The organism is Pseudomonas sp. TMW22091 (genome assembly GCF_022496705.1).
GTDB classification, from domain to species: Bacteria; Pseudomonadota; Gammaproteobacteria; order Pseudomonadales; family Pseudomonadaceae; genus Aquipseudomonas; species Aquipseudomonas saxonica.
The window spans coordinates 1-56,352 of record NZ_SCFI01000017.1 but is presented as its reverse complement, the minus strand read 5'-3'; the positions used below and the strand labels follow the sequence as shown (position 1 = coordinate 56,352).

The 56,352-nt window shown below is 57.6% G+C and carries 52 protein-coding genes and 2 tRNA genes (1 of these 54 only partly in view); 27 read left to right on the top strand and 27 right to left on the bottom strand.

The window, feature by feature from the left end; all coding sequences use genetic code 11:
- Positions 1 to 837, bottom strand: partial view of a dTDP-glucose 4,6-dehydratase gene (gene rfbB / locus EQV93_RS21825; RefSeq protein WP_146427713.1) — the 5' portion only. It extends 246 nt beyond the left edge of the window; only the first 837 of its 1,083 coding nucleotides appear in the window; it begins with the start codon at positions 835 to 837; its stop codon lies beyond the left edge, outside the window.
- Positions 838 to 1,151: 314 nt separating this feature from the next.
- Between rfbB and aguA the strand changes: the two genes are divergently transcribed.
- Together aguA and EQV93_RS21815 are read left to right on the top strand one after the other, a co-directional pair.
- Positions 1,152 to 2,258 (top strand): agmatine deiminase, encoded by a 1,107-nt coding sequence (gene aguA, locus EQV93_RS21820; protein ID WP_240892430.1) that lies wholly within the window; start codon positions 1,152 to 1,154, stop codon positions 2,256 to 2,258.
- A 602-nt stretch (positions 2,259 to 2,860) separates the two neighbouring features.
- Positions 2,861 to 4,144, top strand: a complete 1,284-nt coding sequence (locus EQV93_RS21815) for an OprD family porin (RefSeq protein WP_122785298.1) — start codon at positions 2,861 to 2,863, stop codon at positions 4,142 to 4,144.
- Between the two features lie 344 nt (positions 4,145 to 4,488).
- Here the strand turns inward: EQV93_RS21815 and EQV93_RS21810 are convergent.
- Positions 4,489 to 4,564: transfer RNA gene (locus EQV93_RS21810), tRNA-Thr, on the bottom strand.
- Between the two features lie 147 nt (positions 4,565 to 4,711).
- Here EQV93_RS21810 and EQV93_RS21805 point away from each other — a divergent pair.
- Complete coding sequence (locus EQV93_RS21805; RefSeq protein ID WP_146384974.1) at positions 4,712 to 5,143, top strand: DNA methylase; 432 nt, start codon at positions 4,712 to 4,714, stop codon at positions 5,141 to 5,143.
- Complete coding sequence (locus EQV93_RS21800; protein WP_240892429.1) at positions 5,140 to 5,886, top strand: DUF72 domain-containing protein; 747 nt, start codon at positions 5,140 to 5,142, stop codon at positions 5,884 to 5,886. Before EQV93_RS21805 ends, EQV93_RS21800 begins: the two co-directional genes overlap by 4 nt.
- Here EQV93_RS21800 and EQV93_RS21795 read toward each other — a convergent pair.
- A complete protein-coding gene (locus EQV93_RS21795; protein ID WP_240892428.1) occupies positions 5,835 to 7,214 on the bottom strand; it encodes a heavy metal sensor histidine kinase in 1,380 nt (459 codons plus the stop codon). The genes EQV93_RS21800 and EQV93_RS21795 overlap by 52 nt on opposite strands.
- Complete coding sequence (locus EQV93_RS21790) at positions 7,207 to 7,881, bottom strand: heavy metal response regulator transcription factor (RefSeq protein ID WP_122785293.1); 675 nt, start codon at positions 7,879 to 7,881, stop codon at positions 7,207 to 7,209. Before EQV93_RS21790 ends, EQV93_RS21795 begins: the two co-directional genes overlap by 8 nt.
- Before the next feature lie 138 nt (positions 7,882 to 8,019).
- Here EQV93_RS21790 and EQV93_RS21785 point away from each other — a divergent pair, with 138 nt between their 5' ends.
- Together EQV93_RS21785 and uraH are read left to right on the top strand one after the other, a co-directional pair.
- Complete coding sequence (locus tag EQV93_RS21785; RefSeq protein ID WP_208727507.1) at positions 8,020 to 8,496, top strand: GlcG/HbpS family heme-binding protein; 477 nt, start codon at positions 8,020 to 8,022, stop codon at positions 8,494 to 8,496.
- 36 nt (positions 8,497 to 8,532) lie between these two features.
- Positions 8,533 to 8,943 carry a hydroxyisourate hydrolase gene (gene uraH, locus EQV93_RS21780; RefSeq protein WP_240892427.1) on the top strand — a complete coding sequence of 137 codons (411 nt, stop codon included), beginning with the start codon at positions 8,533 to 8,535 and terminating at the stop codon, positions 8,941 to 8,943.
- A gap of 111 nt (positions 8,944 to 9,054) precedes the next feature.
- Here the strand turns inward: uraH and EQV93_RS21775 are convergent, their stop codons facing one another.
- From EQV93_RS21775 to EQV93_RS21755, 5 genes are read right to left on the bottom strand one after another with little or no spacing between them, the layout of a single operon-like run.
- Positions 9,055 to 10,263, bottom strand: a complete 1,209-nt coding sequence (locus EQV93_RS21775) for a methyltransferase (RefSeq protein WP_240892426.1) — start codon at positions 10,261 to 10,263, stop codon at positions 9,055 to 9,057.
- On the bottom strand, positions 10,244 to 10,933 hold the full coding sequence (locus tag EQV93_RS21770) for an ABC transporter permease (protein WP_122785290.1): 690 nt from the start codon (positions 10,931 to 10,933) through the stop codon (positions 10,244 to 10,246). Before EQV93_RS21770 ends, EQV93_RS21775 begins: the two co-directional genes overlap by 20 nt.
- Complete coding sequence (locus tag EQV93_RS21765) at positions 10,933 to 11,625, bottom strand: ABC transporter permease (protein WP_122785289.1); 693 nt, start codon at positions 11,623 to 11,625, stop codon at positions 10,933 to 10,935. Before EQV93_RS21765 ends, EQV93_RS21770 begins: the two co-directional genes overlap by 1 nt.
- Positions 11,626 to 11,683: 58 nt before the next feature.
- On the bottom strand, positions 11,684 to 12,439 hold the full coding sequence (locus EQV93_RS21760; RefSeq protein WP_240892425.1) for an ABC transporter substrate-binding protein: 756 nt from the start codon (positions 12,437 to 12,439) through the stop codon (positions 11,684 to 11,686).
- Between the two features lie 13 nt (positions 12,440 to 12,452).
- Complete coding sequence (locus EQV93_RS21755) at positions 12,453 to 13,226, bottom strand: ABC transporter ATP-binding protein (protein ID WP_122785287.1); 774 nt, start codon at positions 13,224 to 13,226, stop codon at positions 12,453 to 12,455.
- Between the two features lie 557 nt (positions 13,227 to 13,783).
- Here EQV93_RS21755 and gabP point away from each other — a divergent pair.
- Positions 13,784 to 15,175, top strand: a complete 1,392-nt coding sequence (gabP, locus tag EQV93_RS21750) for a GABA permease (protein WP_122785286.1) — start codon at positions 13,784 to 13,786, stop codon at positions 15,173 to 15,175.
- An 85-nt stretch (positions 15,176 to 15,260) separates the two neighbouring features.
- Here the strand turns inward: gabP and EQV93_RS21745 are convergent, their stop codons facing one another.
- Positions 15,261 to 17,498: an ATP-binding protein gene (locus tag EQV93_RS21745; RefSeq protein WP_240892424.1), complete on the bottom strand. Its 2,238-nt coding sequence runs from the start codon at positions 17,496 to 17,498 to the stop codon at positions 15,261 to 15,263.
- Entirely contained in the window at positions 17,495 to 18,097 is a 603-nt protein-coding gene (locus EQV93_RS21740) for a biliverdin-producing heme oxygenase (protein WP_240892423.1), read from the bottom strand. The genes EQV93_RS21745 and EQV93_RS21740 overlap by 4 nt, the downstream gene beginning before the upstream one ends.
- Positions 18,098 to 18,259: 162 nt before the next feature.
- Between EQV93_RS21740 and EQV93_RS21735 the strand changes: the two genes are divergently transcribed.
- Entirely contained in the window at positions 18,260 to 18,532 is a 273-nt protein-coding gene (locus EQV93_RS21735) for a DUF1272 domain-containing protein (protein ID WP_122785283.1), read from the top strand.
- Here EQV93_RS21735 and EQV93_RS21730 read toward each other — a convergent pair.
- A complete protein-coding gene (locus tag EQV93_RS21730; protein ID WP_122785282.1) occupies positions 18,522 to 18,773 on the bottom strand; it encodes a hypothetical protein in 252 nt (83 codons plus the stop codon). The two genes, EQV93_RS21735 and EQV93_RS21730, sit on opposite strands and share 11 nt — an antisense overlap.
- Positions 18,774 to 19,300: 527 nt before the next feature.
- Positions 19,301 to 19,771 (bottom strand): hypothetical protein, encoded by a 471-nt coding sequence (locus EQV93_RS21725; protein WP_122785281.1) that lies wholly within the window; start codon positions 19,769 to 19,771, stop codon positions 19,301 to 19,303.
- A 98-nt stretch (positions 19,772 to 19,869) separates the two neighbouring features.
- On the opposite strand from EQV93_RS21725, the gene EQV93_RS21720 reads away from it, so the two are divergent.
- On the top strand, positions 19,870 to 20,190 hold the full coding sequence (locus tag EQV93_RS21720) for a hypothetical protein (protein ID WP_146384953.1): 321 nt from the start codon (positions 19,870 to 19,872) through the stop codon (positions 20,188 to 20,190).
- Positions 20,191 to 20,285: 95 nt separating this feature from the next.
- On the opposite strand, the gene EQV93_RS21715 is transcribed toward EQV93_RS21720, so the two are convergent.
- The 4 genes from EQV93_RS21715 to EQV93_RS21700 all read right to left on the bottom strand — a co-directional run bounded on the left by EQV93_RS21715 (position 20,286) and on the right by EQV93_RS21700 (position 24,015).
- Positions 20,286 to 20,361 (bottom strand) — tRNA-Phe (locus tag EQV93_RS21715).
- A gap of 104 nt (positions 20,362 to 20,465) precedes the next feature.
- Positions 20,466 to 20,738 carry an oxidative damage protection protein gene (locus EQV93_RS21710; RefSeq protein WP_122785279.1) on the bottom strand — a complete coding sequence of 91 codons (273 nt, stop codon included), beginning with the start codon at positions 20,736 to 20,738 and terminating at the stop codon, positions 20,466 to 20,468.
- Positions 20,735 to 21,802 (bottom strand): A/G-specific adenine glycosylase, encoded by a 1,068-nt coding sequence (gene mutY, locus EQV93_RS21705; RefSeq protein ID WP_122785278.1) that lies wholly within the window; start codon positions 21,800 to 21,802, stop codon positions 20,735 to 20,737. The genes EQV93_RS21710 and mutY overlap by 4 nt, the downstream gene beginning before the upstream one ends.
- Positions 21,799 to 24,015 (bottom strand): AsmA family protein, encoded by a 2,217-nt coding sequence (locus EQV93_RS21700; RefSeq protein WP_240892422.1) that lies wholly within the window; start codon positions 24,013 to 24,015, stop codon positions 21,799 to 21,801. Before EQV93_RS21700 ends, mutY begins: the two co-directional genes overlap by 4 nt.
- A 293-nt stretch (positions 24,016 to 24,308) precedes the next feature.
- On the opposite strand from EQV93_RS21700, the gene EQV93_RS21695 reads away from it, so the two are divergent.
- From EQV93_RS21695 to EQV93_RS21670, 6 genes are all read left to right on the top strand, one after another.
- Positions 24,309 to 25,970, top strand: a complete 1,662-nt coding sequence (locus EQV93_RS21695; RefSeq protein WP_122785276.1) for an OFA family MFS transporter — start codon at positions 24,309 to 24,311, stop codon at positions 25,968 to 25,970.
- 268 nt (positions 25,971 to 26,238) lie between these two features.
- A complete protein-coding gene (gene hisB / locus EQV93_RS21690; RefSeq protein ID WP_240892421.1) occupies positions 26,239 to 26,832 on the top strand; it encodes an imidazoleglycerol-phosphate dehydratase HisB in 594 nt (197 codons plus the stop codon).
- Positions 26,832 to 27,470: an imidazole glycerol phosphate synthase subunit HisH gene (hisH, locus tag EQV93_RS21685; RefSeq protein WP_122785275.1), complete on the top strand. Its 639-nt coding sequence runs from the start codon at positions 26,832 to 26,834 to the stop codon at positions 27,468 to 27,470. Before hisB ends, hisH begins: the two co-directional genes overlap by 1 nt.
- Positions 27,471 to 27,638: 168 nt before the next feature.
- Positions 27,639 to 28,376, top strand: coding sequence for a 1-(5-phosphoribosyl)-5-[(5-phosphoribosylamino)methylideneamino]imidazole-4-carboxamide isomerase (gene hisA, locus EQV93_RS21680; protein ID WP_122785274.1), 738 nt, complete (start codon positions 27,639 to 27,641; stop codon positions 28,374 to 28,376).
- Between the two features lie 10 nt (positions 28,377 to 28,386).
- The gene (hisF, locus tag EQV93_RS21675; RefSeq protein ID WP_122785273.1) at positions 28,387 to 29,157 is read left to right on the top strand and encodes an imidazole glycerol phosphate synthase subunit HisF; all 771 of its coding nucleotides are present in this window, start codon (positions 28,387 to 28,389) and stop codon (positions 29,155 to 29,157) included.
- 63 nt (positions 29,158 to 29,220) lie between these two features.
- Positions 29,221 to 29,970: a substrate-binding periplasmic protein gene (locus EQV93_RS21670; protein ID WP_122785272.1), complete on the top strand. Its 750-nt coding sequence runs from the start codon at positions 29,221 to 29,223 to the stop codon at positions 29,968 to 29,970.
- A gap of 40 nt (positions 29,971 to 30,010) precedes the next feature.
- Here EQV93_RS21670 and EQV93_RS21665 read toward each other — a convergent pair whose 3' ends face one another.
- From EQV93_RS21665 to gpmI, 4 genes are all read right to left on the bottom strand, one after another.
- A complete protein-coding gene (locus tag EQV93_RS21665) occupies positions 30,011 to 30,793 on the bottom strand; it encodes a divergent polysaccharide deacetylase family protein (RefSeq protein WP_122785271.1) in 783 nt (260 codons plus the stop codon).
- 1 nt (position 30,794) lies between these two features.
- A complete protein-coding gene (locus tag EQV93_RS21660) occupies positions 30,795 to 32,108 on the bottom strand; it encodes a S41 family peptidase (RefSeq protein WP_146384943.1) in 1,314 nt (437 codons plus the stop codon).
- A gap of 35 nt (positions 32,109 to 32,143) precedes the next feature.
- Complete coding sequence (locus EQV93_RS21655; RefSeq protein WP_122785269.1) at positions 32,144 to 33,430, bottom strand: murein hydrolase activator EnvC family protein; 1,287 nt, start codon at positions 33,428 to 33,430, stop codon at positions 32,144 to 32,146.
- A 243-nt stretch (positions 33,431 to 33,673) separates the two neighbouring features.
- Positions 33,674 to 35,209 (bottom strand): 2,3-bisphosphoglycerate-independent phosphoglycerate mutase, encoded by a 1,536-nt coding sequence (gpmI, locus tag EQV93_RS21650; RefSeq protein WP_240892420.1) that lies wholly within the window; start codon positions 35,207 to 35,209, stop codon positions 33,674 to 33,676.
- Between the two features lie 148 nt (positions 35,210 to 35,357).
- Between gpmI and EQV93_RS21645 the strand changes: the two genes are divergently transcribed.
- From EQV93_RS21645 to secB, 3 genes are read left to right on the top strand one after another with little or no spacing between them, the layout of a single operon-like run.
- Positions 35,358 to 35,771 (top strand): rhodanese-like domain-containing protein, encoded by a 414-nt coding sequence (locus tag EQV93_RS21645; protein ID WP_122785267.1) that lies wholly within the window; start codon positions 35,358 to 35,360, stop codon positions 35,769 to 35,771.
- A 2-nt stretch (positions 35,772 to 35,773) separates the two neighbouring features.
- Entirely contained in the window at positions 35,774 to 36,028 is a 255-nt protein-coding gene (gene grxC / locus EQV93_RS21640) for a glutaredoxin 3 (RefSeq protein WP_122785266.1), read from the top strand.
- A 40-nt stretch (positions 36,029 to 36,068) separates the two neighbouring features.
- Complete coding sequence (secB, locus tag EQV93_RS21635) at positions 36,069 to 36,554, top strand: protein-export chaperone SecB (RefSeq protein WP_122785265.1); 486 nt, start codon at positions 36,069 to 36,071, stop codon at positions 36,552 to 36,554.
- 86 nt (positions 36,555 to 36,640) lie between these two features.
- Here secB and trmL read toward each other — a convergent pair whose 3' ends face one another.
- Entirely contained in the window at positions 36,641 to 37,096 is a 456-nt protein-coding gene (gene trmL / locus EQV93_RS21630; protein ID WP_122785264.1) for a tRNA (uridine(34)/cytosine(34)/5-carboxymethylaminomethyluridine(34)-2'-O)-methyltransferase TrmL, read from the bottom strand.
- Between trmL and EQV93_RS21625 the strand changes: the two genes are divergently transcribed.
- A complete protein-coding gene (locus EQV93_RS21625) occupies positions 37,095 to 37,535 on the top strand; it encodes a hypothetical protein (RefSeq protein WP_146384939.1) in 441 nt (146 codons plus the stop codon). The genes trmL and EQV93_RS21625 overlap by 2 nt on opposite strands.
- Positions 37,536 to 38,040: 505 nt before the next feature.
- Here EQV93_RS21625 and ntrC read toward each other — a convergent pair.
- The 3 genes from ntrC to glnA all read right to left on the bottom strand — a co-directional run bounded on the left by ntrC (position 38,041) and on the right by glnA (position 42,290).
- On the bottom strand, positions 38,041 to 39,474 hold the full coding sequence (gene ntrC / locus EQV93_RS21620; RefSeq protein ID WP_146384937.1) for a nitrogen regulation protein NR(I): 1,434 nt from the start codon (positions 39,472 to 39,474) through the stop codon (positions 38,041 to 38,043).
- On the bottom strand, positions 39,471 to 40,556 hold the full coding sequence (gene glnL, locus EQV93_RS21615; RefSeq protein ID WP_122785261.1) for a nitrogen regulation protein NR(II): 1,086 nt from the start codon (positions 40,554 to 40,556) through the stop codon (positions 39,471 to 39,473). Before glnL ends, ntrC begins: the two co-directional genes overlap by 4 nt.
- Positions 40,557 to 40,883: 327 nt before the next feature.
- Entirely contained in the window at positions 40,884 to 42,290 is a 1,407-nt protein-coding gene (gene glnA, locus EQV93_RS21610; RefSeq protein WP_003438610.1) for a glutamate--ammonia ligase, read from the bottom strand.
- Between the two features lie 322 nt (positions 42,291 to 42,612).
- On the opposite strand from glnA, the gene thiI reads away from it, so the two are divergent.
- On the top strand, positions 42,613 to 44,067 hold the full coding sequence (thiI, locus tag EQV93_RS21605) for a tRNA uracil 4-sulfurtransferase ThiI (RefSeq protein ID WP_122785260.1): 1,455 nt from the start codon (positions 42,613 to 42,615) through the stop codon (positions 44,065 to 44,067).
- 139 nt (positions 44,068 to 44,206) lie between these two features.
- Positions 44,207 to 46,027, top strand: coding sequence for a translational GTPase TypA (gene typA, locus EQV93_RS21600; protein ID WP_122785259.1), 1,821 nt, complete (start codon positions 44,207 to 44,209; stop codon positions 46,025 to 46,027).
- Between the two features lie 336 nt (positions 46,028 to 46,363).
- Here typA and EQV93_RS21595 read toward each other — a convergent pair whose 3' ends face one another.
- Complete coding sequence (locus EQV93_RS21595) at positions 46,364 to 46,798, bottom strand: YkgJ family cysteine cluster protein (RefSeq protein WP_122785258.1); 435 nt, start codon at positions 46,796 to 46,798, stop codon at positions 46,364 to 46,366.
- A gap of 271 nt (positions 46,799 to 47,069) precedes the next feature.
- Here EQV93_RS21595 and EQV93_RS21590 point away from each other — a divergent pair, with 271 nt between their 5' ends.
- The 4 genes from EQV93_RS21590 to EQV93_RS21575 all read left to right on the top strand — a co-directional run bounded on the left by EQV93_RS21590 (position 47,070) and on the right by EQV93_RS21575 (position 51,829).
- Complete coding sequence (locus EQV93_RS21590; protein ID WP_146384935.1) at positions 47,070 to 49,517, top strand: glycogen/starch/alpha-glucan phosphorylase; 2,448 nt, start codon at positions 47,070 to 47,072, stop codon at positions 49,515 to 49,517.
- A 240-nt stretch (positions 49,518 to 49,757) separates the two neighbouring features.
- Complete coding sequence (locus EQV93_RS21585) at positions 49,758 to 50,768, top strand: class 1 fructose-bisphosphatase (RefSeq protein WP_122785256.1); 1,011 nt, start codon at positions 49,758 to 49,760, stop codon at positions 50,766 to 50,768.
- A gap of 216 nt (positions 50,769 to 50,984) precedes the next feature.
- A complete protein-coding gene (gene bamE / locus EQV93_RS21580) occupies positions 50,985 to 51,239 on the top strand; it encodes an outer membrane protein assembly factor BamE domain-containing protein (RefSeq protein WP_122785255.1) in 255 nt (84 codons plus the stop codon).
- Positions 51,240 to 51,259: 20 nt separating this feature from the next.
- Entirely contained in the window at positions 51,260 to 51,829 is a 570-nt protein-coding gene (locus EQV93_RS21575; protein ID WP_122785254.1) for a lipocalin family protein, read from the top strand.
- Positions 51,830 to 51,876: 47 nt separating this feature from the next.
- Here the strand turns inward: EQV93_RS21575 and EQV93_RS21570 are convergent, their stop codons facing one another.
- A complete protein-coding gene (locus EQV93_RS21570; protein ID WP_122785253.1) occupies positions 51,877 to 53,265 on the bottom strand; it encodes a CYTH domain-containing protein in 1,389 nt (462 codons plus the stop codon).
- A 156-nt stretch (positions 53,266 to 53,421) separates the two neighbouring features.
- Here EQV93_RS21570 and argE point away from each other — a divergent pair, with 156 nt between their 5' ends.
- Positions 53,422 to 54,573, top strand: coding sequence for an acetylornithine deacetylase (gene argE, locus EQV93_RS21565; protein WP_122785252.1), 1,152 nt, complete (start codon positions 53,422 to 53,424; stop codon positions 54,571 to 54,573).
- Between the two features lie 136 nt (positions 54,574 to 54,709).
- Positions 54,710 to 56,008 (top strand): amino-acid N-acetyltransferase, encoded by a 1,299-nt coding sequence (argA, locus tag EQV93_RS21560; protein WP_122785251.1) that lies wholly within the window; start codon positions 54,710 to 54,712, stop codon positions 56,006 to 56,008.
- The last annotated feature ends 344 nt before the right edge of the window (positions 56,009 to 56,352 follow it).

The following is a 56,352-nucleotide window of genomic DNA, read 5'->3' as shown; positions in this document are numbered from 1 at the left end:
GCCTTCAGGGCGTGCTGGCGCCAGCTCTTCAAGCAGCGTGCAAATGCCACGTACCACGTCAATGTTGGTTTGTTCGTTGTGGCCGCCAATGTTGTAAGTCTCGCCGACTACACCTTCGGTCACAACTTTCAACAGCGCACGGGCGTGGTCTTCAACAAACAGCCAGTCACGCACTTGCAGACCGTTGCCGTACACCGGCAGCGGTTTGCCCGCCAGAGCGTTAAGAATAACCAACGGGATAAGCTTTTCCGGGAAGTGGAAAGGGCCGTAGTTGTTCGAGCAATTGGTCAGCAAAACCGGCAAGCCGTACGTGCGGTTCCAGGCGCGTACCAGATGGTCGGAGGCGGCTTTGCTGGCCGAATACGGTGAGCTAGGTGCGTATGGGGTCGTTTCGGTGAACAGATCGTCGACGCCGTGAAGATCGCCATACACTTCGTCAGTTGAAATATGGTGGAAACGGAATGCGCTTTTGGCGGGCTCAGGGAGTGTCAGCCAATAGGCGCGAGTGGCTTCCAGCAGGCTGTAGGTGCCCACGATGTTGGTCTGGATAAAGTCCGATGGGCCATCGATAGAGCGGTCAACGTGCGACTCGGCCGCCAAGTGCATGATGGCTTCGGGCTGGAAGCGCTCGATCACGGCGCTGACGGCGTTCTGATCGACGATATCGGCCTGGACGAACTCGTAGCGGGTGTCTGTGGCAATGCTTTGCAGCGATTCAAGGTTACCGGCGTAAGTCAACTTATCGAGGTTGAGCACTTCGTGCGCAGTGTTCTGGATCAGATGACGGATCAGCGCCGAACCAATAAAACCGGCGCCGCCGGTGACTAAAATACGCATGTGGATATTCCTTATTCCTTGATGGACTGCAAACGTGAGGCGCATAGCTTGTGGGCAGGCCGGATGCGGCGCAAGTACAAGACGTCTGAACACCCACATCTTTGACTGCCCACGCGTGACCGGCTCGCAACAAAATAGATTTATATCGGCAATATTCTGATTATTTTTATTTTATAAGTGTCTGGCTCGTTCTAATGCAGATATTTATCGACTATAAAGGCGCCTATAGTTGATGCATGCCAGGCTCGCGTCCATATTTCAGAAATGTCGCCTGTGAATTTTCCCTTTGGCAGCCTTCAGGAGCCCCGATTTCGATGACTACTTTGCACAGTTCACCCCGCGCTGACGGTTTTTACATGCCCGCAGAATGGGCGCCGCAGACTCAAACCTGGATGATCTGGCCAGAGCGGCCGGACAACTGGCGTTTGGGCGGCAAGCCTGCCCAAGCCGCGCATGTGGCTGTTGCCAAGGCCATTGCACGCTTCGAGCCGGTGACCGTCGGCGTGTCGGCTGGCCAGTACGAAAACGCCAGGGCGCAACTGGATATGCCGAATATTCGTGTCGTCGAGATGTCCAGCGATGATGCGTGGGTACGTGACAGCGGCCCAACCTTTGTCATCAACGACCAGGGTGAAGTGCGTGGTGTGAACTGGGACTTCAATGCGTGGGGTGGCTTGGAGGGCGGTTTGTACTTCCCGTGGAACCGCGACCAGCAAGTGGGCAGCAAGGTGCTCGAAATTGAACGTTGCCCGTGTTATTACACCGAGGGATTTGTGCTGGAAGGCGGCTCCATTCACGTCGATGGCGAAGGTACGCTGATCACCACCGCTGAGTGCTTGATGAACCGTAACCGTAACCCGCACTTGTCGCGTGAGGAGATTGAGGACGTTCTGCGCTCCAATCTGGCTGTGGATAAAATCATCTGGTTGCCGGACGGTCTGTTCAATGACGAAACCGACGGGCATGTGGATAACTTCTGCTGTTACGTAGCGCCGGGTGAAGTGTTATTGGCCTGGACGGACGACGAACGCGACCCTAACTATGTGCGCTGCCACGCGGCGATGAACGTGTTGCTGACCAGCACCGATGCCAAAGGTCGTCCGTTTGTGGTGCACAAAATGCCGATCCCGGGGCCGATTCATGCGACTCAGGAAGAGTGCGATGGCGTTGATAAAGTGGTGGGCAGTCAAGATCGCAATCCATCCGAGCGATTGGCCGGTTCTTACGTGAACTTCCTGATTGTTAACGGCGGCATTATCGCCCCCAGCTTTAACGACCCGATGGACGCGCAAGCCAAAGTCATTTTGCAAAAACTCTTCCCGCAACACGAAGTAGTGATGGTGCCGGGTCGCGAGTTGCTGTTGGGTGGCGGAAACATCCACTGTCTGACTCAGCAGCAACCCGCGCCGCACAAAGCATAATTGGCGGCACAACATGAGTAGCCGCTGACGAGGAACAAAGGCCGCGACCGCTTCGCGCTCGATCGCAGCCTTCGGCAGCGGCTACAGGTTAAGGATCGCTGTAGCCGCTGACGAGGAACGAAGGCTGCGATCGGCGGCAAAGCCGTCGTAAAACCTGACACACCGACGTGTGCCATTTTGCGACCGCTTCGCGCTCGATCGCAGCCTTCGGCAGCGGCTACAGGTTAAGGATCGCTGTAGCCGCTGCCGAGGAACGAAGGCTGCGATCGGCGGCAAAGCCGTCGTAAAACCTGACACGCCGACGTGTGCCATTTTGCGACTACAGGTAATGCCCACGCCTAATGATCAACCACACTTTCTGTCATTTGCAGCAAAGTGAAACAATCTCCTGCCAATTAACAATTTTTTCACGAAATTGACACCTCGCCATCACGCCGGATAGGATTCGCGCCAACGCCTGTGGCGCATAGCCATACACCAACTTTCTGAAAGACCGGCACGCCGTTTTCGTGCAGGTCTTTTTTGTTTATGTGAAGCAACCACCACTCAATGTTTCAGCTTGAATTCCACAGCGCGCTCTATTCAGAAATAAGGAAAATAATATGTACAAAAAGCGAATAGGCCTTATCGCTTTGGGCGTACTTAGTGCCACCCAAGCCATGGCTAACGATCAAGCTGATTCGAAAGGTTTTGTTGAAGATAGCCACCTCGATGTACTGGCGCGTAACGCCTACATCAGCCGTGACTACAAGCATCACAAACAAGATAAAGCCGAATGGGGCCAAGGCTTCCTGGGTACGTTCTCCTCGGGCTTTACTCAAGGCACCGTGGGCGTGGGTGTAGATGCCTTTGGTATCTACGCACTGCGTCTGGACGGCGGCCGCGGCAACAGCGGCGCGGGCGGCATCGACTTCTTTAAGCAAGGCGACAGCGGTAAAGCCGCGCGTGATATTGCTAAAGCGGGCGCAGCGGTCAAAGTGCGCGTTTCCAACACCGTGCTCAAGTACGGTGATCAAATGCCGGCGCTGCCGGTATTGATGTACGACAATTCGCGTCTGATGCCTGAAAGTTACACCGGCACCCTGTTGACCTCCAAAGAGATCGACGGTCTTGAGTTGAATGTCGGTCGTTTCACCGCCGAGTCGCGTAAAAGTGCCGACGGCCGCGACAGTGGTGACCTGAAGCGCATCGACGTCTTCGGCGGTAGCTACAAGTTCACCGACAACTTCACGGCGTCGCTGTACGGCTCCGAAATGAAAGAAGAGCTGCGTAAACAATACCTGGGCATGACCTACGTACTTGCGCTGCCAGACAAACAGTCCCTGACGTTTGACTTCAACGGCTACCGTACGCACCTCAACGAAGACTATGCCCGTGATGTGCTGAAGCTTGATGGTCAGGACAACAAGATCTGGAGCTTGGCGAGCACCTACGCCTTTGACGCGCATACCGTGACATTGGCGTTCCAGAGCAGCACCGGCGAGATCGGCTACCCGTACGGCGGCTACCGCAATGCTGAAGGCGTGGGCGATGGCGGCAATACCATCCTGCTGGCCAACTCCTACTGGTCTGACTTCAACGCCAAAGACGAGCGTTCGTGGCAGTTGGGTTACGGCTTCGACTTCGGCTCCGTAGGCATTCCGGGTCTGACTTACAACATTGCTTACGTACGCGGCACCAACATCGACGACGGCACTGGCCGTGGTCGTGGTACCGAGCGTGAAATCTTCAACCAGGCGAAATACGTTGTGCAAAGCGGCCCGGTCAAAGACCTGAGCGTGCGTCTGCGTGGTTCGTGGTTGCGTGTCTCGAACAACGCCAGCGCCTACAACGTCGGCGGCAACGAAGTGCGCGTGTATGTTGATTACCCGATCAGCATTTTCTGATGCTACCGGCCTGACAGACAGGCTGGACATCTGAATAAAAAAGCCCCGACGTGTCGGGGCTTTTTTTCGCGCTGTGATTTAGGTCTGGCCCCAAGTGCTCATACGTTGAGTTCTTTGGCTTTCTTTTCGCTGTCTGTATTAATGAAGTTCAATACGAGGTTAAACGAGAGGTAGAGGGCGAAAGTGAGCCGAAGAGTCCCATGCAATGGGTGACTTGGCAGATCAAACTTTAAGGTGATTGCCTGTTCAGCTGTTTCTGGCAAAGGCCAAAACGAAAAAACCCGCCAGAAGGCGGGTTTTTCGGGAGCTTCAAAGACTGTGAAAACTGTCTGTGAAGCTTTGTATGGTGCCGGCACCAAGAGTCGAACTCGGGACCTACTGATTACAAGTCAGTTGCTCTACCAACTGAGCTATACCGGCGTTATGGGCGACGAGTATACCCGGATGTTTGAGCTTGTAAACCCCTGATAACAGACTATTTTTACTCTTTCGTCGGCAGGCCCGAAAAATCGAACTTCTGATGGCTGTCTTTTTCATACCTGTACAGGGTTTGAGGGGGCAAGCGCCATGACTGAAGTGATCACTGCCCATGATTTGGGCATCACGCTGGACGCCAAAGATGAGTGCGCCTTGTTCAAATGGTTTGTGGCCAGCTTTTTGATGGGCAAGCGGATTCAGGCGCCTATTGCCGCCAAGGCTTACCACTTGCTCGTGAATGAGCATGGGTGCGACTCGCCAGACCGTCTGGCCCGACTGTCCCATCGCCAACTGGTGGCGATTCTCGGCAAGGCCCATTACGTGCGCTATGACGAGTCCACGGCCACCCGCCTGTCAGCGTTGGCCCTCAAACTGGTTAATGAGTACGGGGGGCGTTTCAATTCGCTGTATAGCGCCAATTATGATCGACAGGCCTTCGAGCGCCGTTTACTTGAGTTCGACGGGGTCGGGCCTAAGACCGTAGAAATTTTCATGCGTGACGCAGCACCGGTGCTGTTTTGAGCGGCGTCTTCATTGGCTGTGCCGGTTGGAGCATCGGGCGAGACTATTGGCCTCGGTTCGCGGAGCAGGGCACTCATCTGCAGCGCTATGCGGGGCAATTTTCAGCAGTGGAAATCAATAGCTCGTTTTACCGTCCTCATCGGCCGCAAACGTATAAACGATGGGCAGACAGCGTAGGGCCGGATTTTCGCTTTTCGGTCAAACTGCCCCGCAGCATCACCCATGAGCGACGCCTGAAAGACTGTGAAGGTCTGCTGGATGATTTTTTTTCGCAATGCAGCCATCTGGGCGATCGGCTGGGGTGTGTTCTGGTGCAGTTGCCGCCGTCATTAGTCTATGACGCGCACGTTGCACAGGTGTTTTTGCAGGCAGTGCGGGCTCGCTACACAGGGGCATTGGCGCTGGAGCCCAGGCATGATTCGTGGGCGGCCGCCGAAGCGTGCATGCAAGGTCTGCACATCGCTCGCGTCGCTGCCGATCCAGCGGTGTTGAGCGCTGGCTTTGAGCCGGGGGGCTGGGCAGGGCTGCAATATTGGCGCTTGCATGGCTCGCCGCGCATCTACCACAGCGAGTATGGCGTGGCGCGGCTTCAGGCCTTGGCGCGTCACGCACGGGCGAGGTCAGCCAGCGAGTATTGGTTTATTTTCGACAACACTGCCAGCGGGCATGCCATCAGTGATGCGTTGACCTTTCAAACCGAATTCTCGAGCTTGCTGAACCCCAGCTCAAACAGTGTGCCTTGAGCATCGCTGCGCACCTGCACCTGGCCGCCATGCAGGTGCATGATGGACTGCACTATCGCCAGCCCCAACCCGCCCGAGTCGCCCGGTTGGGCGCGTGACGGGTCAACCCGGTAGAAGCGATCGAACAGTTTGTCGAGATGCTGCGTGGCAATCGGTTGGCCGAGGTTGTGCACACCCACCCAGCACATCGTCTCATCATCACGGCGTTGCAAGTGCAGGGTTGAACCCGCTTGGGCATGGCGCACGGCATTGGCCAGCAAGTTGCCCAGCGCCCGTTGCAGCAGTTGCTGGTCGGCCATCAGTGAGCCATTGAGCTGATTCTCAATGTTCAGTTGGCGATCTTCGGCCAGCGCCTCGAAGTAATCACAGAGCTCGTTACCCACCTCATGCAGATCCAGCGTTTGCAGGTTCAGGGGGCGCTGGCCGTGTTCAGCGCGGGCGAGAAACATCAGGTTTTCGGCCATCCGGTTAAGACGCTCGTATTCCTCAATATTGGAGGCCAGCACGTCCTGATAGTCGGCAGGGCTGCGGGGTTGATTCAAGGCCAGGCTGTTGCTGCCCAACAGGTTGTGCAGGGGCGTGCGGATTTCATGGGCCAGATCCGCCGAAAATTGCGATAGCCGCGCAAAGCTGTCTTCAAGGCGCGCCAGCATGGCGTTCAGCGCCTGTACCGGCTCTTTGAGTTCAGTCGGCACCGCATCGGTTGGCATGCGCTGATCAAGGCTGCGCGGGTCGATGCCGCGCATGCTTTGCGCCAGCTCGCGCAGGGGCAACAGGCCGCGGCGCAAGAGCAGCAAGCCAAGCCCGAACGCCAGCAAGGCGCCCACTCCCACAGCGCCATACAAGCGCAGACGGTAGCTGGCGAGCATGTGCTCACGTTCATCAAGGCGTTTACCGACCAGCACATTAAGGGTTTCGCCGGCGGGGCCCTGAGCGAACCCGGCCAGTACGATCATTGCCTCTACAGTATGAATGTCACTGCGTTGGGGCGCCTGTGCCTGAGCAATGGCGGGCACATTGGGCAAGGGTTGTTGATGCGGGTTGATGGCAATCAATGGGCTGCCATCTTCACGTTCCACCCGCAGCACGCTGTCCACGTTGCCCAGCATGTTCTGGTACAGCCGTGGGCGCTCTTGCAGGGCCTCCAGGCTGTCGCTGTCGTGTAACAGGGCCCGTACTTGTTCAAGGCGGCCGAGTAACGCCTGATCGTCCCTAAAGGCCAGCTCCGATGCCAGTGAGCGATACAGAAACACTCCGATCGCACCCAGAACCAAGGCGCAGGTCAATGCAATCGCCAGCGCCAGACGCCAGGCGATGGATTTACTCATCGGGGGCTTCCAACTGATAGCCGACGCCGCGCACGGTGTGAATCAGTTTAGGCATGTAAGGGTCGTCGACTTTGGAGCGCAGACGGCGCACAGCCACTTCGACCATGTTGGTGTCGCTGTCGAAGTTGAGGTTCCAGACCTGCGAGGCAATCAAGGTGCGCGATAAGACTTCGCCCTGGCGGCTGGCCAGCAGTTGCAACAGCGCGAACTCTTTGTTGGTCAGGCTGATACGTTGTCCGCCCCGGCTGACGCGACGTCGCAGCACGTCAATTTCAAGGTCGGCAATGCTGTAGGACTCGGCTTCGCGCAGTGGGCCGCGTCGCAGCAGCGTGCGCACCCGCGCCAGTAATTCGGCAAAGGCGAAAGGCTTGAGCAGATAATCATCGGCACCCAGTTCAAGGCCGCGAACGCGGTCTTCAATGGCGTCTTTAGCGGTCAGGAACAGTACGGGTGTAGCACCGCGCTGGCGAATCAGTTGCAGCAATTGCCAGCCATTAAGACCCGGCAGCATGACGTCCAGGATGATCAGGTCGTATTCCTGCTGCTCAATAAAATAACGGCCGTCGAGCCCGTTCAGCGCCACATCCACCGCAAAACCTGACTCCTTCAGGCCTTTGGCCAGGAAATCTGCTGTTTTGGCTTCGTCTTCAACCACTAACAAACGCATCGCACACCTCGATCAATCGTCTGCACAGGCTAGGCGTGTTCACGCGGGTTGCCTATTACAAACTTGTAATGCAACTGACGGGGTTCTGACGGAGGTCACTGGTTAAGGTGGGCGCATTCGAACAGGAGTGTGCCCATCATGTTGAAAACCCTATTGATATGGACTGCCTTGGGTGTAACGGGCAGTGCGATTGCCGCGCCTAATCTGGTGCGCCATGCCGACCTGGATCTGGCCACCGCCCGCCAACTGGCAGACGCCGCGCTCACCCAGTGTACCGGTGCGCTGACCGTGCTGGACCGCGGCGCCAATGTGCTGGCAGCCATGCGCCCGGAAAGTGTTGGCCCACACAACTTGCTGGCCAGCCAGCGCAAGGCCTACACCGCACTGTCGACCAAAACCCCGACGCGGCTGTTTGCCGAGCGTGCCCGCACCAACCCTGAAGCGGCCAACCTCAACTCCATTGCCGAGTTGCTGTTGTTGGGCGGCGGTGTGCCGTTGTTTGCCGACAGTGAACTGGTGGGCGCCCTTGGGATAGCGGGAGCGGGAGGCGCAGAGCAAGACGAAGCGTGCGCAAACAAAGCGGCTGAACAAATTGGCCTGAAAACTCAACGCTGAGTTGAGTGTTTTTTAACCATTACTTGAGGACGAACCATGAATGCTTTGCGAATGACAGTGGCGGCTTTGGGCCTGAGCGCCTTCTCCAGCCTGGTATTGGCGGCGGGCAACCCGTTGAGCGTGCACGTGCTTAATCTGGAGAACGGCTTGCCTTCACCGGGCGTGAACGTGACGCTGGAAAAACACGTAGGCAAGGACTGGCAGTCGTTGTCTCAGGGCGTGACCAACGAACAAGGGCGCATTGGCGAATTGTTTCTGGCCAAGCAAGCGCTGGAGGCAGGCGAGTATCGTGTGGTGTTCAAAACGGGCGAGTATTTCAAAAAGGTTGGGCGTGACACTTTCTTCCCGGAAATTCCGGTGATTTTTGAAGTGAAGAATGTGGACCAGCATTACCACATTCCGTTGTTGCTCAGCCCGTATGGTTTCTCGACGTATCGCGGGTCGTAGTAGCACCCTCACCCCAGCCCTCTCCCAAAGGGAGAGGGAGCTGATGGGTGTTGTTATTGAAGGCGCATGCGGTCAGTACCCTCTCCCTCCGGGTGAGGGCAGGCCCTGAAGTTATCCACAGCGCTGGGCCAGCACCATCAAATTGCGCGGCGTCAGCTGGCTGTCGCAAAACTCGCCGACCTGCACGTCGTAGCCGTTTTCACGCAGGTACAACGCTCGATCCAGCACCAGCCATACCTCCAGCGGCCGACGGAACAGCCCGCGCACCAGCTCAAGATTGCGCACCTGTGCCAGTCGCTCCCAGCCTGCAGCTTCCAATGCCACCCAATCTTCGTCGCCTGCTGTGGATAACTGCTTGAGCGCCGCCAAGTCCTCGCAATACTGCGCAAATGGCTTGTTTAGCCAGGCGCTGGGCAGTGAGGGTGTGGGTAAGTAGTCATCACAGCCACGTCGCTGGCGCTGCCACAGATCAAACCCCAAGCGCCGCGCCATCGACTCATCGCGCTGACGCCGCACACGGCTACCGGCCGTTACGGTTTCACTCATGGGCAAGCTCAAGTCTTCTTGCGACAACTGCAACGCTGACGCTTTGGCCGCCGTGGACAACGGCTGATAGTGCGACGCCTCAATGCGGTTATAGCAGCAGGGCGAGAGGGCAAGTTGTGCACAGCCCGCAGCGCTGGCCAGTTGCAGCAGTCGCACATGTAAATCGCCACAGGCATGCAGCGCCACGGGCGTCATGTGTGCCGTGAGCTGTAATGCGGCGTCGGCAAGCAACACATCCTGTTGTACATGCCGGGCCGGGAAATGATGGCGTTGGCTCAGGTGCTGCCCGGATTCGATCAGCGCCGGGTCGTATTCCAGGCACGTCAGTTGCTGGCCGGGGCCGAGTAAGCGGCGGCCCAGATGGCCTTTGCCTGCGCACCAGTCGAGCCAGTGCTCAGGTGCTTCTTTGAAACCCAGACGTTGTGCGAACGCTTCGATTTGCTGCCATTTGCGGCCCGGCACGTCCACCTGCAAACGCGCGGCGGCGGGCGTTAGTGGGTGTGCAGGCAGCCGAGGCATGGCGCTCAGGGCAAGCGAGGTAGCCGCCCACTCAGAGAACGATGCAGGCGCGATTAAGTCGTGAGGGGCGTTATGGCAGGCTTCGGCGTCTTGCAGTGAGCGTTGTCGCAACCACTGAGAGAGGTGGGGGTGGTGCGCTTCCCACGGCACATTCAACTGGGTGAATGGCCGTGGGCGCCACAGGTACTGGTGAACACGCAGGTACGTGTCCAGTGCCTTGAAGTGGGCGAGCAGATCAGCGCCCTTGGCAGGCATCGACGCGCAACCAGCGCTCCAGCAGCTTGAAGCCCTGAATCAGTACAAATGACATCACCAGATAAATCAGGCCGGCAATCAGGAACATGTCCACCGTCTGGTACGTGCGGGCAATGATGGTGCGGGTCATGCCCGTCAGTTCCAGCAGGGTCACGGTGCTGGCCAGCGAGCTGGCCTTGAGCATCAGGATCACTTCGTTGCTGTACGCCGGCAGGCCGATGCGTGCAGCTCGGGGCATCACGATATGCACCAGTGTTTTGAAACGCGACATGCCCAACGCACGTGCGGCCTCGATTTCACCCGGCGGAATGGCCTGAATCGCCCCACGCAGAATCTCGGCGATATAGGCCGCCGTGTGCAGGGTCATGGTAATGACCGCGCACCAGAACGGGCTACGCAGATACGGCCACAACACGCTGTCACGCACCACTTCAAACTGCCCGAGGCCGTAATAGACCAGAAACAACTGAATCAGCAGCGGCGTGCCGCGGAAGAAAAAGATGTACGCATACGGTAACGAGCGCACGTACCACAGCTTGGATGAGCGGGCGATGCCCAGCGGAATGGCGACGATCAAACCGGCGATGACCGAGATTGCCGTCAGTTCCAGCGTCAGGGTTGCGCCTTGAATCAGCTTGGGCAGCCACTTGATGAAGAGTTCCAACAACATTACGTTCTCCTCACGAAGCCGCGCGCCGCGCGTTTTTCAAGCACGTGCATGGTGCCCATGGCCAGTACGGTCAGGCCCAGGTACATCACGGCAGCCACCATGTAGAAGGTGAACGGGTGTTTGGCGAAGGTCACGGCGTTTTGCGCCTGACGCATGATTTCTTCCAGCCCGATAACCGACACCAGCGCGGTGTCTTTCATCAGAATCATGAACAAGTTGCCCAGGCCGGGCAGGGCGATGCGCCACATTTGCGGCAACACCAGCCGGGTGAAAATACGCGGCTTGGACAGGCCCAATGCCATGCCCGCTTCACGGTGGCCTTTGGGGATGGCCAGAATGGCGCCACGAAATACTTCGGTGGCATAAGCACCAAAGCACAGGCCCAACGCGATCACGCCCGCGGCGAAAGCGCTCAGGGTGAGGTCTGGCATGCCGATGAACTCACCGATAGCGCGAACGGCATTGACGCTGCCAAAGTAGATCAGCAGCACCCAGAGCAGCTCGGGAACGCCGCGTACCAGGGTCGAATAGGTGCCACCCAGCCATTTAAGGGGCTTGTAGGGGGACGTTTTGGCCAGGGCACCGAGCAATCCGAGCACCAGGCCCAGACACAGCGCAGAAAGTGCCAGTTTGACGGTCATCAGCGCGCCAGCGGCAAGCGCCGGGCCGAATCCGTATAAATCGATAGTCATAGGTTAGGTTGGCTTTGCTAGGGACCGGTGCTGCGCGAGGCAGCACCGGTCAGGCAGATCATTCAATGCTGAATGGGAAATACCTATCATTGATCTTCTTGTAGGTGCCGTCTTCTTTGATTTCTTTGAGCGCAAGGTTCAGTTTGGTACGCAGTTCGTTATCGCCTTTGCGCAACGCGATACCGACCTTGTCGTCTTCGTTGACAGGCTCGCCTTTAAATTCATATGCCTGACCGGCTTCACTTTTGAGCCAGTCGTAGTTGGCGTATTTGTCAGCCAACAAGGCATCCACACGGCCAGACGTCAGGTCCAGGTAGGCGTTTTCCTGAGTGTCATACAAAGAGACCGTCGCGTCTGACCCCAGGTTGTCTTCCAGCCAGGTGGCGGCTTGAGTCGAGCGCTGAGTGCCAAGGGTTTTGCCTTTGAGCGAGTCAATGTCGGTCTTGAAATCGACTTTTTTAGGCGCGATGAACTGTTGCTTGTTGGAGTAGTAAGGGTCGGTGAAATCCACCGCTTGCTTGCGCTCGTCAGTAATCGACAGCGAAGACACGATGAAGTCGAACTTTTTGGCGTTCAGCGCCGGGATGATGCCATCCCAGTCCGAGGTGACGATTTCACACTCGGCTTTCATTTTGGCGCACAGGGCCTTCGCAATATCCGCGTCAAAACCGACCACTTCACCGCTGGCGTTCTTGTTGTTGAACGGAGGGTAAGCGCCCTCAATACCCACTTTGTACTTATCCACAGCCAAGGCATTGGCGCTGAATACCAGCGTGGCGGCAGCGGCCAGAAGAAACTTTTTATAGTTCTGCATTCGTGTTGCTCCGTTAGCGATTGCTGGACATGAATTGTTTGCAGCGCGCGGAAACCGGGTTGTCGAACACCTGTTCAGGCGACCCTTGCTCTTCGATCAGGCCCTGGTGCAAAAACACCACTTCGGTGGACACCTGACGGGCAAAGCCCATCTCATGGGTGACCAACAGCATAGTGCGGCCTTCTTCGGCGAGCGCGCGGATCACACTAAGTACTTCCTGGACCATTTCCGGGTCAAGCGCAGATGTCGGTTCATCGAACAGAATGACTTTGGGCTGCATGGCCAGCGTGCGGGCAATGGCAGCACGTTGTTGCTGGCCACCGGACAACTCGGACGGGTAGGCGTGGCGCTTGTCAGCAATGCCAACCTTGGCCAGCAAGGCTTCAGCCACTTCGATGGCCTCGGCTTTGCTCTGGCCCAACACACGCCGTGGCGCCTCGATGATGTTGTCGAGGATGGTCATGTGCGGCCACAGGTTAAAGTTTTGAAACACAAAACCCAGTTCACTGCGCATGCGATTGATCTGCTTGCCATCGGCCGCGACCAGTTCGCCGTTTTTGGCTTTTTTGAGTTTGAGCTCTTCGCCTGCGACCAGAATCTGGCCCTCGTGCGGGTTTTCCAGCAGGTTGATGCAGCGCAACAGGGTGGACTTGCCTGAACCGGAAGAACCCAGGATCGAGATCACGTCGCCGTCGCGTGCGGTCAGCGAGATTCCTTTAAGGACCTCAAGCTCGCCGTAGCGTTTGTGCAAGTTGCGGATTTCAAGCGCGGGCGTGGCCAAAGCCATGTGCGTTCCTCATTGTGTTCGGGTGCGAACCTGCTGTTAGGCGACGTGCGTGGAGCATGGCGCAGGCCAAGCTAGCATAGGGCCGCCAAGGCAACCAGCCGTCCTCGCAGCACATAAAAGCCTCACGGTTGTCGTGTGTCGCATCGCTACAGCTGACTGTCGCGTCGACAACAACACAACCCTGTTGTGCGCCGTTCGGCCAGACAGGTGTCGCGTAAAAAAGGTCGCGATGTTGCCAGCTTTGGCCCGGTGTTGGAAGCGCGAACCTACTAAAGGGTCAAGTTGTGCACCGCTTTTAGGCGATATGGGCAGTTTTGGGTATTTTTGGTGCGTCTGGCACTCTGTAACTGAGTGTTACGGTAACGGATTCGCGAAAATCTATGGCTGCCAAAGGGTTGCAATGTGCCATCTCGTCGTTGCAAGCCGCTAAAACTGTGCACTTGTCACATTTTGGCGCACTTATTGCGTCAATAATTTTAAACGCCCCGTATGTTACTTTTTACGAGAAGGTAACCCTACGCGGCGCTCGGAATGGCTTTCACTGCAAAGGTAGTCCCATGAGCAATATGCAAACCTCTAACGACCTGGAGCAAGGGCTCAAGCCACGGCATGTGACCATGCTGTCAATTGCCGGGGTCATTGGTGCCGGCTTGTTTGTCGGCTCCGGACACGCGATTGCACAAGCGGGTCCTGCTGTGCTGCTGGCCTACGCCGCAGCGGGCACATTGGTGGTACTGGTAATGCGCATGCTGGCCGAAATGGCCGTTGCCTCGCCGGACACCGGTTCGTTCTCCACCTACGCGGACCGTGCCATTGGGCATTGGGCCGGTTTCACCATTGGTTGGTTGTACTGGTGGTTCTGGGTATTGGTGATTCCGCTGGAAGCCGTCGCGGCCGCGACCATCTTGCATGCGTGGTTTCCGGGCACCGAAGTCTGGGTGTTCACCTTGGTCATCACCCTGTTACTGACCGCGACCAACCTGTTCAGCGTCAAAAACTACGGCGAATTCGAATTCTGGTTTGCGCTGGTCAAAGTGCTGGCCATTGTCGGCTTCATCATCCTGGGCGTAATGGCGATTTTCGGCTTCTTGCCGAACAGCCAGGTCAGCGGTGTGTCGCATCTGGTCGATACCATCGGGTTTATGCCTAACGGTCTGGGTGCTGTACTCGCTGCCATGTTGACGACCATGTTCTCGTTTATGGGCACAGAAATCGTCACCATTGCCGCTGCAGAATCCAAAGACCCGAGCAAACAAATCACCAAGGCTACCAATTCGGTGATCTGGCGGATTGGCTTGTTCTATCTGGTGTCGATCTTCATTGTTGTGGCCTTGGTGCCGTGGAACGATGCGGGCCTTGCTCAATTTGGCTCCTACCAGACCGTACTCGATCGCATGGGCATTCCGAATGCCAAATTGATCGTTGATATTGTGGTGTTGATCGCAGTCACCAGCTGCCTGAACTCGGCGCTGTACACCTCGTCACGCATGCTCTTCTCGCTGAGCAAACGCGGTGACGCCCCGGCTGCGGCCAAGCGTACCAACGCCAGCGGCACGCCATACTGGGCGGTGATGATGTCCACAGGCGCAGCATTTTTGGCGGTGTTCGCCAACTACGTGGCCCCGGCTGCCGTGTTTGAATTCTTGCTGGCCAGCTCCGGTGCTATCGCCCTGTTGGTGTACCTGGTGATTGCCGTGTCGCAACTGCGCATGCGTCAAAAACGGATGGCGCTGGGTGAAACCATCTCGTTCAAGATGTGGCTGTTCCCGGGTCTGACGTGGGCAGTGATCGTGTTTATCGTGGCGATTCTGACCGTCATGCTGTTTCAGGAAGCCCATCGGGTGGAAATCATGGCCACGGGTTTGCTGAGCATTCTGGTGGTGGCGGCGGGCCTGCTGGTGGCACGTCGTCGGCGCATTGAGAGACTGGGGGCAACGGTACTCAACTAGGCACCAGGACGGTGTTTACGGTTGAGTGACGCAAAAAGCCGCCACCCTTCGGGGTGGCGGCTTTTTTGTGGGTGCTAGTGGGGTGTCAGGCCGTTTTGGGCACCGTGAAGCGGAACTCGCTGCCTTCACCCAGCGTGCTTTCGGCCAGCAGTTGGCCGCCGTGGGCCTTGATAATGCCCTGGGAGATATACAGGCCTAACCCTGTGCCCAGTGCATTGCCTTCTTTGGCCGTCCAGTAACGGTCGAAGATGTGAGGCAGTTGCTCAGGCGCAATGCCTTTGCCAGAGTCGCGTACGCTGAAAACAATGTCATCGCCGTTGGACATCGCCACCACGCCGATTTTGCCTTGTGCCGGGGTGAACTTGATCGCATTACCGATCAGGTTGGACAGCACTTGAAACAGGCGCTCAGGGTCGGCATGCATTTTCAGATCCGGCTCGGCGTGAAAGGTCAGCTCCACAGCCTTCTCCAGCGCCAGCGGCGTGAGCAACGAAAACGCCTCCTCAAAAATCTGACTCACATCCAGCGATTGCGGGCTGATGGTGTAGCGCCCGGCTTCGATTTTGGACGTGTCGAGCAAATCATCCAGCAGCACACTCATGCGGTTGCTGGCTTGCTGCATGGTGTCGATGGCTGAAGTAATGCGCCGCGAGGTGTGCGGGCCGTTGCTGCTGAAGGCTTTTTGCATCATGCCGCACAGCATCGAGATGATGGTCATGGGGTTGCGCAGGTCATGTGACACCACCGCCACCAGCTCATCGCGCGCTCGAACTGCGGCCTGCTCGCGCACAACCTGACGCGACAGGTCATTTTCCAGTGCCGAGCGGCGCAGGTCATTGGCAGCGAACAAATCCCCGTGGCTCCAAGGGGTGGAGATGCCATCCATCTCCACCTTCCAGATTTCGAACGAGGTGCGCGGGCTTAAGCGCAGGCCGTTGGCACTGGGCTCCAGGTTCAGCGGCTTGTTAGGGTCACCGCTCCACTGGATGCTCTCCTTGACCTCGCTGCGAAACCACATCACAGCGTTATCGACGGGTTTGGGCAGGCTCATGGCCAGCAGGCCGCTGGCGACGTCCTTGTACGCTTGTGCGGGGGCATAGACCCCGCTGAGGTTGTGGCTCGAGAACACCGACTTGCCGCTGTCCCTGAACCATTGATGTAATGCTCGGATAGCCTGTGGCGAAGGGCACAAGCCATAACAATGCAGTGCCTTGTCTTCAAGAATCGCCACACCACTGGCGCCCGTCAGTTGCATCAGCGTCTCAGGCGTTTGCACCAAACCATCGAACACGGCCTCGGGGCTGTTCACCATGGCATCGTTCAAGATCACCAGGGCGTCCATCTTGGCGTCGCGCTGACGGCTGATCTCCAGGGTCTGCAGAGCACTGATTTGCAATGACAAGACCTGACCAATGGTCTGGCAGGCCATGCGCAGCTCATGGGGTACATGCAGCGGCTGGCGATGCCCGCAACTGATCAGGCCCCACAACCGGTCGCCGTCCATCAAGGAGATGCTCATGGACGACAGCACGCCCATGTTCTTCATGTACTGACAGTGAATCGGAGAAACACTGCGCAGGGCCGCGCCACTCAGGTCCAGCGGGGCGCCGGTGTCCGGGCGCAGAAGCGGCAGCAACGCCACGGGTTGGTAGTCGGCATTGGGGATGATGCGCAGCCAATGGGTGCGGTATAGCTCGCGGGCTTGCTCGGGAATGTCGGACGCCGGGAAAAACATCCCGCTGAACAATTCCATGGACGGGGAGGACGCTTCGGCAATCACCTGCCCATGACCCTCTTCCTCGAAGCGGTAAATCAGCACGCGGTCATAACCCGTGAGGGCCTGTATTTCGCGTACGCAGATCTCATAGAGCGCTGGCAGCGTCGTTGCGGCTTGTAGCCGTTGCAGCATGCGGCTCAGGTTGCGCACCTTGCTCATGGTGCTCTCAAGCGCTGAGGCGTCGGGTTTCAACTCCAGTTCCAGCACCAATACGCCTTCTTCGCGGTGCAGCAGGCCTTCGTAGTCGCCGCCTTGCAGGCTCAAGGCCAGAGGCGGTGCTTCGCTCAGCGACGGATACTCACTGGCCTTTCGTACGGCGAGTGTCGCCTCGTCGCCGGTGAGGGCGCACAGCGGCTGGCCCAGCAGCGATTCGGCAGTTAATCCGAACAGGGTGTACACGTTGGTACTGATTTGCTGAATTCGCAGGTCGGGTTCAGTCAGCGTCACTAACAGACCGTGCGGCTGTATGGCGCCGGGATAGCGGATCGGCTCATCGGCACAATTGGCCAGCAACACCTCAAAGGCTTGAGGGTCGAGTGGGGTCATAACAAAACCTCCTGACGTTCGAGCCACTGCTCGAAGCAACTAAACGTAGAACAGGCCGCGTGTACGACCAGAGCTCGCGATGGAGCATCGAGTGGCACGCTGCCTAGAAAATCGAGAAACGCCTTCCATTGCATGCCCGTGGCTTGCCCATAAACATAGAGAAATGCGCAACCGTTGTCCGTATCCAGGCCTAGCTGCTCGAACAGGTGTTTACGCAGTAGATTGCCGCCCAGTGTGGCGCCTTCGAGCACGTACAACACGCCGAGCACGCTCGCAGGGTGGTCGAGTGGCGGCAGGGTGTCGCACACGGGTAATGACGGGATGTGCACATTCAGGGCGCGCAAATCCTGCCGCAGCGCCGGTGTTTTGAGCCGTGTCGACAGCTCGAACCCATCAGGAAGTGTGCAAGCCAGCAGGTTGCTCTCCAGTGGCTGATAGAAACCGTAATACGCCGCCAGCAACTGTTTGTAGCACTCGAGATCAAGCCTCTCGGAGAAAAACGGCAGGCGTTTTTCGAGGGCTACATGCAAGGTTTGAGTACCGGCGCGCAGCGCGCTCAGCACAGATGATGGGGGTGGGGGAGGACTGTCATGGGGCATGCCTAGTTATAGGGCTCTCTGGGTGCGCATGGAATAGGCGCTTGTGACTATTTGAAGCCACCGCATGAAAAAAGTGCGATTAATTTGCTATTGATGAATCGCAAATCGTGGGAACCGTCTTAAATGTAGGCTGGAAATCTATTCGTTCAAGGTGAGGTGCCCATGCTCGAATTACGCCCCAATTGCGAGTGCTGTAATTGCGAATTGCCGCCTGATTCACCTCTGGCACGTATTTGCTCATTTGAGTGTACGTTTTGTGCGTCCTGTTCGGAGCAGACACTGGGTGGGCTTTGCCCTAACTGCGGGGGCGAATTGCTGGTGCGGCCACGCAGGCCGGTTGAAAAGCTGGCGAGCTATCCTGCTTCCACCACACGGGTCTATAAGCCCGACGGTTGCCATCCGGCGGGCCGGGTCATGGATCGTGTTACTGAGTGAGCGCATCCACGGTCGCTTTTGCCGCGCGCAGGGCGTGACACAGCAAAAAGGCCTGATGAGCATCGATGATGCTGGCGCCGGTTGCAGCGGCCTCCAATGAGTGGGCGGCGGCTGACAGAATTTCCGAAGCGCTATTTAAGGCGTCGCTGGCTGCAATATTGGGCGTGACGCTGAACAGCATTTGATTGAGCTGAGCGTGGCCGGTTGGGTGGAAGGCGAGGGGGGTGGTGACGTTCGTCATGTTTGACTCCAACTTAAAGTGAGAGCTGACACGATCCTTCCTACAGGATTGGGTGGCAGCCATGTGCGGGGTAGGAATACCGGGAAAGTTGGCACCCGGCCAGACCGAAGTCTGCCCGCACACAGCTGCCATAGAGCGTTATCTCAGGCATAAAAAAGCGCCAGAGATTCAGTCTTGGGCGCTGCGCGCCAACTTTTTAACAGGTTCCTACACCCGGCCGCGGGATTGACCGCGACGCTGCGGACTTTAGCGCTCGGCCAATCTCATGGCAAGCCTTCAAAAGCCCCTCACCCTAGCCCTCTCCCAGAGGGAGAGGGAACTGATTGGGGGATGCTTGGGCCTTGCATAGAATCAGCAGCCATCCCCTCACGGAAATCTTGGAGGAAGAGGGAACTATTGGGGGATGCTTAAGCCTTGCATAGAATCCGAAAACAATCAGATCAGCCCCCTCTCCCTCTGGGAGAGGGTTGGGGTGAGGGCAGCTGACTGCTCACACTCTTTGAAGCCCCCAAGGCCCCTCCCTGCCGTCAGTGTGCGCTGCGCTCGGCACGCTCAGCCAGCAAGCGAGACGCCTCAACGTAGGCTTTGGAAAACTCCGGAGATTCAACCCACGCCAGCGCGCTGTCTTCGTCATCGCCGTGAACGGTCATGCGGAAAGCGATCAACAAGCCCATCAGGAAGTCAGTGGCATCGTCTTCCTCTTCCTCGGCAATCACCAGTTCCAGCACCGGGTATTGCAGGAAAACACTGCACATCGCTTGCAGCCCCTTGGCTTCGGCGGCTTTCATGGCTTCAAACAAATCCTCAAAGTCGGACGGTTCAAAGCCGTTTTCTTTGATGTCCTGAAAATCAAAGGTGCTGAGGTCGATTTTCACGTCATCGAACGGGTGGTCGATGAGGGTTGCAGACGTGCTTTTACCCGGCTTGCCCATGCGGTTCTGTTTGGCCTTGGATTTGGCCCGCTGTGCGTGTTTCTGCTGCTTCTTTGGCGTTGCCATGAACGTGTGTCCTTTACGGGCTAAGGGGTTATTGAACCTGTCCTGTTCGCAATACTCAAATCTCAACAATGAACGGACACCCAAGGATGCACCGAACCATGAAGCTCTCCTCGTTGACCTTCCTTTGCCTGACGGCTGTGGCCACTCACGCCAGCGCTTCTAGCCCCGACGCATGGGCTGCCTATGACAAGGCCGTACTCACAAGCTGCACCAAAGCCAGCACGTTGAAAAATGCCAGGCCCGTCGGTACGCCAGCGCAATTTGATGATCGTGTGGGTTACACCGCGATTCTGCTGCAAGGTGAGTATCCGCAGAAACATATGAAGGGCAAGCAGGGCACCGAGCTTTGCCTCTTTAACAAAAAGGCTAAAACGGCACATGTGGCAGAGTGGGACTCTATTCGTTCAGGCAAGCCATAACGGCGGGCGATTAAATCGCGCCCAACAAAAAACCCGCACTAGGCGGGTTTCTTGTTTGCGTTGAGGTGGTGTGAACACCACATCAATGCTGAATGTGGTGCCCAGAGACGGAATCGAACCGCCGACACGGGGATTTTCAATCCCCTGCTCTACCGACTGAGCTATCTGGGCAACGGGGCGCATTAGAAGCTTTTTTCGTTAACCCGTCAAACACTTTTTTAAAAAATCTTTAAATAATACCGTCGCTTACGGGCCAAACCCTTTAAAACCGGGGTTTACTCGCTTGGCGGAACGTAGCCTTCAGCTTGCGCGTATTCTTCGCCGCTGAAGAACTTATCCATTTCGCCCTGCAAATATTTTCGATCTTCAGCGTTCATCATGTTCAAACGCTTCTCGTTGATCAGCAAAGTTTGGTGTTTTTGCCAATCAGCCCAAGCTTTTGCCGAAACGTGATCAAAAATGTCCTGACCTTTGGCGCCCGGAAACGGAGCGCGCTCAAGGGCGGGCAGTTCTTCTTTGTACTTGCGGCACATAACGGTGCGGGTCATGACGACTCTCCTGCGTTCAATAGCTCGGCTGCACGTTTGAGCAGCTTCTTGACCGGGGCAGCAAGGCCCAGGCGCGGCGGGGTGGCGAGGTTATACCAGAGCCAATCAGCCTCGGCCACGTGATGGCCGGACTCTTTGACGTGAATCAGCCAGGGTTCGATGGCTAATTGGAAATGGCTAAAGGTATGGATCAGGCCGGGCAGTTGATGCTGCGTGCCCAGCGCCAGTGAGTGTTGCGAGGCCAAGTGCTCGATGTCGTTCAGGTCGTCCAGCTCAGGCAAGCTCCACAAACCGCCCCACAGGCCCGTAGAGGGACGACGGTAAAGCAGGATCGCACCCTCGGCATTGGCCATCATGGGCATCAGCGTGCGCTTTTGCGGGACGGTCTTGCGTGGCTTGGGCACCGGGTAGCGTGTCTCAAGACCAAGCAGGTGCGCTTCACAGCCGTTTTCGAGCGGGCACAACAGGCAGCTCGGCTTGCTGCGGGTGCAGAGCGTGGCGCCCATGTCCATCATGGCCTGGGTGTAGGCGTTGACCCGATCATGGGGCGTAAAGCGCTCGGCGGTTGCCCACAACTGTTTGGCAACCTTGGGTTCGCCCGGATAGCCCTCTTGCGCGGTATAGCGAGCCAGTACGCGCTTGACGTTGCCGTCCAGGATCGGTGCCCGCAAACCCATGCTCAGGCTGGCAATCGCACCGGCTGTGGATAACCCGATGCCGGGCAGTTCGACGAGTTTTTCAACGTCTCGCGGAAATTCGCCGCCATATTCATCGACGACGATTTTGGCGGTTTTCTGCAAGTTGCGCGCACGGGTGTAGTAGCCAAGGCCCGTCCACAGGTGCAGCACTTCGTCTTCGGGAGCGCTGGCCAGGGCCTGGACCGTGGGCAGCGAAGCCATAAACCGGTCGAAGTAGTTGAGCACGGTGCTGACTTGGGTTTGCTGCAACATGATTTCCGAGACCCACACCCGGTACGGGGTGATGCCCTGTTGCCAGGGCAGGTCGTGACGGCCGTGGCGGTCATACCAGTCCAGCACCGCCACAGAAAATTGCTCGTCTTTCATCGGTTAAACAGCCCCTTGAGGGCGTTTTTGAGTTCGGGGCTGACTTTGTCGCCCAGTTTCTCTTCAAGCTTCTCGCTGATTTTGTTGCCCGCCATTTTTGCGGCCACTTTACCCAGCCCGTCCTTGTCCAGACGGCAGGCTTTGGCACCCAGTTCCAGCGGGCCACGGCAACGCAATGGCAGCTCGATGCCGACAAAGTTCTTGCCGACCTGGCAGGCCGGGTCTGGCATGGCACGGGTGTCACCTTCGATGACGATACCGATGCGATAGTCCATGCCCAGCACGCGCAGGTCGATGTCGCCATCGCCTTTAACGCTCATGCCCGGAATGCGCACGATCAGGTCGGGGTTGCTGGCTACGCCATTACGAAACACCAGGCTGCCCTTGAGCTCCTTGAAGGGCGTGTCTTTGCCCTGCGGTGCGCTGGTCAAAGGTTTACGGTTGAGTACCGAGATGCCTTTGCACAGTTGCTGCTCAATGTTGGCATTAAGCAGTACGCCGTCGTTGAGGACGAAGCTGGCGGTGCCATTGAGGCTCTGAATCAATGCACTCTGGCTATCGCCGCTGCCCGTGACGTTGCTGTTAAGGGTCAGCAGGCCGGTGACCGGGGGTTTTTGACCCTGGCTCTGCAGGATTTTATCCACAGGCACGTTGGTGATGCGGGTTTGCAGGGCGGCCATCGGCAGCATAGGGCGCACATCGAGGCTGCCATTGGCCGCGAAGTTACCTTTGTACAGGTTGCCGCTCAGGTTCTGCAGCGTCAGCAGGCCGTCTTTGCTGACCGCCTTGAGCACTGCGTTCTGAATGGGCAGTTGGGTCAGCGTCAGTTGACCAAAGCTGATGTCAGCCTGCAGATCAAGGGCCTTGAGGCGAGTCACAGGAATGATTTTTGCCGTGCTCCAGCCACTTTTGGTGGGGGCGTCAGGCAGCGGTGTGTCGCCTGAGGCGGCCAGCGCGCCGGCTTCGCTGCTTTGCACTTCAGCCTTGCGTGCAGCCGTGGCGCCGCTGGCTTGCTCGGACTTGGCGGGCATGTAGCGATCAGCGTTGAACGTGTCGCCTTTGAGCTGGATGCGCAGGGCTTGCTTGACGAAGTCTTCTACCGCAATACGACCGGTGAAGGTGCTGTCGTCCACTTTAAGGTTGAGTTCGTCAAAGGCCATGCTGTTCGGTGTGCCCGACAGGCGAGTGACCACTTCGACTTTACTCAGGCTGCCCGGCGCCATATTCGGCAGAGGGTGGCCGATGCTGTCGAGGAACTTAGCCAGATCAAGCTGGGCAATCGACAGGCCGCCGCTGATTTGCGGCGTTTTGTCGAGTTCATTGACCTTGAGTTCGCCCAACGCCCGCATCTGATTGGCGGAAATCTTAAGGCCGCTCCATTCCGCGATGTTGGCGGCCAGATCCACGAGGATTTGCCCTTGAGCAGCAAACGTCATGGTCTTGCCTTGCAGCGGCTCGCCCGAGGCTTCACCCACGACTTTCATGTCATCGAACTGATAACGCTTGAGCACGCGATCAAAACGCAATTTGCCGTCGACTTCTGTCTTGACCCGCATGACGGGCTGATTGGTGCCCAGAAAGGCAGTCAACTTGACCGGGGTGCTGGTCGCTTCGTGAATCGGGCCGGTGCTCAGCTGGATACTTTCTGCACTGAACTGCTTACCGTTTTGCTCGTCGTTGTATTCGACCCGCGCGTTGTTCACGGTCAGGCTGTCAATGTCGAGCTTGAGTGGCTGGCTGACGCTGTCAGGCTTGCTGGCAGGTGTCGGCTCGGCGGTGGCCGGGGTTTGGGTGGTTGCGGCCACCGGTGCCGGTTTGCCGATGTCTTGCCAGTTGCCATGACCGTCTTTGTCGCGGTTCAGGCGCAGGTTCAAGCCTTCTACCCGCACATCGCTCATCTGCACTTCTTTGCGCAGCAGTGGCAGTACGCGCACCGAAAGCCCCAGCATTTGCAGGTCGGCGAACGGCTGGGTGGGTTGCGCGAGTGTTGCCACGCTGGCGTCGTGCAGCTCCAGGCCAAGCCACGGGAACAGGCTCCAGCCTATGTCGCCATTGAGCGTCAACTCGATGTGGGCCTTGTCGCGAGCTATCTGGCGGATCTCGTCTTTGTAGTCGTTGGGATCAAACAGATGGCTCAGAGCAAAGCCCAAAGCCACGATGATCAGCAACAATCCGAGAAGCACCAGACCCAGGATTTTGCCGAACGCTTTCATGGGCGAGTCCTTGTAAGTCTATGTGAGGGAGAAGTTTAAAAATCAGCCGCAGAGTATAGCGCCACGCGATGACCGACTGGGCGCGGATAGTGGCTTAGCTCTTTGTAGATGAAACAGCGCACAGCAGTGGACGACTTCCTGCTTTCAAATGGTAGTCTTCACCTGTTTTCCACGACCTCTGCGGCGTATCGTCGCGCCGCCGACTTGATCCAATAAAACGACTGTGTGCTTCAGGGCACCAAAGCCAGGGTTGAGCGTGTCCGGGAAACACTTCATCCATGGGGGAAATAATAATGAGCACTAGCATTGCTGCGGGCAGTCCTGCCTCACAGCCGGCGTTCCTGTCCAAAGAACGCATCATCGCCAAACCCGGTTTCAACCGTTGGCTGGTACCACCTGCCGCACTGGCCATTCACCTGTGTATCGGCATGGCCTACGGCTTTTCGGTGTTCTGGTTGCCACTGTCCAAGGCCATCGGTGTCACCGCGCCGGTAGCGTGTGCGCCAGACATGAGCTTCATCGCACAGGTGTTTTCGTCGCAGTGCGACTGGCCGATTTCGATGCTTGGCTGGATCTACACCTTGTTTTTCATCTTCCTGGGTTGCTCGGCAGCCGTGTGGGGCGGGTGGCTTGAGCATGCTGGCCCGCGCAAGGCCGGTGTGGTGTCGGCCTTGTGCTGGTGTGGGGGGTTGCTGATTTCAGCGCTGGGCATTTATACCCACCAAATCTGGCTGATGTGGGTGGGCTCGGGAGTGATTGGCGGTATCGGGCTGGGGTTGGGCTACATCTCCCCCGTGTCGACATTGATCAAGTGGTTCCCGGACAAGCGCGGCATGGCCACGGGCATGGCAATTATGGGGTTCGGCGGTGGTGCCATGGTTGGCGCACCCTTGGCCGCTGTTTTGATGAACCATTTTGCGACGCCTGACAGCGTGGGTGTGTGGCAGAGTTTTGTGGTGATGGCTGCGATTTATTTCGTGTTCATGATCGGCGGCGCCCTGTCATACCGCGTTCCGCCTACCGGCTGGAAACCTGAAGGCTGGACTGCACCGGCCAAAAAAGCGTCTAACGCAATGATCACCCATCGCCATGTGCACGTCAGCGTGGCCTGGAAGACACCTCAATTTGCCTTGGTGTGGCTGGTGCTGTGCCTGAACGTCTCAGCCGGCATCGGGATTCTGGGCATGGCTTCGCCGCTGTTGCAGGAAGTGTTTGCGGGCAAGCTGCTGGGCAATGACCTGACCTTCAGTCAGCTGGATGCGGTGCAACTGGCGCAAATCGCGGCCATTGCAGCGGGCTTCACTGGATTGCTGAGCCTGTTTAACATCGGCGGGCGCTTTTTCTGGGCGTCGTTTTCCGATTACCTGGGGCGTAAAAACACCTATTTTGTGTTCTTCGCCTTGGGTTTTGCGCTGTACGCGATGATTCCCAACCTTGGGCATCTGGGCAACGTGTCGCTGTTCGTGGCGGCGTTCTGCATCATTTTGTCGATGTACGGCGGTGGTTTCGCCACCGTGCCTGCGTATCTGGCCGACCTGTTCGGCACCCAGATGGTCGGTGCCATTCACGGGCGACTGCTTACCGCATGGGCGGCGGCGGGTGTGCTGGGGCCGGTATTGGTCAACTACCTGCGTGAATATCAGCTGAGCATCGGGGTTGAGCGTGCGGCCGCGTATGACATCACTTTGTACATTCTGGCGGGCTTGCTGGCGCTGGGTTTTGTGTGCAACTTGCTAGTGCGACCGGTGAACGACAAGTACTTCATGACCGACGCCCAACTGGCGGCCGAGCAGGCGCTGGGTCACGACAAAGGCGCTGACGCCACGACGTCGCTGGAATGGAAAGCAGCGCCGGGCAGCCGCCCACTCGTGATTGCCGCGTGGTTGGCCGTGGGCATCCCGCTGTTGTGGGGTGTGTGGGTCACGGTGCAGAAGACGGCTGTGTTGTTTAATTGATGTTTAACTGACCCGTAGCAGCGGCCGCAGGCCGCGTCCGGCGGCGCAGCCGTCGTAAAACCAGAGAATGCGGTGTTTCACATTGACCGTGATCGCATGTTTTACGATCGCTTCGCAATCGAACGCAGCCTCGCGGAGCTCGTCAGCTGCTACGCAGTTGTGCGCCTTGGGCGCATTACGTCAGTCTTATCACCCGAATGTTTCTGTTTGCCTGACCCGTGCCTATAATGACCACCTTTTTTCGCCCAATGATTTTGCGGAGCTGGTGATGGCCGAACGTAAGGCGTCAGTCGAGCGCGATACTCTGGAAACCCAGATTAAAGCCTCGATCAACTTGGATGGTACCGGTAAGGTCCGATTCGATATCGGTGTACCTTTTCTTGAGCACATGCTCGACCAGATCGCCCGACACGGGCTGATCGACCTGGACATCGAGTGCAAAGGCGACCTGCATATCGACGATCACCATACCGTTGAGGACGTGGGCATTACCTTGGGTAAAGCCTTCAGTCAGGCGGTCGGCGATAAAAAAGGCATGACCCGTTACGGTCACGCTTATGTCCCGCTGGACGAAGCGCTGTCGCGCGTAGTCATCGACTTTTCAGGCCGCCCTGGCCTGCAAATGCACGTGCCTTACACCCGCGCCACCGTGGGCGGCTTCGATGTTGATCTGTTCCAGGAGTTCTTCCAGGGCTTCGTCAATCACGCCAATGTCAGCCTGCACATCGACAACCTGCGTGGCACCAACACTCACCACCAGATCGAAACCGTATTCAAGGCATTCGGTCGCGCGTTGCGCATGGCCGTTGCGCTGGATGAGCGTATGGCCGGGCAAATGCCGTCTACCAAGGGCGTGCTTTGATGGAGACCGTGGCGGTAATCGATTACGGCATGGGTAACCTGCACTCGGTGGCCAAAGCGCTGGAACACGTGGGCGCCGGTCGGGTGCTGATCACCAGCGATGCCAACGTGATTCGCGAGGCCGACCGCGTGGTGTTCCCCGGTGTGGGCGCGATTCGCGACTGCATGGCTGAAATTCGTCGCCTGGGTTTTGATTCGCTGGTGCGTGAAGTCAGCCAGGACCGTCCTTTTCTCGGCATTTGCGTCGGCATGCAAGCCTTGCTCGACAGCAGCGAAGAGAACGGTGGCGTTGACTGCATCGGTCTGTTTCCCGGCCAAGTAAAGTTTTTCGGCAAAGACCTGCACGAAGACGGCGAACACCTCAAAGTGCCGCACATGGGCTGGAATGAAGTGCAGCAGAAGGTCGATCACCCGCTGTGGCACGGTATTCCTGACCTGGCGCGTTTTTATTTCGTGCACAGCTACTACATCGCGGCGGGCAACCCTCGCCAAGTCGTGGGCGGCGGGCATTATGGTGTCGACTTTGCTGCTGCGCTGGCCGAAGGCTCGCGTTTTGCCGTGCAGTTCCACCCCGAGAAGAGCCATACCCACGGTTTGAAGTTGTTGGAAAACTTCGTGGCCTGGGACGGTCGCTGGTAATGGCTTTGCGCAAGCAATAGCCGCCCACTCTCGCGCTCACCGCCGAGCAAGAATTGAGTCAGCTGCAAGCTTTAAGCTTCAAGCGCCCAGAGAAAGCGGATCACAGTCGCGCTTCCAACTTGCCGCTTGAAGCTCACCACTTGCCGCTCTTTTGACGAAGGAAGAAGCATGCTAATTATTCCCGCTATCGATCTTAAAGACGGTGCCTGTGTACGTCTGCGCCAGGGCCGCATGGAAGACTCCACCGTATTCTCCGATGACCCGGTGGGCATGGCCGCCAAATGGGTTGAGGGCGGTTGCCGCCGTCTGCATCTGGTTGACCTGAACGGTGCCTTTGAAGGCCAGCCGGTCAACGGCGAGGTGGTGACCGCCATAGCCAAGCGCTACCCGCATTTGCCTATTCAAATCGGTGGCGGCATTCGCTCACTGGAAACCATCGAGCATTACGTCAAAGCGGGCGTGAGCTACGTGATCTTGGGCACCAAGGCGGTGAAAGACCCTGCGTTCGTGGCTGAAGCGTGTCGCGCATTCCCGGGCAAAATCATCGTTGGTCTGGACGCTAAAGACGGTTTTGTGGCCACCGACGGCTGGGCTGAAATCAGCACCGTGAACGTGATCGATCTGGCCAAACAGTTCGAGTCAGACGGCGTGTCCGCGATCGTTTATACCGATATCGCCAAAGACGGCATGATGCAGGGCTGCAACGTCAGCTACACCGCAGCCCTGGCGGCGGCAACAAGCATTCCCGTGATTGCGTCGGGTGGCATCCACAATCTGGGCGATATCAAAACCCTGATGGACGCCAAGGCGCCGGGCATCATCGGCGCCATCACCGGCCGTGCAATCTATGAAGGCACGCTGGATGTGGCTGAGGCGCAAGCCTTCTGCGACACCTATAAAGGCTGAGGAGAACCGCATGGCGCTGGCCAAACGCATCATCCCTTGCCTGGACGTAGATAACGGCCGGGTCGTGAAGGGCGTCAAGTTTGAGAACATCCGCGATGCGGGTGATCCGGTAGAAATTGCCCGTCGCTATGACGAGCAAGGGGCTGACGAGATTACCTTTCTCGACATCACCGCCAGCGTCGACGGCCGCGATACGACGTTGCATACCGTCGAGCGCATGGCCAGTCAGGTGTTTATTCCGCTGACGGTGGGTGGCGGGGTGCGTTGCATTCAGGACATTCGCAACCTGCTGAACGCCGGTGCCGACAAGGTTTCGATCAACACGGCTGCGGTGTTCAACCCTGAGTTTGTGGGCGAAGCGGCGCAGCACTTTGGTTCGCAGTGCATCGTGGTCGCCATTGATGCCAAGAAAGTCTCCCTGGCGGGCGAACCTGCGCGCTGGGAAATCTTCACCCACGGCGGGCGCAAGCCCACCGGCCTCGACGCTGTCGAATGGGCGATGAAGATGGAAGGCCTGGGCGCCGGTGAGATCTTGCTGACCAGCATGGATCAGGACGGCATGAAAAGCGGCTTTGACCTGGGTGTGACCCGTGCGATCAGTGATGCGCTGGGCATCCCTGTCATCGCCTCGGGGGGCGTCGGCAACTTGCAACATTTGGCCGACGGCATTCTTGAAGGCCACGCCAGTGCCGTACTGGCGGCGAGTATTTTCCACTTTGGTGAATACACCGTGCCGCAAGCCAAGGCCTATATGGCTGAGCGCGGGATTGTGGTGCGCTAAACACTGGACACTGTGGCGAGCCCGGTTCACTCTTGGGCACGCCATGGATCTAGGTTGTCTGACATGTTTAAACGTTTTTTAGTGGTTGTGGCCGGTTGCACATTGTGGCTGGGCGCATCTGCAGCTGAGGTTTCGCGTACCCCTCTGGTGTTGCTAACCGAAAATTTCCCGCCGTACAACATGGCGAAAAACGGGAAAAACTTCGCACAAAATCAAAATCTTGAAGGTATCGCCGTCGAAGTACTGCGCGAAACCTTCAAGCGTGCTGGCATCCCCTACAACATGACCCTGCGCTTTCCGTGGCAGCGTATCTATGACCTTGCCCTCGCCAACCCCGGCTACGGCGTCTTCGTTACGGCACGTGTGCCTGAGCGTGAAGCGTTGTTCAAATGGGTCGGCCCCATTGGGCCAGATGACTGGGTATTGTTGGCCAGAGCGGATAGCCCGATATCGCTGACCACCCTTGATCAGGCGGCGAACTACCGCATCGGCGCTTACAAAGGCGATGTGATCGCCATGTCTCTGGAGAGGCAGGGGATTAAGCCGGTGATCGTGCTGCGCGATCAGGATAACGCCCGCAAGCTGCTGGCCGGGCAGATCGACCTCTGGGCCACAGGCGATCCAGCGGGGCGATTTTTAGCGCGGCAGGTAGGTATATCAGGGTTCAAGACGGTACTGCGCTTCAATCAGGCTGAGCTGTATCTGGCGCTGAACAAAGAGATCCCGGACGAGGTCGTGAACAAATTACAGGCCGCAATGGATGAAATGCGGGCTGAAGGGTTGATCGAGAAGATTCGCGCTAAATACCTGTAATCGGACATTCGTAGCCTTCGGCAACGGCTACGGATTCCGCTTACCGATAAACCCCGTCTTTCCCGTGTGCCGCCATCGCCTGATTGCTGCGCACGCCGATCATCTGTTTGATGTCGATCCAGTCAATGCCTTGCGCTTTGAGCGTGGGCAATTCGCGCTCCAGTACCGCCAGGGTTTGCGGATATGGATGGCCGATCATCACCACCGAACCGTATTTCTTGGCGTGTTTTATCGCGGTTTCGAGCTGGCTGGTAATGGCCTGCTCGGTGCGCACGTTGTCGAGGAACACATCGCGCGAAACACTGGCCAAACCGATTTTCTGCGCCTGGGCCGCCGCGACGGTGCGCGCGCTGGTGCGGCTGTCGACAAAGAATTTATGCCGCTGTTGCAGTTCACCCATTAACCAGGCCATTGCTTCAGGCTGAGCAGTCATCAGGCTGCCTTCGTGGTTATTGATGCCGCTGGTGTAGGGCACCGCCTTGAACGCGGCGTCCAGACGCTTTGCCAATTCGGTGACAGGCAAGTCCGGGTGCCAGGCGAACGGGCCGGTGGCGGGGTCCATGGGCATGTGCAAGATAACGATCTTGCCCGCCTTGTGCGCTTCACGGGCAAATTCAGCGGCGTGCGGGGTGTCGGGCATCACCGCTGTCGTCACCGGCCCCGGAAAGGCCAGTACCCGGCGATCACGGGGCAGGTTCTGCCCCAGATCGTCAATGATCAGGCTCAGGTAAGCCTTGGGGTGAGCGCTGGGATGATTGACGGGCGCCGCATGGGCGGCACCGGTCAGGCAGCAGAGCAGGGCGAGGGCGGTCGAAAAACGCACCTCAGTTGCCGCGTGTGATGCTCAAGCCCTTGAGCAGGCTCAGCGCCTGGCTCAGCTGGAAGTCATCATCCTGAGGCATCGGTTTGGCTTTGGGGCTCGAACCGGTCGGGCGGTCGGCACCGCCGTTACCATTGCCGAGGTGACCTTGCAGGTCGGCCTCTTTGTAGTACTCAGTGTCTTGCTCGCGGGTGATCTTGGCGCGGCTGACTTCGATGTCCGGCACGATGCCCTGCGCCTGAATCGAACGCCCGTTAGGGGTGAAGTACAGCGCAGTGGTGATTTTCAGTGCACGGTCATTGTTCAGCGGCAGCACGGTTTGCACCGAGCCTTTGCCGAAGCTGGTGGTGCCCATGACCACGCCGCGTTTTTGATCCTGCAAGGCGCCGGCGACGATTTCCGAGGCCGAGGCGCTGCCACCGTTGATCAATACCACCAGCGGTACGCCCTCACTCAAGTCTTTACCGGTCGCCGAGAAGCGCAGTTCGGAGTTGGCGATGCGGCCTTTGGTGTAAACGATCAGGCCTTTGGTGATGAAGTGATCCACCACTTCAACGGCCGATTGCAGTACACCGCCGGGGTTGTTACGCAGGTCGAGGATGATGCCTTTGAGTCGCTTGTTGCCGTTTTCGCGGCGCAGTTTGGACAGCGCGGCTGCCACTTCTTCGCCGGTTTTGACCTGAAACTGGGTAATGCGGATATAGCCATAGCCGTCTTCGAGCAGCTGGCTTTTCACGCTTTTGACCTGGATGTTGGCGCGGGTCAAGGTGACGTCGAACGGCGTGCCACCATTGCGAACCAGGGTCAGGGTGATTTTCTGGCCGATCTTGCCGCGCATCAGGTCGACTGCTTCAGTCATGCTCAGGCCGCGTGTAGGCTGGCCGTTGATCTTGACGATAAAGTCGCCCGCCTGAATACCGGCTTTGCTCGCGGGGGTGTCATCAATGGGCGAAACGATTTTGATATTGCCGTCTTCAGAGCCGACTTCGATGCCCAGACCGCCAAATTCGCCGCTGGTGCTTTCCTGCAGCTCGGCGAAGTCTTCTGGCCCCAGATAAGCCGAATGCGGATCAAGATTGCTGAGCATGCCTTTGATGGCATTTTCGAGCAGGGTTTTGTCGTCAACAGGTTCCACGTACGCCGCTTTGATCCGGTCCATGACTTCGGCGAATGTGCGCAGTTCTTCCAGCGGCAGTGGTGCCTTGGCGCTGGTGGCGGCCGCCGGTGCGGCGGGCGGCGTGGCAGCAAATGCCAGAGGCGAGCCAAGCACCAGAGCGATCGTCAGGGCCAGCGAGTTAAGGCGGGTCAGATGCGGCATGTTGAACGAACTCCTACGTATTAAAGGTGATGGACTCATCCTTGAGTACGGCACCATTGTGCGGGGTCGCTGGGGCGACCCTGCTGACGAATAGCAAAATACAACGCGGGTGTTGCCTGACCACCGCTGTTGCCTACGGTGGAAATGACATCCCCGGCTTTAACAATGTCTCCGGCCGACTTGAGCAGCGTCTGATTGTGGCCGTACAAACTCAAATAACCATTACCGTGATCCAGAATGACCAGTTGGCCCGCACCGCGCAGCCAGTCGGCAAACACCACGCGACCTCCATGCACGGCGTGCACCTGAGTGCCTGCCCCGGCGCTGATCATCACGCCGTCCCACTTGGTGCGCACGTCATCGCCACGGCTTTCACCGAAGCGTGCCAGTAGTCGACCATCAACAGGCCAAGGAAGTTTGCCCCGGGCTTGAGAAAAAGGTCCGCCGTAAGAGACGCCGGCACTGGAGACCAAGGCACCTGGCGTTGATTTGATCGGCTTGCGCGGGGCGTCGGTGGCGACCGACTCAGCCTCGCGCTGGCGTTTTTTCTCTGCTTCCTGTTGCGCAATCAACGCTTTTTGTCGCGCTTGCTCGGCTTCTCGGGCCTGGCGGGCAAGGGTTTCTTCAATGGTCTTGAGGACTTTAGCCAGATCTGCCTGATCCTGCTCGCGGGCTTGCAGCTTTTGATCGCGGTTTTTGACATCAGTGTTGAGCTTGGCCAGTACTTGCTGGCGTTCGGCGCGTACTTTGTCGAGCTCGGCGCGCTGGGTGTCGAGGCTGCTTTTTTGCGCCAGCAACTCTGCCTGCTGTTGATTGATGTCGGCTTCGACATTGGCCAATTGGCGCAATGTTTCGTTAAAACCCTTGAGCTGCGTCATCCGTGCCTGGCTCAAGTAGTCGTAGTAGGTGAGGGTTCGAGCGAACTTCTCAGGGTTTTGCTGATTGAGCAGCAGCTTGAGGTATTCCTGATGGCCGCCTTGATAGGCGGCGCGCGCTTGAATGGCGATCAGGCGTTGCTGTTCAATTTTTGCGCTGTGGAGTTTTTTTTTCTCGCTATCTAGGCGCAGCAGCTCGCCTTCACTCTTTTTTAGTTCTTTTTGCAGGGCATCAACCTGCTTCTCCAGTTTGCCGATTTCGGTTTCGGTACCGCGCAGGTCTTTCTGCACGCCGGATTTTTCTTCCTGGAGTTTGCCCAGGAGTTTTTTCAGCTCGCCGATATCCTGGCGCGTGGCCTCCAGCTGCTGTTGGGTTTGCGCGCGCTCGTCGGCAAAGGCCGGTTGGAGCAGGCATGTCAGAGTAAGGGCTATAAGGGCGCGGAGCATGGGGCGGGCGACACCTGAGGTACGGGACGGCTTAGTATGCCCGCCATCGTCACCTATAAGAAATGAATGAAAGTTAAATAGTAATAGATCAATCCCGTAGCAGTTGCCCAAGGCTACGTCCGGTCGCGCAGCGATCGTAAATGCTGTGCACGCGGTCCACCTGAGTGGTCGCGGCACCTGAATTTACGACGACTTCGTCGCCGGACGCCGCCTTCGGCAGCTGCTAGGGGCGTTACACACGCATTAAGCGTCGATTAATATGGTCTTGCCGGTCATCTCTTGAGGCTGTGGCAGCCCCAGCAACTTGAGCATAGTCGGTGCAACGTCAGCCAAAACACCACCGTCGCGAACTTTGAACGCACGCTTTCCGACATAAATAAACGGCACAGGTTCACAGGTGTGGGCGGTATGGGCCTGACCGGTGCTGTTGTCGGACATTTGTTCAACGTTGCCGTGGTCGGCAGTGATCAGTGCCTCGCCGCCCACTTTGTCCAGCGCCTCGACGATGCGGCCAACGCAGGCATCCAGGCATTCAACGGCTTTTACCGCGGCGTCGAACACGCCACTGTGGCCGACCATGTCGCCGTTCGCGTAGTTGACGACAATCACGTCATAACGCTGATGCTCAATCGCATCGACGATTTTATCGGTCACTTCTGGCGCGCTCATTTCAGGCTGCAAGTCGTAAGTGGCGACTTTAGGCGATGGCACCAGAATACGTTCTTCTCCCGGGAACGGCTCTTCACGGCCGCCAGAGAAGAAGAAGGTGACGTGGGCGTATTTTTCCGTTTCGGCAATGCGCAGCTGGGTTTTGCCGTTTTTCGCCAGGTAGTCGCCCAGTACGTTTTCCAGGCTGCCCGGCGCAAAAGCGCTCGGCGCAGGAATGCTGGCTGCATATTGAGTCAGCATCACGAACTCGGCCAATTTTGGCTGGCGGGCACGTTCGAACCCATTGAAGTCATCTTCAACGAATGCGCGGGTCAGCTCGCGGGCGCGGTCGGCGCGGAAGTTCATGAAGACCACGGCGTCGCCGTCTTCCACCTTGACTGGTTCGCCAAGGGTGGTGGGTTTGACGAATTCGTCGCTTTCACCGCGAGCGTAAGCAGCGTCCAGGCCTTCTTGGGCGGTAGGTGCGTTGAACTGGCCGTTACCGTCAACAATCAGGTTGTAGGCTTGAGCGACACGGTCCCAGCGATTATCGCGGTCCATGGCAAAGTAGCGGCCAATCAGACTGGCGATGCGGCCTTTGCCTAAATCCTTGAACGCTTCATCCAGCAGCTCAATGGAGGACGATGCGCTTTTTGGAGGCGTGTCGCGGCCATCGAGGAAGGCATGCAGGTAGATTTTTTCTGCACCGCGCTTGAACGCCAGTTCCGCCATGGCGATCAAGTGGTCCTGGTGGCTGTGAACGCCGCCGTCCGACAGCAGGCCCAGAATATGCACGGCCTTGCCTGCACCTACGGCTTTATCGACGGCTGCGCACAGGGTCGGGTTCTCGAAGAAGTCACCATCAACAATGGACTTGGTGACGCGGGTGAAATCCTGATACACCACGCGGCCGGCGCCGAGGTTCATGTGGCCAACCTCGGAATTGCCCATTTGCCCGTCCGGCAGACCGACATCCATGCCCGAACCCGAAATCAGGCCGTTTGGCATGCTTGCAACGAGACGATCGAGCACCGGTTTCTTGGCCGAATACACGGCGTTATGGTCGTGGCTTTCACTGTGACCGAAGCCATCCAGGATGATCAGGACCAAAGGTTTAGGCGTGGTAGTCATAGATCCCACTCGTGGCTGGTTGAATAGAAGGTACTAAGAGGACGCGCAGTTTAAAGCGAAGTTCATGTGACGTCACCGCCGGGCGGGGTTTGGCCGACCAAGGTGGCTGTGTATACTGGCCCACATTTTACGACCCTGGAACCTTCTGATGGTTGATCACCTGATTACATTTGCCACTGCTCACTACCTGCTTGTAGGCGCGTTTGTCATCCTGTTGGCGCTGTTGATTGCTCACGAGATGAGCCGTGGCGGGCGCAGCATCAGCACCGGCGAACTGACCGGCCTGGTCAATCGCGACGAAGGCGTGGTGATTGATATTCGTCCGGCCAAAGACTTTGCCGCAGGTCACATTGTAGGTGCCCTGAACATTCCGCAAGACAAGCTGATTGCGCGCATGGCCGAGTTGGACAAATTCAAAGGCAAAACCATCATTCTGGTGGATGCTGCGGGTCAGCACTCTGGCGGTCACGCCCGTGAACTGCTCAAGGCCGGCTACAACGCCGCCAAGCTGTCCGGTGGTATTTCCAGCTGGCGCGCCGATAACCTGCCTGTGGTGAAGTAAGCATGCCCAAGGTTATCGTTTACTCCAGCGACTATTGCCCTTATTGCTCGCGAGCCAAGTATTTGCTTGAGCAAAAGGGTGTTGCCTTCGAAGAAATAAAAGTCGACGGCAAACCTCAGATCCGCGCCGAAATGGCCCAGAAGGCAGGCCGCACGTCGGTCCCTCAAATCTGGATTGGCGACCTGCACGTGGGGGGTTGCGATGACCTGTTTGCTCTGGAGCGCGCAGGTAAATTGAATGCGATGCTCGGCGTCTGACGCTCTTTCTCTCTAAGCCCAAGATCAACAAGGATCTGTGATGACTGACCAACAGAACACCGCTGCTGTTAGCGATGAAGACACTGCTCCACAATTCTCGCTGCAACGTATTTATGTACGTGACTTGTCGTTCGAAGCGCCGAAAAGCCCGGCAATCTTCCGTCAGGCGTGGGAGCCAAGCGTTGCCCTGGACCTGAACACCCGTCAAAAGCCATTGGAAGACGACTTCCACGAAGTGGTATTGACGTTGTCGGTTACCGTCAAAAACGGTGACGAAGTGGCCTTTATCGCTGAAGTTCAGCAAGCGGGCATCTTCCTGATCAAAAACCTTGATGCGGGTTCGATGAGCCACACTCTGGGTGCTTTCTGCCCGAACATCCTGTTCCCGTATGCGCGCGAAACCCTGGACAGCCTGGTGGTTCGCGGCTCGTTCCCGGCATTGATGCTGGCACCGGTGAACTTCGATGCTTTGTACGCGCAAGAAATGCAGCGTATGCAGGAAGAAGGTTCGCCGACGGTTCAATAACCGGTCGATGAATAAAAAAGCGCCTAACGGCGCTTTTTTTATGCGGCGCGTGAAGTATCCGTAGCAGCTGCTACAAGTGCGGTGCGCTACTTGAACCCCAACTGCCGCCACGCTTCGTAAACGGCCACGGCCACGGTGTTGGACAGGTTGAGGCTACGGCAGCCTTCGCGCATGGGCAGGCGCAAGCGGTGTTCGCTGTCGAGGGCGTCGAGTACCTCGGGCGGCAAGCCACGGCTTTCGGGGCCGAAGATAAACGCATCGCCCTCGGCGAACTGAACGTCGTGGAACGGCTTGGAGCCTTTGGTGGTAAACGCGAACAGGCGCGGGTGGCCCAGACTTTCAAGGCAGCTGGCCAGGTCCGCATGGCGCTTGAGCGGCGCGTACTCGTGGTAGTCGAGCCCGGCACGGCGCAAGCGCTTGTCGTCCAGTTCAAAACCGATAGGCTCGATCAAATGCAGGTGGCAGCCACTGTTGGCGCACAGCCTGATAATGTTGCCGGTATTCGGCGGAATTTCTGGTTGGAAAAGGATGACGTGAAACATGCACGGCTCCGAATATGAGGATGGGCGCGATTCTACGCCTGAAGAAGACCCGCGACCTAAACTCTGGTTGCGGGTTTTAGGATCTTTGGCGATTGTCGGTTTTATGGTCGGCCTGATGATTGGCCGTTTGACCACGCCTGAACCCATTGAACTGCAGCAAATAGAGGCCCTGCCGGGCGCACTGGTGGTGTGGTTCAGCGCTGAGCCCAAGCTGCATGGTGAGCTGGTTGATGGCACCGTGGGCGTGTTGTTTGATGCCAAGGGCGGGGTGCAGAACGGCCAGTTGATGCTCAACGGCAAGACGGTGAACTGGCGAGTGCGTGTGACTGATGGTGGGTTGTTGCTGACGTTGGTGGCGGCCCGTGCCTTACAGGGCGACTGGGCCGGTGCGCCGCAGGATGGGCGCTGGCGGTTGCAGGTAAACCTGCGAGAGGAATAAAAGAGGGAATGACGGCCTGCCTGTACCGGTTCCCTGAAAGCGTTGTGCGCGTTGATGCAATAGTCATCAAGGCTGCGGTGTAAAAGTGGGGAGTCTTGACCTGCCTGTATCAAGGTCCCCTAAAACGGTGTGGCTTGTTATAGGTATTGCAGGGCGCGTGCCAGTTTTGATTTTTTTGTGTAATTGAGTGAATAAAATGCAAAAGCCCCGGAATTCGGGGCTTTTAGGATGTGTCTTTCGCACGCGTTGAATTTGGCTGAAAGCCTTGATCTAGAGCGGTGCACGATAATGGTGCGGCTGTGCTTTTGAGTGGTGCGGGTAGAGCCAAAGCCCCTCACCCCAGCCCTCTCCCAGAGGGAGAGGGGGCTTAAGGCAGAAGCCCCTCACCCTAGCCCTCTCCCAGAGGGAGAGGGGATTAAAAGCAAAAGCAGATTTGCGTAGCGCCACCGATCAAGTCCCCTCTCCCTCTGGGAGAGGGTTAGGGTGAGGGCGCTCTTGATCTGCCTTACGCCTCATCACCCTCATCTTCCTCGCCATCAATCTTCATGCCCAACTCCTTGATCTTGCGAGTCAAGGTGTTGCGACCCCAGCCCAGCAACACGGCAGCGTCACGGCGGCGACCTGCGGTGTGTTTGAGCGCGGTTTCAATCATGATTCGCTCAAACGTCGGCACAGCGCTGTCCAGCAGATTTGACTGACCACGGCCCAGTGCTTGATCGGCCCATTGACGCAGGGCTTGCTCCCAGTTGGTCACCGGCGAGCTGTCCTGTTGCAGGTTCAGCAACTCAGGCGGCAGGTCGCTGATATGCACTTCACGGCCCGACGCCATGACCGTAATCCAGCGGCAGGTATTCTCCAGCTGACGCACGTTGCCAGGCCACGGCAGGTTCTTCAGGTATTGCTCGGTCTCGGCCTTGAGCAATTTGGGCTCCACAGACAACTCTTGCGCAGCGCTGCTGAGGAAGTGCCGGGTCAAGGTCGGGATGTCTTCGCGACGGTCCGACAGGCGCGGGATATGGATGCGAATCACGTTCAGACGATGAAACAAGTCTTCGCGAAATTTGCCGGCCTGCACCAGTGTTTCTAGATTTTGATGAGTGGCAGCAATGATGCGCACGTCGACTTTGACCGGCGTATGCCCGCCCACACGGTAGAACTCACCGTCCGCCAATACCCGTAACAGACGGGTCTGGGTATCGGCCGGCATGTCGCCGATTTCATCCAGAAACAGGGTGCCGCCGTCAGCCTGTTCAAAGCGACCGCGACGCAGGTTGGCGGCGCCGGTAAATGCGCCTTTTTCATGACCGAACAGTTCGGATTCCATCAAGTCTTTGGGGATGGCGGCCATGTTCAACGCTATAAACGGTGAAGCCGCGCGCGGACTGTGGCGATGCAAGGCGTGAGCAACCAACTCTTTGCCCGTGCCCGATTCGCCATTGATCAGCACCGTAATATTGGAGTGGCTAAGACGACCAATGGCGCGAAACACTTCTTGCATCGCCGGGGCTTCGCCGATGATCTCCGGAGTGCGGGCCAGCGCTGGCGTCACAGCCAGGCCTTGCTGTTCCTGAGCATGCTGGTTGGCACGCTTGACCAGTGACACCGCATCATCCACGTCAAACGGCTTGGGCAGGTACTCAAACGCGCCACCCTGATACGACGCCACCGCGCTGTCCAGATCGGAATGGGCGGTCATGATGATGACCGGCAGGCGAGGGTGCTGCTCGCGTATTTTGGCCAGCAAATCCAGACCGCTTGCACCCGGCATGCGAATGTCTGAAATGATCACGTCGGGCTGCTGGCGAGCGAGGCGACTCATCACGCCATCGGCGCTGTCGAAGCTTTGTGTGGTCATGCCTTCTTGTTGCAAGGCTTTTTCCAGTACCCAGCGGATAGAACGGTCGTCGTCGACGATCCACACGGTTTCACTTCGGCTCATGTCGATGCGGCTCCTTGTTCCAGTGGTAGAAAGATCGAGAAGAGTGTGTGGCCGGGGTGGCTCTCACACTCGATCAACCCCTGGTGCTGACTGATGATGTTCTGGGTGATGGCTAGGCCCAGCCCCGTGCCGTCCGGGCGGCCGCTGACCATCGGGAAAAACAGGGTGTCTTGCAACTCGGCCGGAATGCCCGGCCCGTTGTCGATAATTTCGATTTTTGTCACCAGGCGGTGGCGAATATGGCCAATGGTGAACTGACGCATGGCGCGGGTGCGCAAGCTGATACGGCCCAGTCGCAGTTCGTTCTGGCTGCCGATGGCCTGCATGGCATTGCGCACAATATTGAGTACCGCTTGAATCATTTGCTCCCGATCGATGAGCAGGTCAGGGAGGCTTGGGTCGTAGTCGCGCACCAGCGTAATGCTGCCCTGTGTTTCCGCTTCAACCAGGTTGCACACCCGCTCCAGCACTTCGTGCACATTGGTCAAGGACAGCGAGGGCAGTTTGTTCGAGCCAAGCATGCGATCAACCAGATTGCGCAGGCGGTCGGCTTCTTCAATGATCACGTTGGTGTAGTCGCGCAGGTTTTCGTCGGGCAACTGGCGGGCCAGTAGTTGCGCCGCGCCACGAATGCCGCCCAATGGGTTTTTGATTTCATGGGCCAACCCGCGTACCAGCATCTTGCTGGTTTCCTGTTTGGACAGTTGCGCTTCTTCTTTGGTGATGCGCAGCAGGCGGTCTCGCGGGTGAACCTCAAGCAGCAGCATGGTGCCGCTGTTGCTCAGGATCGGGGTGACCGCGTAATCCACGGTCAGCGTCTGCCCGGTGAGCGAGGTCAGCATGGCTTCGCGCTTGGTAAATGGATGAGCCTGTTCGACAGCTTGGCGCAGCGAATGCAGCGCTTCGGTGGACTCAGTGAACAATTCACTGATGAATTGTCCATGACTGCGCTGCCCGCTGATGGCCAGCAGCATCTCGGCTGCAGGGTTCATGTACTCAAGGCGTAAAGCGTCATTGAGTAATAGCGTGGCGGTGGTCAGATTGTCGAGTAACAGTCGGTGCAGGGCATCACTGATGGTCATGGGCCAATCCCGGATTGCTTGCGCGGGTTACACGCTGAGACAAAGAAAATGCAAAAACCAAACCAAGGCTCTTAAAAGAAGCGCTAATCGCCTGAAATTGAGACGTGGAGCCCATAAAGGTGGCGTAATGACTTCTTTCTCGCGCCTCTTCGACCCAAAGTGGGCTGCCAATCGAATTTTCCAACTATTAATGCACCAATATAGTGCAAGTTGAAAGGTGGGTTCTGGATGTCTTGAATATTCATGTGGGCGTGGAAATCCGCACATAAAAAAACCTCCCGAAGGAGGTTTTTTTAATTCACGCCGGTTGAACCCGGAGTGTCTGGATTAGCAGCTGTAGTACAGCTCGTATTCCAGTGGGTGTACGAAGGTGCGTACTTTGATTTCTTCTTCGCTTTTCAACGCGATGTAAGCGTCGATGAAGTCGTCGCTGAACACGCCGCCTTTGGTCAGGAACGCACGGCCCTTGTCCAGTTCTTCCAGCGCTTCTTTCAGGCTGCCACACACTTGCGGGATCTCTTTGGCCTCTTCAGGCGGCAGGTCGTACAAGTTTTTGTCAGCGGCGTCGCCAGGGTGGATCTTGTTCTGGATACCGTCCAGACCAGCCATCATCAATGCTGCGAAGCACAGGTACGGGTTGGCTGCCGGGTCCGGGAAGCGTGCTTCGATACGGCGAGCTTTAGGGCTGGACACGTAAGGAATACGGATCGACGCGGAGCGGTTACGAGCCGAGTAGGCCAGCATTACCGGTGCTTCGAAACCTGGTACCAGACGCTTGTAAGAGTTGGTAGCCGGGTTGGTGAAGCCGTTCAGTGCCTTGCCGTGCTTGATGATGCCGCCGATGAAGTACAGAGCGGTGTCGGACAGGCCTGCATAGCCTTCGCCAGCGAAGGTGTTCTTGCCATCTTTGGAGATGGACATGTGTACGTGCATACCCGAGCCGTTGTCGCCGTACAGAGGCTTAGGCATGAAGGTAGCGGTACGGCCGTAGGCGTCTGCCACGTTGTGCACGCAGTACTTCAGGGTTTGAACTTCGTCAGCCTTTTTCACCAGCGTGTTGAACTGCACGCCGATTTCGTTCTGGCCAGCGGTTGCCACTTCGTGGTGGTGAACTTCGATAACCAGACCCATTTCTTCCATGGCGTTGCACATGGAGGTACGGATTTCGTGGTCATGGTCGAATGGCGGAACCGGGAAGTAACCACCTTTGATACCTGGACGGTGGCCACGGTTGCCGCCTTCCACGTCCTGATCAGACATCCACGAACCTTGTTCGGAATAGATCTTGAACATGGAACCGGAAATGTCGGACTTGAATTTCACTTCGTCGAAGATGAAGAACTCAGGCTCCGGGCCGACGAATACAGTGTCACCGATACCGGTGGACTTCAGGTATTCCTCGGCACGGGTAGCGATGGCGCGTGGGTCGCGGTCATAGCCTTGCATGGTCGACGGTTCGATGATGTCGCACACCAGGATCAGCGTAGGCTGTTCGGTGAACGGGTCCAGAACAGCCGTGCTGTCGTCTGGCAGCAGGATCATGTCGGACGCTTCGATGCCTTTCCAGCCAGCAATGGAGGAGCCGTCGAACATTTTGCCGTCGGTGAAGAAGTTTTCATCCAGCGCATCACGGGCCGGCATGGTCACGTGGTGTTGTGTGCCTTTGGTGTCAGTGAAGCGCAGATCAATCCACTTGACGTCATGATCTTTGATGAGTTGAACCGACTTCGACATAGTGTCCTCCGGGTGGCTTAGGGCTGGTGGTGGATTAGCCCTTAATAAGTGGTTGATGCCGGCGCGAATACTCTGCCAAGGCAACCTGCCTCACAAGGGAGCAAATTGCATGCCAGTGCCCCGACTTGCCCCAATCTCAGGCAACTAGGGACGTAGACTACCGATTAGCGCCCTTAATCGCACTTAAATGAAGCGATTAAGGCTGCATATGCGCTGTTTTGGTGCGGCTAAAACCGTTTGTACGATAACTGGTTAAACCTTGAGCAATTTCCGCTATAATCCGCGCCCCCCTTTTTTGGTAGGCTGCTCGCGCGCTGTTTTCATGAAACTAATCGTTAAAGTCTTCCCCGAAATCACTATCAAGAGCCGTCCGGTTCGGATGCGTTTCGTCCGTCAATTGGCCAAAAACATCCGTGCTGTGCTCCGCGATCTGGACCCGGCTGTGGTGGTGACAGGTGTGTGGGACAACATCGAGCTGCAAACACGCGTAACAGACCCCAAAGCCTTGAAGGAGATGACTGAGCGCCTGAGCTGCATGCCGGGCATCGCGCATTTCCTGCAAGTTGACGAGTACCCGTTGGGTGACTTCGATGACGTCGTTGAAAAGTGCAAACTGCATTTCGGCGACGCCTTGGCGGGCAAGATTTTTTCAGTGCGCTGCAAGCGTGCCGGCAAGCACCCGTTCACCTCGATGGAAATCGAAAAATACGTCGGCAGCAAGCTGCGACGTGAATGTGGTGCGGCCGGAATTGACCTGAAAAAGCCGGAAATCGAAGTCCGCTTCGAAATTCGCGACCAACGGTTGTTTGTGATTCACAGCCAGCACGACAGCATTGGCGGCTTCCCGCTGGGCTCGCTGGACCAGACGCTGGTCTTGATGTCTGGTGGCTTCGATTCGACCGTGGCAGCCTATCAGGTCATGCGCCGTGGCCTGATGAGCCACTTCTGCTTCTTCAACCTTGGCGGGCGTGCCCACGAGCTGGGCGTGATGGAAGTCGCGCACTATATATGGAAGAAGTACGGCAGCTCCCAGCGCGTGCTGTTTGTCAGCGTTCCGTTCGAAGAAGTATTGGGCGAAATTCTCGGCAAAGTCGATAACAGTCATATGGGCGTCATTTTGAAGCGTATGATGTTGCGCGCTGCCACCCGTATCGCTGAACGCCTGGAAATCGAAGTGCTGGTAACCGGCGAAGCGATTTCTCAGGTATCGAGCCAGACGCTGCCCAACTTGTCGCTGATTGACTCGGCTACTGACAAGCTGGTGTTGCGCCCACTGATCGTCAGCCACAAGCAAGACATCATCGATCAGGCAGAGGCAATCGGTACGGCCGATTTTGCCAAGCACATGCCTGAATATTGCGGGGTGATTTCGGTCAACCCCAAGACCCACGCCAAGCGCAACCGCGTGGAGTATGAAGAACAACAGTTTGATATGGCCGTGCTTGAGCGTGCGCTCGAGCGGGCTAAACTGGTTCCAATTGATCGGGTCATCGATGAATTGGGCCAGGACTTGCAAGTCGAAGAAGTCAGCGAAGTGCTGGCGGGCCAGATCGTGATCGACATCCGTCACCCGGATGATCAGGAAGATCGACCGCTGGAACTGGCTGGCATCGAAGTACAAGCGTTGCCGTTCTATGCTTTGAACAGCCGCTTCAAGGAACTGGATGACACCCGTCAGTACCTGTTGTATTGCGACAAAGGCGTGATGAGTCGCCTGCATGCTCACCATTTGCTCAGTGAGGGACATGCCAATGTGCGCGTTTATCGACCGAGCTAAGAGCCCGGGGCTGTATGCCTGTGGCCTGCGTCACCGGCCCCCCGACGCCGCCGTCAAGCTGTAACGGCTTTGCCGGACTCTACTGTTAATCGCTGCCACGACCTGTCAGCACACCGAATCCTCTGATCGAGATACACAAGTGATCGAAAATCTACGTAACATCGCCATCATTGCTCACGTTGACCACGGTAAAACCACCCTGGTAGACAAACTCTTGCGTCAATCCGGCACTCTGGAGCGCAACGAGCTCAACGACGAGCGCGTGATGGACTCCAACGACCAGGAAAAAGAGCGCGGCATTACCATTCTTGCCAAGAACACCGCTATCAACTGGAACGGCTACCACATCAACATCGTGGACACCCCGGGCCACGCCGACTTCGGCGGCGAAGTTGAACGTGTAATGTCGATGGTTGACTCCGTTCTGCTGCTGGTTGACGCTCAAGACGGCCCTATGCCGCAAACCCGTTTCGTGACCAAGAAGGCTTTCGAAGCCGGCCTGCGTCCAATCGTGGTCATCAACAAGGTTGACCGTCCAGGCGCGCGTCCGGACTGGGTTCTGGATCAAATCTTCGACCTGTTCGACAACCTGGGTGCTACCGAAGAACAGCTGGACTTCAAAGTGGTTTACGCCTCTGCCCTGAACGGTATTGCTGGTCTTGACCACACCGACATGGCTGAAGACATGACCCCGCTGTACCAGTCGATCGTCGACAACGTACCAGCACCAAAAGTTGACCGTGATGGTCCGTTCCAGATGCAAATCTCGGCACTGGACTACAACAGCTTCCTGGGCATTATCGGCGTTGGCCGTATCGCTCGTGGTCGCGTCAAGCCGAACACCCCGGTTGTTGCCATCGACGCTGACGGCAAGCGCCGCAACGGTCGTATCCTGAAGCTGATGGGTCACCACGGTCTGCACCGTGTAGACGTTGAAGAAGCTTCGGCAGGCGACATCGTTTGCATCAGCGGTATGGATTCGCTGTTCATCTCCGACACCCTGTGTGATCCGATGAACGTTGAAGCGATGAAGCCGTTGACCGTTGACGAGCCAACCGTTTCCATGACCTTCCAGGTAAACGACTCGCCTTTCTGCGGTAAAGAAGGCAAGTTCGTGACGTCCCGTAACATCAAGGAACGTCTGGACAAAGAGCTGCTGTACAACGTTGCTCTGCGCGTTGAAGAAGGCGACACCGCTGACAAGTTCAAGGTTTCCGGTCGTGGCGAGCTGCACTTGTCCGTACTGATCGAAACCATGCGTCGCGAAGGCTTCGAAATGGGCGTTGGTCGTCCAGAAGTAATCATCCGCGTTGTAGACGGTGTTAAGCAGGAACCGTTTGAAAACGTAACCATCGACACCCCTGAAGAAACTCAGGGCAAGGTGATGGAAGAGATGGGCCTGCGTAAAGGCGACCTGACCAACATGGTGCCGGATGGCAAAGGCCGTGTTCGTCTGGAATACAACATCCCTGCTCGTGGTCTGATCGGTTTCCGTAACCAGTTCCTGACCCTGACCAACGGTGCTGGCATCCTGACCTCGATCTTCGATCGCTACGACACCATGAAGTCGGGCCACATGTCCGGCCGTCAGAACGGTGTTCTGGTATCGGTTGAGACAGGCAAGGCGCTGACCTACTCCCTGGAAACTCTGCAGGCGCGTGGCAAGCTGTTCGTTGAGCACGGTCAAGAGATCTACAACGGTCAGATCGTTGGTCTGAACAGCCGTGACACCGACATGGGCGTTAACCCTACCAAGGGCAAGAAGCTCGACAACATGCGTGCTTCGGGTAAAGACGAAACCATCGCTCTGGTTCCACCTGTTCGCTTCACTCTGGAACAGGCTCTGGAATTCATCCAGGACGACGAGCTGTGCGAAGTAACTCCTAAGTCCATCCGTCTTCGTAAGAAGATCCTGGACGAAGGCGAGCGTACCCGCGCTGCTAAAAAAGCCAAAAACTAAGTTAATTAGTTAGCGGCAATAAAAAACGCCCCCGGCCTTGCGGTCGGGGGCGTTTTTTTGTGGCCGTAATTTGTGTTGAAGGCGGCCCCTCACCCCAGCCCTCTCCCGAGGGAGAGGGAGCTGATAGGTGGTGTAGCGCAGATCTGTTTGTTGCTTTCAGTCCCCTCACCCTCTGGGAGAGGGAGCCGATAGGTGGTGTAGCGCAGATCTGTTTCTTGCTTTCAGTCCCCTCTCCCTCTGGGAGAGGGAGCCGATAGGTGGTGTAGCGCAGATCTGTTTCTTGCTTTTAGTCCCCTCTCCCTCTGGGAGAGGGCTAGGGTGAGGGCGCTTTTGCGCTTAAAAATCCATCAGCTTGACGCTGCTGTTCTTGCGCTCAACGGCTTTGGGGATATACGCGCAATACCCGGGGCGCGGGCCAATTCGCGGGTGATTGCGGCACGTGTCCGGGCGCTTTTCATAAATGGTGCACATGCGCGATTTGCGATCCAGATACAGGCAATCGTTATTGCTCATGCGCTGCAGGGTGAAAATCCCTGACTTCTGGTTGAATCGCTCAACGATGCCGTCTTTCTGCAAGCGCTTGGCGATGTTCTTCGGCGGGTCGCCGAGCTCGAACTCATCGACCAGGCCAATGCGGATCAGGTCTTTGATCTTGACCTCGACCGGCAGCGTGCAGCAGCTGGAAATGCAGGAACCGCACATGGGCGCAGAGTATTTGGCCCAGGTATCGAGACGGTCGATTTCCGCGGCGGCGATCAGGTTGGACTTCATCGGACTTAATATTCCAGCGTGCATCAGGGCGCGCGATCATACCGGGGTTGGCGAAAGAGTGAGCAACCATTTGCCGGTTTTTTGCACACAGCCATGTTTTAACGCATGTCACCGGGCGCGTGCATGGTTTTGGGGCATCAACGCGCGCGTCGGCTGATTTTTATGAAACCCGTCAAAAAAGCCCGAATCAAAGCCCTTGGTTCTTGTCGAACCGTCTAGGCTGAGTCCTACCCGTTCTTCAAATCGCTCCATCTCGATTGAGGTTGTATCGATGCCCCAGGAACCGCTTGTTAGTGACGATCAAGTAGCAGCATTTCGAGATGCTGTTCTCGCCAAATTGACCTACGCGGTGGGTAAAGATCCAGAACACGCGTTTGACCACGACTGGTTTGAAGCCGTCGCACTGGCGGCGCGCGACCATATGGTCGAGCACTGGATGGACAACACCCGGCAGATTTATCGAAAAGACCAGAAGCGCGTGTATTACCTGTCGCTGGAATTCCTGATCGGTCGCTTGCTCTACGACAGCCTGAGCAACCTTGGTCTGCTGGAGGTGGCGCGTGAGGCCATGAGCGAGCTGGGGGTCGATCTGGAGCGCATTCGCCTGCTGGAGCCGGATGCGGCGCTGGGTAACGGTGGTCTCGGACGTCTGGCAGCCTGCTTTATGGAAAGCATGTCGACTCTGGGCGTTGCGGCTCACGGTTATGGCATTCGCTATGAGCACGGGTTGTTTCGTCAAAGCATTGTCGATGGCTGGCAACAGGAGCAAACCGAGAATTGGCTGGACTTCGGCAACCCCTGGGAATTCGAACGTGCCGAAGTGCTGTACTCCATAGGCTTTGGCGGCTCAGTGGAGTCCAAAGAAGATGAGCAAGGCCAATTGCGGCAAATATGGTGGCCGGGCGAAACCGTGCGCGCTGTCGCCTACGACACCCCGGTTGTGGGCTGGCGCGGGGCTAGCGTCAACACCTTGCGCCTGTGGCGGGCGAGGGCGCTGCACGATCTGAATCTGGGGCGGTTCAATGCCGGCGACCATTTAGGTGCAGTGGCCGAAGTGGTGCGCGCAGAGAGCATCTCCCGCGTGTTGTACCCGGCAGACAGCAACGAGGCGGGGCAAGAACTGCGCCTGCGTCAGGAGTACTTCTTTGTTTCGGCTTCGCTACAGGACTTGCTGCGCCGCCACCTGCACGCGCACGAGAACCTGATGAACCTGGCCGACCACGTTTCGATCCAGCTCAACGATACCCACCCCTCAATCGCCGTGGCAGAGCTGATGCGCATTCTGGTGGACGAGCACGCCATGGCGTGGGCCGTGGCGTGGCAAATCACGGTCGATACCCTGTCCTATACCAACCACACCTTGCTGCCGGAGGCGCTGGAAACCTGGCCGGTCGCGTTGATGGAGCGCCTGTTGCCACGGCATATGCAGATCATTTACCTGATCAACGGCTATCACATTGATTCGTTGCGCGAAAAAGGTGTCCATGACTTTGACGTGCTGCGGGCCGTGTCGCTGATCGAAGAAGACCACGGCCGTCGGGTGCGCATGGGTAATCTCGCCTTTTTGGGCTGTCACAGCGTCAACGGGGTGTCCGGGCTGCACACCCAACTGATGCGCAGCACGGTCTTTTCCGAGCTGCACAAACTTTACCCGGACCGCATCAACAACAAGACCAATGGGGTGACTTTCCGCCGCTGGCTGTTCCAGGCCAATCCGCCGCTGACCTCCATGCTGGTCGATGCGCTGGGGGCCGATGTACTCGATGAGACCGAGCACAAACTGATCAAACTGGAACCCTTCGCCGAGGACGCCAACTTCCGTAAAAGGTTTGCGCAACAGCGCCTGCAAAACAAATGCACCTTGGCAGCACTGATTTATGAGCGGTTGGGGGTGGTGGTCAATCCCGAGGCGATGTTCGATGTGCAGGTCAAGCGCATCCACGAGTACAAGCGCCAGCTACTCAATTTGCTGCACACCGTGGCGCTGTATCAGGCGATCCGGGCCGAGCCGGGCAATCATTGGGTACCCCGGGTGAAAATCTTCGCGGGCAAGGCCGCGGCCAGCTACGACCAGGCCAAGCTCATCATCAAATTGGCCAACGACATCGCTCGCACCGTCAATAACGACCCGACCGTGCGCGGTTTGCTCAAAGTCGTGTTCATCCCCAACTACAACGTCAGCCTGGCCGAGAACATCATTCCGGCAGCTGACTTATCGGAGCAGATTTCGACCGCAGGCTTCGAAGCGTCGGGTACCAGCAACATGAAATTCGGGCTCAATGGCGCGTTGACCATTGGCACGATGGACGGTGCCAACGTGGAAATGTGCGAACGGGTAGGGGCTGAAAACATGTTTATTTTCGGCCTCAGCTCGCAGCAGGTCGAGGCGCGCCAACGCAGTGGCGAATTTCATGCGGGCCCCGAGGTGGCTGCTTCGCACCGGCTCAACGATGTCTTGCAGGCGATTCGCAGCGGGGTGTTTTCCCACGACGATCCGGCGCGTTACACCGCCATGATCGACTCGCTGATCAACTATGACCGTTTTTTGGTCTGCGCTGACTTCGATTCGTATTGGTCTGCGCAGATGCGCGTCGAGCACTTGTGGCACGACAAGGATGCCTGGTGGCGGGCGGCGGTACTGAATACCGCGCGCATGGGCTGGTTTTCGTCGGACCGCACCATTCGTGAGTACGCCACCGAAATCTGGAAAGCGTTGTAACCCTATAACCCTTGTAGCCGCTGCCGCAGGCTGCGATCGAGACCCAAGGGCTCGCGCTTTTAATCGCGAATACCTTCAGGCCTTATCGCAGCCTGCGGCAGCGGCTACAGGAATAGTGAAGGGATTTCACCCCTTAACTGAACCCGTTCGGTCAGTTCTGAGTCTGATTAGAAGATTTGCTTGGCAACTCGCGTTAAACTGCGCGGGTTTTCGCCCCCTCCCCCTAGTTCGGAGCCTTACATGTCCCGCGTTACCCTGAGTCGCTATCTGATCGAGCAGACCCGCAGCAACAACACCCCTGCTGATTTGCGTTTCCTCATCGAAGTGGTGGCGCGTGCTTGCAAAGAGATCAGCCACGCTGTGTCCAAAGGCGCCCTGGGCGGTGTTCTGGGCAGCATGGGCACTGAAAACGTGCAAGGTGAAGTGCAGAAGAAACTCGACGTGATTTCCAACGAAATCCTGCTCGAAGCCAACGAATGGGGCGGCCACTTGGCCGGCATGGCGTCCGAAGAAATGGACAATGCCTACCAGATCCCTGGCAAATACCCGAAAGGCGCCTACCTGCTGGTTTTCGATCCACTGGACGGCTCGTCCAACATCGACATCAACGCACCGGTTGGCACCATTTTCTCGGTACTGCGTTGCCCGAATGAATACCTGAGCCAGAACGAACCGCTGAACGAAAAAGCCTTCTTGCAGCCAGGCACTGAGCAGGTTGCTGCCGGTTATGCCATCTACGGCCCTCAGACCATGCTGGTACTGACGTTGGGCGACGGCGTGAAAGGCTTCACCCTGGACCGCGAAATGGGCAGCTTCGTACTGACTCACGAAGACATCACCATTCCTGAAAGCACCCAGGAATTCGCCATCAACATGTCTAACCAGCGTCACTGGGAAGCTCCGGTACAGCGCTATGTTGACGAGTTGCTGGCAGGCGAAGAAGGCCCGCTGAAGAAGAACTTCAACATGCGCTGGGTCGCGGCAATGGTGGCCGACGTGCACCGTATCCTGACCCGCGGTGGCCTGTTCATGTACCCGCGTGACAGCCGCGAGCCTTCCAAGCCAGGCAAACTGCGCTTGATGTACGAAGCCAACCCGATGTCTTTCCTGGTTGAGCAAGCAGGCGGCGCGTCCACAGACGGCCACCAGCGTATTCTCGACATCCAGCCAGAAGGTCTGCACCAGCGTGTAGCGGTGTACCTGGGCTCGAAAGAAGAAGTGGCACGCATCACCGCGTATCACAAGGCATAAGTATTATCTGTAGCCGCTGCCGCAGGCTGCGATGGGCTGCGCGGCAGCCCTGTTTTTGAAGGGCCTAGGGCCCTTCGCGCAGCCTGCGGCAGTGGCTACATGTCCTGCATCCCCCCGCCAAACAAATCCTTGCTCCCTGCGGGAACCCCTCCGCGTTTATCTCTTCTAAGCTTTCAGCAGGCAGCAATGCCGACTTTCTTATTCAGGAGTTTTTCCATGAAGTTGCGTTCTTTGGCATTGTTGTCCTTCTGCGTGTTGCTGGCGGCCTGCAGCAAGGTCAATCAAGAGAACTACTCCAAAATCTCGGCAGGCATGAGCAAGGCACAAGTCGAGCAACTGCTGGGTTCGCCCACTGAGTGTTCAGGTGCGCTGGGTATGTCGAGCTGCACATGGGGCGACCAGAAAGCCTTTATCAGCGTGCAATACGCAGGCGATAAAGTGTTGATCTTCTCGGGCCAGGGTTTGAAGTAAGACTGATCAGGAGCGTTGCGATGAAACGTCTATTAGCCAGTCTTGGGGCTGCGTTGGTGTTGGCAGGGTGTTCGACTTCCAGTAATGACCCGATGGCGCCTAGAACGGTCGATAATGTCGACCTTAAACGCTATCAGGGCACGTGGTATGAGCAAGCCCGATTGCCGATGTTCTTCCAGCGTGACTGTGTCCAGTCCGAAGCTCATTACAGCTTGAAACCCGATGGCAACGTAGCGGTGCTGAACCGCTGCTTGACCGCAGAGGGTAAGTGGCAGGAAGCCAAAGGCACGGCTACCCCGCAAGTGCCGGGTAAAACCGACAAGTTGTGGGTCGAGTTCGATAACTGGGTGTCAACCTTGTTGCCCGGCGTAACCAAGGGCGATTACTGGGTGCTGTATTTGGGCGACAACTACAGCACGGCGCTGGTGGGTAACCCAGACCGCAAATACCTGTGGTTATTGTCACGCAAGCCGCAAATTGACCAGCAAACCCGCGATGAACTGCTCAGCAAGGCTCAGCAGCAGGGCTATGACACCACACGCTTGATCTGGCGCACGCCCGATGCGGACATGCCAAAAGGTACGAAGTAAGGCCGATGTGCCCCTCAGCGAGCGCTGGGGGGGCACAGGCTTAACCCTTAACCGCGCAGCAGGGTCTTCCAGGCGCGGTTCTGGTACACGGCGATGGCTTGTTGCTTGCGAGCGTTGAGCAATTCGTCGTTGTGCTCTGCATCTTCAGAAATGGGCATATTGGCCAACTCCTGCAACTTGTTCATCTCACCGTACAAACGGTCCAGCTCCGGAATTTCCAGCACGTTACGCGCCAGACGCAACCATGCCTGAATGCGCTCGATGCGCGGCAGTTGCTCGGCCAGGTCTTCGGGTTGCTGCTGGTAGCGATTCAAGCGCAAAGCGATGGCTTCGTCCGACAGCAAACGTGGCAGCCAGCTGGCCAGTTGAGCGGCGCCCTGACGGTTGCCGCGAGTGGTGCCGCGATCAACGGTCCAGCTGCGCTCCATCAACCAGCGCGACGTGTTCAGGGAGAATTGGCCCCAGCGAGGGTCTTCCAGCTCTTCCAGAAACTGCTCAGGCGCGGCTTTACGCACGTCTTCGTCGTCCTGACCTATCTGCACCAGCGGGCGCCAGTCTTCCAGCAACGCGTCCAGTGCAGCTCGCAGCGCGCTGGTGGATTGACGTGGTGCGGCCTGACCGAGGCTGCTGACCAGTGCGCGCAGGTCGATCAGTTGCTGTACCCAGTCTTGCAGCAAGCGCCAGTGGCCATTGAAGCGATACTGCTCGGCCAGACGCTGGCTGTTGCCCAGCAAGTGCCAGGCCAGTGCGGCAAACGCATCGTCCAGGGGTGTTTCAGGGGTCAGCTCGGGCGCGGGCAGGTTGACCGAATAGCTGTTGGCGTCGAACAGGCGATAGCCACGCTCGGCCTTGCTGATGTCACACGGCATCAGGGCCAGCTTCTCGGCCAGTTCAGCGGCGAGTTCCAGCAGGGCAGCTGGCTCGCCTTCACGCAGTTCGAGTTCCAGCTCGCAGATTTCTTCTTTCTGCTTACCGGCAATCACGTGGCCCAGATCCAGCGCCGCCTCGATCACAACCTTGGCTTTGCCTCGGCCCCACGAGATTTCCGCGCGTTCGCGGACAAAATCGGTGGTGAAGATCGGTTTCAGCGTTTTTTTGTCCAGCTCGGCCAGTTGTTCAGGCCAGCATTCGCCGTCGAGCAACTTGGTGTCGAGCTTGGCTTTCGCCAGTTTCCAGTCGTATTCGTTACGCTGCGACAGACCGGCAACACTTTGGCCGCGGGTTTTGAGGGTTTGAATCACCTCGTCGCCATCGCGGCGCAGACGCAGGGCGACCTTGGCCTTGGCCAGGTCGCGCTCAGGCGTGTCGAAGTACTGATTGAGCAACTCACGGCTTTCCCAGCCACTTTTGTTGCGCTTTTTCAGCAGAGGGTGCTCACGCAAGGCGGCGAGGGTTTCGCGGCTTACGCGCAGTTTGATTTCGGTTTCTTTGTGCATGGCCGGAAAATCCAGAAGCGGTGTGCAGCCGGGGAAAGAGTGGCTGCTAAGGCCGTGCAGTGTACAGGACTCGCCGGGGCTATGCCCCGCATGGGTTTATTCTGCGGCGCAGATGGTTCTATGATGGGCCTCGCCCAGCTAACAGGAAGTCAGCGCATGCCTTTACCTTCCCTCAAAGAGCAGTTCGCTGCCTTGATCGGCACGCCGTCGGTCAGTTGCACTCAGCCTCATCTGGATCAGTCCAACCGTGCCGTGATCGATTTACTGGCCACTTGGCTGGGTGATTTGGGCTTCAGCTGTGACATCCAGCAGGTCAGCCCCGGTAAATTCAACCTGCTGGCAAGCTTCGGCAGCGGCCCCGGCGGGCTGGTACTGGCCGGGCACAGCGACACCGTGCCGTATGACGAAGCGCTGTGGCAGACCGATCCGCTCAAGCTGACTGAAGTCGATAACCGCTGGGTCGGTCTGGGCAGTTGTGACATGAAAGGCTTTTTCGCGTTGATCATCGAGGCCGTGCGCCCGTTGCTTGATCAGCCGTTCAAGCAGCCTCTACTGATTCTGGCCACCTGTGATGAAGAAACCTCGATGGCCGGTGCGCGGGCGTTGGCCGACGCCGGTCGGCCGCTGGGTCGGGCGGCGGTGATTGGCGAACCCACGGGGCTCAAGCCAATCCGCATGCACAAAGGCGTGATGATGGAGCGCATCGACATACTGGGGCGCAGCGGTCACTCCTCCGACCCCAGCCTTGGCCACAGCGCGCTGGACGCCATGCACGATGCGATGAGCGAACTCAAAGCCCTGCGCCAGCAATGGCTGGGCGAGTACCGTAACCCGCAATTCAGCGTGCCACAGCCGACCTTGAACTTCGGCTGCATTCACGGCGGCGACAACCCCAACCGCATTTGTGGCCAGTGCTCGCTGGAATTCGACCTGCGACCTTTGCCGGGGATGGACCCGAACGCGCTGCGTGCGATCATTCGCAGCAAGCTTGAACCTTTGGCCGAACGGCATCAGGTGAACATTGATTTCGCCCCCATTGCCGCTGGCGTGGCGCCTTTTGAACAGGCTGCCGACGCTGAGCTGGTACGCGTGGCCGAGCGCCTGACCGGCCATGTCGCGCAAGCAGTAGCGTTTGGCACTGAAGCGCCTTATCTTCAGCAGCTTGGCTGCGAAACCATCGTGCTCGGCCCGGGTGACATCACCTGCGCGCATCAACCGGGTGAACACCTGGAAATGTCACGTTTGCAGCCGACCGTGCGTCTACTGACCCAATTGATTGAACATTATTGCCTGACCCCGGCCCGGTAAATTGCCCGAGCCCCGCCCCGTACACACAAGGAGAGCACGCGTGTTGCCAACTTTGTTTCGACGATAACCATCAGCCCGTTGTGCGCGTGTTGTTTTTGCCCTTTTTAGGCGACTCTATTTTTTACAGGCTCTGGTTATGCACGATTACGTTAATTGGTTGCGTCACGCGTCTCCTTACATCAATGCCCACCGCGATTGCACCTTTGTCGTCATGCTCCCCGGCGACGGTGTGGCGCACCCCAACTTTGGCAATATTGTTCACGACTTGGTGCTGCTGCACAGCTTGGGGGTGCGGCTGGTGCTGGTGCACGGTTCGCGCCCGCAAATCGAAAGCCGGCTGCAAGCCCGTGGCCTGATGCCGCATTACCACGATGGGTTGCGGATCACCGATGCGCCGACCCTTGAATGTGTGATCGACGCTGTGGGCCAGTTGCGCATTGCGATCGAAGCACGCCTGTCGATGGACATGGCGTCCTCGCCGATGCAGGGTTCACGTTTGCGGGTGGCCAGCGGCAACCTGGTGACTGCGCGCCCGATCGGCGTGCTCAACGGCGTGGACTACCACCACACCGGCGAAGTGCGCCGGGTCGACCGCAAGGGTATCAACCGTTTGCTGGATGAACGCTCGATTGTCTTGTTGTCGCCGTTGGGTTACTCGCCTACAGGTGAAATTTTCAATCTGGCCTGCGAAGACGTTGCCACCCGTGCGGCGATTGATTTGGGGGCAGACAAACTGCTGTTGTTCGGTGCCGAACCGGGCTTGCTCGACGAAGACGGGCGGCTGGTGCGTGAACTGCGGCCGCAACAAGTGCCCGCGCACATGAAGCGTCTGGGCAGCGACTATCAGGCAGAACTGCTGGATGCGGCGGCTGAAGCGTGCCGGGGTGGGGTGCCGCGCAGCCATATCGTCAGCTATGCCGAAGACGGCGCGCTGCTGACCGAACTGTTCACCCGTAACGGCGGCGGTACGCTGGTGGCGCAAGAACAGTTTGAAGTCACGCGCGAAGCGGCGATTGAAGACGTGGGTGGTTTGCTTGAACTCATCAGCCCGCTGGAAGAGCAGGGCATTCTGGTGCGGCGCTCGCGCGAAGTATTGGAGCGCGAAATCGAGCAATTCAGCGTGGTTGAGCGTGAAGGCATGATCATCGCCTGTGCGGCGCTGTATCAGATTGCCGATTCGGATGCGGGGGAGTTGGCGTGCCTGGCGGTGAACCCGGAATACCGTCATGGTCGCCGGGGTGATGAATTGCTTGAGCGCATTGAAAACCGGGCGCGGGCGCAGGGGCTTAAAACCCTGTTCGTACTGACGACGCGCACGGCCCATTGGTTTCGCGAACGTGGTTTTGAGCCGAGCAGCGTAGAGCGCCTGCCTGCGGCGCGGGCTTCGCTGTACAACTATCAGCGTAATTCGAAGATCTTTGAAAAAGCGCTGTAAAGAGCCTGCGGCACCCTCACCCTAGCCCTCTCCCGGAGGGAGAGGGGACTGATCGGTGGCGTTGCGCCTATCTGTTTTTGACTTTAGCCCCCTCTCCCTCTGGGAGAGGGTTGGGGTGAGGGTCATCAGCGCGAGCTATCAAAATTCCAGCAAACACACATCATCACAAGTCAAAAACAGATGTTCGCAACACCTCAGATCAGCTCCCTCTCCCTCTGGGAGTGTATGGACCGGGGACATCGCGAACACTTTGTTCGGAGACATAGCGAACAGTTAGCGAAGCGATTTCCCTGATATTACAACCTTGGTCACTCTGTCAATTTGAGCAATACGATGGCTTCCCC

Coding starts and splice junctions, on each gene's coding strand:
- aguA (WP_240892430.1), top strand. CDS start 1,152: ATGACTACTTTGCACAGTTCACCCCGCGCTGACGGTTTTTACATGCCC.
- EQV93_RS21815 (WP_122785298.1), top strand. CDS start 2,861: ATGTACAAAAAGCGAATAGGCCTTATCGCTTTGGGCGTACTTAGTGCC.
- EQV93_RS21805 (WP_146384974.1), top strand. CDS start 4,712: ATGACTGAAGTGATCACTGCCCATGATTTGGGCATCACGCTGGACGCC.
- EQV93_RS21795 (WP_240892428.1), bottom strand. CDS start 7,214: ATGAGTAAATCCATCGCCTGGCGTCTGGCGCTGGCGATTGCATTGACC.
- EQV93_RS21790 (WP_122785293.1), bottom strand. CDS start 7,881: ATGCGTTTGTTAGTGGTTGAAGACGAAGCCAAAACAGCAGATTTCCTG.
- EQV93_RS21785 (WP_208727507.1), top strand. CDS start 8,020: ATGTTGAAAACCCTATTGATATGGACTGCCTTGGGTGTAACGGGCAGT.
- uraH (WP_240892427.1), top strand. CDS start 8,533: ATGAATGCTTTGCGAATGACAGTGGCGGCTTTGGGCCTGAGCGCCTTC.
- EQV93_RS21775 (WP_240892426.1), bottom strand. CDS start 10,263: ATGCCTGCCAAGGGCGCTGATCTGCTCGCCCACTTCAAGGCACTGGAC.
- EQV93_RS21770 (WP_122785290.1), bottom strand. CDS start 10,933: ATGTTGTTGGAACTCTTCATCAAGTGGCTGCCCAAGCTGATTCAAGGC.
- EQV93_RS21765 (WP_122785289.1), bottom strand. CDS start 11,625: ATGACTATCGATTTATACGGATTCGGCCCGGCGCTTGCCGCTGGCGCG.
- EQV93_RS21760 (WP_240892425.1), bottom strand. CDS start 12,439: ATGCAGAACTATAAAAAGTTTCTTCTGGCCGCTGCCGCCACGCTGGTA.
- EQV93_RS21755 (WP_122785287.1), bottom strand. CDS start 13,226: ATGGCTTTGGCCACGCCCGCGCTTGAAATCCGCAACTTGCACAAACGC.
- gabP (WP_122785286.1), top strand. CDS start 13,784: ATGAGCAATATGCAAACCTCTAACGACCTGGAGCAAGGGCTCAAGCCA.
- EQV93_RS21745 (WP_240892424.1), bottom strand. CDS start 17,498: ATGACCCCACTCGACCCTCAAGCCTTTGAGGTGTTGCTGGCCAATTGT.
- EQV93_RS21740 (WP_240892423.1), bottom strand. CDS start 18,097: ATGCCCCATGACAGTCCTCCCCCACCCCCATCATCTGTGCTGAGCGCG.
- EQV93_RS21735 (WP_122785283.1), top strand. CDS start 18,260: ATGCTCGAATTACGCCCCAATTGCGAGTGCTGTAATTGCGAATTGCCG.
- EQV93_RS21730 (WP_122785282.1), bottom strand. CDS start 18,773: ATGACGAACGTCACCACCCCCCTCGCCTTCCACCCAACCGGCCACGCT.
- EQV93_RS21725 (WP_122785281.1), bottom strand. CDS start 19,771: ATGGCAACGCCAAAGAAGCAGCAGAAACACGCACAGCGGGCCAAATCC.
- EQV93_RS21720 (WP_146384953.1), top strand. CDS start 19,870: ATGAAGCTCTCCTCGTTGACCTTCCTTTGCCTGACGGCTGTGGCCACT.
- EQV93_RS21710 (WP_122785279.1), bottom strand. CDS start 20,738: ATGACCCGCACCGTTATGTGCCGCAAGTACAAAGAAGAACTGCCCGCC.
- mutY (WP_122785278.1), bottom strand. CDS start 21,802: ATGAAAGACGAGCAATTTTCTGTGGCGGTGCTGGACTGGTATGACCGC.
- EQV93_RS21700 (WP_240892422.1), bottom strand. CDS start 24,015: ATGAAAGCGTTCGGCAAAATCCTGGGTCTGGTGCTTCTCGGATTGTTG.
- EQV93_RS21695 (WP_122785276.1), top strand. CDS start 24,309: ATGAGCACTAGCATTGCTGCGGGCAGTCCTGCCTCACAGCCGGCGTTC.
- hisB (WP_240892421.1), top strand. CDS start 26,239: ATGGCCGAACGTAAGGCGTCAGTCGAGCGCGATACTCTGGAAACCCAG.
- hisH (WP_122785275.1), top strand. CDS start 26,832: ATGGAGACCGTGGCGGTAATCGATTACGGCATGGGTAACCTGCACTCG.
- hisA (WP_122785274.1), top strand. CDS start 27,639: ATGCTAATTATTCCCGCTATCGATCTTAAAGACGGTGCCTGTGTACGT.
- hisF (WP_122785273.1), top strand. CDS start 28,387: ATGGCGCTGGCCAAACGCATCATCCCTTGCCTGGACGTAGATAACGGC.
- EQV93_RS21670 (WP_122785272.1), top strand. CDS start 29,221: ATGTTTAAACGTTTTTTAGTGGTTGTGGCCGGTTGCACATTGTGGCTG.
- EQV93_RS21660 (WP_146384943.1), bottom strand. CDS start 32,108: ATGCCGCATCTGACCCGCCTTAACTCGCTGGCCCTGACGATCGCTCTG.
- EQV93_RS21655 (WP_122785269.1), bottom strand. CDS start 33,430: ATGCTCCGCGCCCTTATAGCCCTTACTCTGACATGCCTGCTCCAACCG.
- gpmI (WP_240892420.1), bottom strand. CDS start 35,209: ATGACTACCACGCCTAAACCTTTGGTCCTGATCATCCTGGATGGCTTC.
- EQV93_RS21645 (WP_122785267.1), top strand. CDS start 35,358: ATGGTTGATCACCTGATTACATTTGCCACTGCTCACTACCTGCTTGTA.
- grxC (WP_122785266.1), top strand. CDS start 35,774: ATGCCCAAGGTTATCGTTTACTCCAGCGACTATTGCCCTTATTGCTCG.
- secB (WP_122785265.1), top strand. CDS start 36,069: ATGACTGACCAACAGAACACCGCTGCTGTTAGCGATGAAGACACTGCT.
- EQV93_RS21625 (WP_146384939.1), top strand. CDS start 37,095: ATGCACGGCTCCGAATATGAGGATGGGCGCGATTCTACGCCTGAAGAA.
- trmL (WP_122785264.1), bottom strand. CDS start 37,096: ATGTTTCACGTCATCCTTTTCCAACCAGAAATTCCGCCGAATACCGGC.
- ntrC (WP_146384937.1), bottom strand. CDS start 39,474: ATGAGCCGAAGTGAAACCGTGTGGATCGTCGACGACGACCGTTCTATC.
- glnL (WP_122785261.1), bottom strand. CDS start 40,556: ATGACCATCAGTGATGCCCTGCACCGACTGTTACTCGACAATCTGACC.
- glnA (WP_003438610.1), bottom strand. CDS start 42,290: ATGTCGAAGTCGGTTCAACTCATCAAAGATCATGACGTCAAGTGGATT.
- thiI (WP_122785260.1), top strand. CDS start 42,613: ATGAAACTAATCGTTAAAGTCTTCCCCGAAATCACTATCAAGAGCCGT.
- EQV93_RS21595 (WP_122785258.1), bottom strand. CDS start 46,798: ATGAAGTCCAACCTGATCGCCGCCGCGGAAATCGACCGTCTCGATACC.
- EQV93_RS21590 (WP_146384935.1), top strand. CDS start 47,070: ATGCCCCAGGAACCGCTTGTTAGTGACGATCAAGTAGCAGCATTTCGA.
- EQV93_RS21585 (WP_122785256.1), top strand. CDS start 49,758: ATGTCCCGCGTTACCCTGAGTCGCTATCTGATCGAGCAGACCCGCAGC.
- bamE (WP_122785255.1), top strand. CDS start 50,985: ATGAAGTTGCGTTCTTTGGCATTGTTGTCCTTCTGCGTGTTGCTGGCG.
- EQV93_RS21575 (WP_122785254.1), top strand. CDS start 51,260: ATGAAACGTCTATTAGCCAGTCTTGGGGCTGCGTTGGTGTTGGCAGGG.
- EQV93_RS21570 (WP_122785253.1), bottom strand. CDS start 53,265: ATGCACAAAGAAACCGAAATCAAACTGCGCGTAAGCCGCGAAACCCTC.
- argE (WP_122785252.1), top strand. CDS start 53,422: ATGCCTTTACCTTCCCTCAAAGAGCAGTTCGCTGCCTTGATCGGCACG.
- argA (WP_122785251.1), top strand. CDS start 54,710: ATGCACGATTACGTTAATTGGTTGCGTCACGCGTCTCCTTACATCAAT.